At 60.0% G+C, this 57,671-nt stretch carries 48 protein-coding genes and 3 pseudogenes; 14 read left to right on the top strand and 37 right to left on the bottom strand.

Annotated elements, in window-relative coordinates; genetic code table 11:
- Nucleotides 1–138: 138 nt before the first annotated feature.
- Nucleotides 139–2,793 carry a DNA gyrase subunit A gene (gene gyrA / locus PMI31_RS09710; protein WP_008017787.1) on the bottom strand — a complete coding sequence of 885 codons (2,655 nt, stop codon included), beginning with the start codon at nucleotides 2,791–2,793 and terminating at the stop codon, nucleotides 139–141.
- A gap of 364 nt (nucleotides 2,794–3,157) precedes the next feature.
- Entirely contained in the window at nucleotides 3,158–4,234 is a 1,077-nt protein-coding gene (gene mtnA / locus PMI31_RS09705) for an S-methyl-5-thioribose-1-phosphate isomerase (protein WP_008017786.1), read from the bottom strand.
- A 108-nt stretch (nucleotides 4,235–4,342) separates the two neighbouring features.
- Between mtnA and PMI31_RS09700 the strand changes: the two genes are divergently transcribed.
- The 5 genes from PMI31_RS09700 to PMI31_RS09680 all read left to right on the top strand — a co-directional run bounded on the left by PMI31_RS09700 (nucleotide 4,343) and on the right by PMI31_RS09680 (nucleotide 9,331).
- Nucleotides 4,343–5,677: a TRZ/ATZ family hydrolase gene (locus PMI31_RS09700; protein ID WP_008017784.1), complete on the top strand. Its 1,335-nt coding sequence runs from the start codon at nucleotides 4,343–4,345 to the stop codon at nucleotides 5,675–5,677.
- Between the two features lie 58 nt (nucleotides 5,678–5,735).
- Nucleotides 5,736–6,434, top strand: coding sequence for a bifunctional 2-polyprenyl-6-hydroxyphenol methylase/3-demethylubiquinol 3-O-methyltransferase UbiG (ubiG, locus tag PMI31_RS09695; RefSeq protein WP_008017781.1), 699 nt, complete (start codon nucleotides 5,736–5,738; stop codon nucleotides 6,432–6,434).
- Nucleotides 6,435–6,438: 4 nt separating this feature from the next.
- On the top strand, nucleotides 6,439–7,110 hold the full coding sequence (mupP, locus tag PMI31_RS09690) for an N-acetylmuramic acid 6-phosphate phosphatase MupP (protein WP_008017779.1): 672 nt from the start codon (nucleotides 6,439–6,441) through the stop codon (nucleotides 7,108–7,110).
- Between the two features lie 175 nt (nucleotides 7,111–7,285).
- Nucleotides 7,286–8,026, top strand: a complete 741-nt coding sequence (locus PMI31_RS09685; protein ID WP_008017778.1) for a YciK family oxidoreductase — start codon at nucleotides 7,286–7,288, stop codon at nucleotides 8,024–8,026.
- A gap of 378 nt (nucleotides 8,027–8,404) precedes the next feature.
- A complete protein-coding gene (locus PMI31_RS09680) occupies nucleotides 8,405–9,331 on the top strand; it encodes a GGDEF domain-containing protein (RefSeq protein ID WP_008017777.1) in 927 nt (308 codons plus the stop codon).
- Nucleotides 9,332–9,468: 137 nt separating this feature from the next.
- Here PMI31_RS09680 and PMI31_RS09675 read toward each other — a convergent pair whose 3' ends face one another.
- From PMI31_RS09675 to PMI31_RS09645, 7 genes are all read right to left on the bottom strand, one after another.
- The gene (locus PMI31_RS09675) at nucleotides 9,469–10,230 is read right to left on the bottom strand and encodes a TenA family transcriptional regulator (RefSeq protein WP_443216993.1); all 762 of its coding nucleotides are present in this window, start codon (nucleotides 10,228–10,230) and stop codon (nucleotides 9,469–9,471) included.
- Nucleotides 10,231–10,306: 76 nt separating this feature from the next.
- A complete protein-coding gene (locus tag PMI31_RS09670; protein WP_008017774.1) occupies nucleotides 10,307–12,766 on the bottom strand; it encodes an EAL domain-containing protein in 2,460 nt (819 codons plus the stop codon).
- Nucleotides 12,767–12,952: 186 nt separating this feature from the next.
- Nucleotides 12,953–14,770, bottom strand: coding sequence for an ABC transporter ATP-binding protein (locus tag PMI31_RS09665; RefSeq protein ID WP_008017773.1), 1,818 nt, complete (start codon nucleotides 14,768–14,770; stop codon nucleotides 12,953–12,955).
- On the bottom strand, nucleotides 14,763–15,365 hold the full coding sequence (locus PMI31_RS09660) for a DsbA family protein (RefSeq protein ID WP_177323560.1): 603 nt from the start codon (nucleotides 15,363–15,365) through the stop codon (nucleotides 14,763–14,765). Before PMI31_RS09660 ends, PMI31_RS09665 begins: the two co-directional genes overlap by 8 nt.
- A gap of 36 nt (nucleotides 15,366–15,401) precedes the next feature.
- Nucleotides 15,402–16,343, bottom strand: coding sequence for an oxygen-dependent tRNA uridine(34) hydroxylase TrhO (gene trhO, locus PMI31_RS09655; RefSeq protein ID WP_008017771.1), 942 nt, complete (start codon nucleotides 16,341–16,343; stop codon nucleotides 15,402–15,404).
- Between the two features lie 195 nt (nucleotides 16,344–16,538).
- Nucleotides 16,539–16,838 (bottom strand): BolA family protein, encoded by a 300-nt coding sequence (locus PMI31_RS09650; RefSeq protein ID WP_008017770.1) that lies wholly within the window; start codon nucleotides 16,836–16,838, stop codon nucleotides 16,539–16,541.
- A 12-nt stretch (nucleotides 16,839–16,850) separates the two neighbouring features.
- Nucleotides 16,851–17,375, bottom strand: coding sequence for a DUF2059 domain-containing protein (locus tag PMI31_RS09645; RefSeq protein ID WP_008017769.1), 525 nt, complete (start codon nucleotides 17,373–17,375; stop codon nucleotides 16,851–16,853).
- Nucleotides 17,376–17,566: 191 nt separating this feature from the next.
- On the opposite strand from PMI31_RS09645, the gene PMI31_RS09640 reads away from it, so the two are divergent.
- The gene (locus tag PMI31_RS09640) at nucleotides 17,567–18,961 is read left to right on the top strand and encodes a class II fumarate hydratase (protein WP_008017767.1); all 1,395 of its coding nucleotides are present in this window, start codon (nucleotides 17,567–17,569) and stop codon (nucleotides 18,959–18,961) included.
- 130 nt (nucleotides 18,962–19,091) lie between these two features.
- On the opposite strand, the gene PMI31_RS09635 is transcribed toward PMI31_RS09640, so the two are convergent.
- The 3 genes from PMI31_RS09635 to pap all read right to left on the bottom strand — a co-directional run bounded on the left by PMI31_RS09635 (nucleotide 19,092) and on the right by pap (nucleotide 23,125).
- Complete coding sequence (locus tag PMI31_RS09635) at nucleotides 19,092–20,051, bottom strand: DMT family transporter (RefSeq protein WP_008017766.1); 960 nt, start codon at nucleotides 20,049–20,051, stop codon at nucleotides 19,092–19,094.
- Between the two features lie 263 nt (nucleotides 20,052–20,314).
- Nucleotides 20,315–21,499: a thiolase family protein gene (locus PMI31_RS09630; protein ID WP_008017765.1), complete on the bottom strand. Its 1,185-nt coding sequence runs from the start codon at nucleotides 21,497–21,499 to the stop codon at nucleotides 20,315–20,317.
- A 102-nt stretch (nucleotides 21,500–21,601) separates the two neighbouring features.
- Entirely contained in the window at nucleotides 21,602–23,125 is a 1,524-nt protein-coding gene (pap, locus tag PMI31_RS09625) for a polyphosphate:AMP phosphotransferase (RefSeq protein WP_008017763.1), read from the bottom strand.
- Between the two features lie 145 nt (nucleotides 23,126–23,270).
- Here pap and mnmC point away from each other — a divergent pair, with 145 nt between their 5' ends.
- The 5 genes from mnmC (at nucleotide 23,271) to PMI31_RS09600 (ending at nucleotide 30,744) form a co-directional block, all read left to right on the top strand.
- Nucleotides 23,271–25,250 (top strand): bifunctional tRNA (5-methylaminomethyl-2-thiouridine)(34)-methyltransferase MnmD/FAD-dependent 5-carboxymethylaminomethyl-2-thiouridine(34) oxidoreductase MnmC, encoded by a 1,980-nt coding sequence (gene mnmC, locus PMI31_RS09620; RefSeq protein WP_008017762.1) that lies wholly within the window; start codon nucleotides 23,271–23,273, stop codon nucleotides 25,248–25,250.
- A 170-nt stretch (nucleotides 25,251–25,420) separates the two neighbouring features.
- Nucleotides 25,421–27,193, top strand: coding sequence for an N-acetylglutaminylglutamine amidotransferase (locus PMI31_RS09615; protein ID WP_008017759.1), 1,773 nt, complete (start codon nucleotides 25,421–25,423; stop codon nucleotides 27,191–27,193).
- Between the two features lie 3 nt (nucleotides 27,194–27,196).
- Nucleotides 27,197–28,945, top strand: a complete 1,749-nt coding sequence (gene ngg, locus PMI31_RS09610) for an N-acetylglutaminylglutamine synthetase (protein ID WP_008017757.1) — start codon at nucleotides 27,197–27,199, stop codon at nucleotides 28,943–28,945.
- Nucleotides 28,946–29,103: 158 nt separating this feature from the next.
- Complete coding sequence (locus PMI31_RS09605) at nucleotides 29,104–30,294, top strand: osmoprotectant NAGGN system M42 family peptidase (RefSeq protein WP_008017755.1); 1,191 nt, start codon at nucleotides 29,104–29,106, stop codon at nucleotides 30,292–30,294.
- A 222-nt stretch (nucleotides 30,295–30,516) separates the two neighbouring features.
- Nucleotides 30,517–30,744, top strand: coding sequence for a YheU family protein (locus PMI31_RS09600; RefSeq protein ID WP_008017754.1), 228 nt, complete (start codon nucleotides 30,517–30,519; stop codon nucleotides 30,742–30,744).
- A 166-nt stretch (nucleotides 30,745–30,910) separates the two neighbouring features.
- On the opposite strand, the gene PMI31_RS09595 is transcribed toward PMI31_RS09600, so the two are convergent.
- Both PMI31_RS09595 and PMI31_RS09590 read right to left on the bottom strand, forming a co-directional pair.
- A complete protein-coding gene (locus PMI31_RS09595; protein WP_008017753.1) occupies nucleotides 30,911–31,243 on the bottom strand; it encodes a YnfA family protein in 333 nt (110 codons plus the stop codon).
- A 64-nt stretch (nucleotides 31,244–31,307) separates the two neighbouring features.
- Nucleotides 31,308–32,123, bottom strand: a complete 816-nt coding sequence (locus tag PMI31_RS09590) for an SDR family oxidoreductase (RefSeq protein WP_008017751.1) — start codon at nucleotides 32,121–32,123, stop codon at nucleotides 31,308–31,310.
- A gap of 284 nt (nucleotides 32,124–32,407) precedes the next feature.
- Between PMI31_RS09590 and PMI31_RS29850 the strand changes: the two genes are divergently transcribed.
- Entirely contained in the window at nucleotides 32,408–32,560 is a 153-nt protein-coding gene (locus PMI31_RS29850) for a DUF3309 family protein (protein WP_008017750.1), read from the top strand.
- Between the two features lie 59 nt (nucleotides 32,561–32,619).
- On the opposite strand, the gene PMI31_RS09580 is transcribed toward PMI31_RS29850, so the two are convergent.
- The 10 genes from PMI31_RS09580 to PMI31_RS09535 all read right to left on the bottom strand — a co-directional run bounded on the left by PMI31_RS09580 (nucleotide 32,620) and on the right by PMI31_RS09535 (nucleotide 42,233).
- On the bottom strand, nucleotides 32,620–34,713 hold the full coding sequence (locus PMI31_RS09580; protein WP_008017749.1) for an LTA synthase family protein: 2,094 nt from the start codon (nucleotides 34,711–34,713) through the stop codon (nucleotides 32,620–32,622).
- A 337-nt stretch (nucleotides 34,714–35,050) separates the two neighbouring features.
- Nucleotides 35,051–35,656 carry an START domain-containing protein gene (locus PMI31_RS09575; protein WP_008017748.1) on the bottom strand — a complete coding sequence of 202 codons (606 nt, stop codon included), beginning with the start codon at nucleotides 35,654–35,656 and terminating at the stop codon, nucleotides 35,051–35,053.
- Nucleotides 35,657–35,697: 41 nt separating this feature from the next.
- Nucleotides 35,698–35,952, bottom strand: coding sequence for a YkgJ family cysteine cluster protein (locus tag PMI31_RS09570; protein ID WP_008017747.1), 255 nt, complete (start codon nucleotides 35,950–35,952; stop codon nucleotides 35,698–35,700).
- Nucleotides 35,953–36,117: 165 nt separating this feature from the next.
- Nucleotides 36,118–36,597 carry a hypothetical protein gene (locus PMI31_RS09565; RefSeq protein WP_008017746.1) on the bottom strand — a complete coding sequence of 160 codons (480 nt, stop codon included), beginning with the start codon at nucleotides 36,595–36,597 and terminating at the stop codon, nucleotides 36,118–36,120.
- An 80-nt stretch (nucleotides 36,598–36,677) separates the two neighbouring features.
- Nucleotides 36,678–38,117: an aminotransferase-like domain-containing protein gene (locus tag PMI31_RS09560; protein ID WP_007973699.1), complete on the bottom strand. Its 1,440-nt coding sequence runs from the start codon at nucleotides 38,115–38,117 to the stop codon at nucleotides 36,678–36,680.
- A gap of 200 nt (nucleotides 38,118–38,317) precedes the next feature.
- Complete coding sequence (locus PMI31_RS09555; RefSeq protein WP_008017745.1) at nucleotides 38,318–39,130, bottom strand: OmpA family protein; 813 nt, start codon at nucleotides 39,128–39,130, stop codon at nucleotides 38,318–38,320.
- Nucleotides 39,127–39,483: a DUF4398 domain-containing protein gene (locus tag PMI31_RS09550; RefSeq protein WP_008017743.1), complete on the bottom strand. Its 357-nt coding sequence runs from the start codon at nucleotides 39,481–39,483 to the stop codon at nucleotides 39,127–39,129. Before PMI31_RS09550 ends, PMI31_RS09555 begins: the two co-directional genes overlap by 4 nt.
- Nucleotides 39,484–39,492: 9 nt before the next feature.
- Nucleotides 39,493–40,338 carry a substrate-binding periplasmic protein gene (locus PMI31_RS09545; protein WP_008017742.1) on the bottom strand — a complete coding sequence of 282 codons (846 nt, stop codon included), beginning with the start codon at nucleotides 40,336–40,338 and terminating at the stop codon, nucleotides 39,493–39,495.
- 213 nt (nucleotides 40,339–40,551) lie between these two features.
- Nucleotides 40,552–41,481: an electron transfer flavoprotein subunit alpha/FixB family protein gene (locus PMI31_RS09540; RefSeq protein ID WP_008004325.1), complete on the bottom strand. Its 930-nt coding sequence runs from the start codon at nucleotides 41,479–41,481 to the stop codon at nucleotides 40,552–40,554.
- A gap of 2 nt (nucleotides 41,482–41,483) precedes the next feature.
- Nucleotides 41,484–42,233 carry an electron transfer flavoprotein subunit beta/FixA family protein gene (locus PMI31_RS09535; protein WP_008017740.1) on the bottom strand — a complete coding sequence of 250 codons (750 nt, stop codon included), beginning with the start codon at nucleotides 42,231–42,233 and terminating at the stop codon, nucleotides 41,484–41,486.
- A gap of 548 nt (nucleotides 42,234–42,781) precedes the next feature.
- On the opposite strand from PMI31_RS09535, the gene PMI31_RS09530 reads away from it, so the two are divergent.
- Nucleotides 42,782–44,446, top strand: a complete 1,665-nt coding sequence (locus PMI31_RS09530; protein WP_043302312.1) for an electron transfer flavoprotein-ubiquinone oxidoreductase — start codon at nucleotides 42,782–42,784, stop codon at nucleotides 44,444–44,446.
- A 144-nt stretch (nucleotides 44,447–44,590) separates the two neighbouring features.
- On the opposite strand, the gene PMI31_RS09525 is transcribed toward PMI31_RS09530, so the two are convergent.
- The 6 genes from PMI31_RS09525 to PMI31_RS09500 form a co-directional block, all read right to left on the bottom strand.
- A complete protein-coding gene (locus tag PMI31_RS09525; protein ID WP_008017738.1) occupies nucleotides 44,591–45,415 on the bottom strand; it encodes an IclR family transcriptional regulator in 825 nt (274 codons plus the stop codon).
- Between the two features lie 60 nt (nucleotides 45,416–45,475).
- The gene (locus PMI31_RS09520) at nucleotides 45,476–46,786 is read right to left on the bottom strand and encodes an MFS transporter (protein WP_008017737.1); all 1,311 of its coding nucleotides are present in this window, start codon (nucleotides 46,784–46,786) and stop codon (nucleotides 45,476–45,478) included.
- A 161-nt stretch (nucleotides 46,787–46,947) separates the two neighbouring features.
- Nucleotides 46,948–48,096 carry a galactonate dehydratase gene (gene dgoD / locus PMI31_RS09515; protein ID WP_007977010.1) on the bottom strand — a complete coding sequence of 383 codons (1,149 nt, stop codon included), beginning with the start codon at nucleotides 48,094–48,096 and terminating at the stop codon, nucleotides 46,948–46,950.
- 48 nt (nucleotides 48,097–48,144) lie between these two features.
- Nucleotides 48,145–48,765, bottom strand: coding sequence for a 2-dehydro-3-deoxy-6-phosphogalactonate aldolase (locus tag PMI31_RS09510; RefSeq protein ID WP_008017736.1), 621 nt, complete (start codon nucleotides 48,763–48,765; stop codon nucleotides 48,145–48,147).
- A gap of 19 nt (nucleotides 48,766–48,784) precedes the next feature.
- The gene (locus tag PMI31_RS09505) at nucleotides 48,785–49,777 is read right to left on the bottom strand and encodes a 2-dehydro-3-deoxygalactonokinase (RefSeq protein ID WP_008017735.1); all 993 of its coding nucleotides are present in this window, start codon (nucleotides 49,775–49,777) and stop codon (nucleotides 48,785–48,787) included.
- A 144-nt stretch (nucleotides 49,778–49,921) separates the two neighbouring features.
- Nucleotides 49,922–50,404 carry a GNAT family N-acetyltransferase gene (locus PMI31_RS09500; RefSeq protein ID WP_008017733.1) on the bottom strand — a complete coding sequence of 161 codons (483 nt, stop codon included), beginning with the start codon at nucleotides 50,402–50,404 and terminating at the stop codon, nucleotides 49,922–49,924.
- 323 nt (nucleotides 50,405–50,727) lie between these two features.
- On the opposite strand from PMI31_RS09500, the gene PMI31_RS09495 reads away from it, so the two are divergent.
- Nucleotides 50,728–51,057 (top strand): hypothetical protein, encoded by a 330-nt coding sequence (locus tag PMI31_RS09495; RefSeq protein ID WP_008017732.1) that lies wholly within the window; start codon nucleotides 50,728–50,730, stop codon nucleotides 51,055–51,057.
- A 168-nt stretch (nucleotides 51,058–51,225) separates the two neighbouring features.
- Here PMI31_RS09495 and PMI31_RS09490 read toward each other — a convergent pair.
- The 7 genes and pseudogenes from PMI31_RS09490 to PMI31_RS09460 all read right to left on the bottom strand — a co-directional run.
- A pseudogene (locus PMI31_RS09490) lies at nucleotides 51,226–52,002 on the bottom strand (ADP-ribosylglycohydrolase family protein); the annotation flags it as partial.
- Nucleotides 51,999–52,723, bottom strand: a pseudogene (locus tag PMI31_RS09485) (GntR family transcriptional regulator). The pseudogenes PMI31_RS09485 and PMI31_RS09490, both read right to left, overlap by 4 nt.
- Before the next feature lie 125 nt (nucleotides 52,724–52,848).
- Nucleotides 52,849–53,370 (bottom strand): hypothetical protein, encoded by a 522-nt coding sequence (locus PMI31_RS09480; RefSeq protein WP_008017728.1) that lies wholly within the window; start codon nucleotides 53,368–53,370, stop codon nucleotides 52,849–52,851.
- A 48-nt stretch (nucleotides 53,371–53,418) separates the two neighbouring features.
- The gene (locus tag PMI31_RS09475) at nucleotides 53,419–53,688 is read right to left on the bottom strand and encodes a PAAR domain-containing protein (protein WP_008017727.1); all 270 of its coding nucleotides are present in this window, start codon (nucleotides 53,686–53,688) and stop codon (nucleotides 53,419–53,421) included.
- Nucleotides 53,685–55,370, bottom strand: a complete 1,686-nt coding sequence (locus PMI31_RS09470) for a type VI lipase adapter Tla3 domain-containing protein (protein WP_008017726.1) — start codon at nucleotides 55,368–55,370, stop codon at nucleotides 53,685–53,687. The genes PMI31_RS09475 and PMI31_RS09470 overlap by 4 nt, the downstream gene beginning before the upstream one ends.
- Nucleotides 55,367–57,391: a T6SS effector phospholipase Tle3 domain-containing protein gene (locus tag PMI31_RS09465; protein WP_008017724.1), complete on the bottom strand. Its 2,025-nt coding sequence runs from the start codon at nucleotides 57,389–57,391 to the stop codon at nucleotides 55,367–55,369. The genes PMI31_RS09470 and PMI31_RS09465 overlap by 4 nt, the downstream gene beginning before the upstream one ends.
- Nucleotides 57,388–57,671 (bottom strand): annotated as a pseudogene (locus PMI31_RS09460) (type VI secretion system Vgr family protein); the annotation flags it as partial. The pseudogene PMI31_RS09460 and the gene PMI31_RS09465, both read right to left, overlap by 4 nt.

Here is a 57,671-nt window from a genome sequence, read left to right as displayed (position 1 = left end):
TGAAGACGCCGCGTTTTATCAGAAAACCCGCGTCATCGTTGACGACCATCGCGAGCAGGCTCGCTCCTACAAGGGCATCATTATTTCAAAGGGACAAACAACAAGGGGGCGAATTTTCATCCGCCCCCTCATATCCACTTACTCTTGTGGCTCTTCGTCAGCGGCGGCGTCGAGTTGCTGGTCTTCGGCAACGTCGTCGATCACGACCTCACCGACAAACCCTTCACCCTCTTCACCTTCCAGCTCTTCACCCTCGACTTCCGACGGCTCCTGAACCCGCTCCAGCCCGACCAGCGTTTCGTCGTTGGCCAGTTTGATCAGGGTCACGCCCTGGGTGTTACGACCCAGGCTGGACACTTCGTCGACACGGGTGCGTACCAGGGTACCCTGGTCGGAAATCAGCATGATTTCCTCGCCGTCGAGCACCTGAACCGCACCGACCAGACGACCGTTACGCTCGTTGCTGACCATGGCGATAACACCCTGACCGCCACGCTTGTACTCAGGGAACTCGGTGATCGCCGTGCGTTTGCCAAAACCACGCTCGGAAGCGGTGAGGATCTGGCTGCCTTCTTCCGGGATCAGCATGGAAATCAGCTTCTGGCCTTCCGGCAGGCGCATGCCGCGCACACCGCGGGCGGTACGGCCCATGGCGCGAACATCGGATTCCTTGAAGCGGGTGACCTTACCGCCATCGGAGAACAGCATCACTTCGCGCTCGCCGTCGGTGATGGCCGCGGAAATCAGCACGTCGCCTTCGTCCAGCTCCAGCGCGATCAGGCCGACGCTGCGTTGACGACTGAAGGATTCCAGCGGGGTCTTCTTCACGGTGCCGTTGGCGGTGGCCATGAAGATGTAGTGACCTTCGGTGTATTCCTCGACCGGCAGCATGGTGGTGATGTACTCACCGTCGTCCAGCGGCAGCAGGTTGACCAGCGGACGACCACGTGCAGCGCGGGAGGCCTCTGGGATTTCGTAGGTTTTCAGCCAGTAGACCTTGCCCTTGCTGGAAAACAGCAGCAGCGTGGTGTGGCTGTTGGCAACCAGCAGGTGAGCGATGTAATCCTCATCCTTGACGCCGGTCGCCGACTTGCCTTTACCGCCACGACGCTGGGCCTGGTACGCAGCCAGCGGCTGGGTCTTGGCGTAGCCACCGTGGGAAATGGTCACGACGCGCTCTTCTTCCGGGATCATGTCACCCAGGGTCAGGTCGAGACGGGCATCGAGGATCTCGGTGCGACGCACGTCGCCGTATTCGGCGCGGATCACTTCCAGCTCTTCGCGGATCACTTCCATCAGGCGCGTGGCGCTGTTGAGGATGCGGATCAGCTCGCCGATCTGGTTGAGGATCTCCTGATACTCGGCCAGCAGTTTTTCGTGTTCCAGACCGGTCAGGCGGTGCAGACGCAGTTCCAGAATGGCTTGCGCCTGTTCCGGCGACAGGAAGTACTTGCCGTCGCGCAGACCGTATTGCGGATCGAGGTTTTCCGGACGGCACGAATCGGCGCCGGCACGTTCAACCATCGCCACCACAGCCGAGGACTCCCAAGGGGTGCTGACCAGCGCTTCCTTGGCTTCCGACGGGGTTGGCGAGGCCTTGATCAGGGCGATGACCGGGTCGATGTTCGACAGGGCAACGGCTTGACCTTCAAGGATGTGACCACGTTCGCGCGCCTTGCGCAGTTCGAACACGGTGCGGCGGGTGACGACTTCGCGACGGTGACGGACGAAAGCTTCCAGCAGGTCCTTGAGGTTAAGGATTCGCGGACGGCCGTCGATCAGCGCGACGATGTTGATACCGAACACCGCTTGCAGCTGGGTCTGGGCGTAGAGGTTGTTGAGGATGACCTCAGGCACTTCGCCGCGACGCAGCTCGATCACGACGCGCATACCGTCCTTGTCGGACTCGTCGCGCAGCTCGGTGATGCCTTCAAGCTTCTTCTCTTTGACCAGCTCGGCGATCTTCTCGATCAGACGCGCCTTGTTCAGCTGGTAAGGGAGTTCGGTGATGACGATCTGCTGACGGCCACCGACCTTGTCGATGTCTTCGATGATCGAGCGGGCGCGCATGTAAATGCGCCCGCGACCGGTGCGGTAGGCTTCGATGATGCCGGCGCGACCGTTGATGATCGCGGCAGTCGGGAAGTCCGGACCGGGAATGTATTGCATCAGTTCATCGACGGTCAGCTCGGGGTTGTCGATGAGCGCCAGGCAACCGTCGATGACTTCACCGAGGTTGTGCGGCGGAATGTTGGTCGCCATGCCCACGGCGATACCACTGGAACCGTTGACCAACAGGTTGGGAATACGGGTCGGCATGACCGCCGGGATCATCTCGGTGCCGTCGTAGTTCGGCACCCAGTCCACGGTTTCCTTGTGCAGGTCAGCCAGCAGCTCGTGCGCCAGCTTGGTCATGCGCACTTCGGTGTATCGCATGGCCGCGGCGTTGTCGCCGTCCACCGAACCGAAGTTGCCCTGGCCGTCTACCAGCAGGTAGCGCAGGGAGAATGGCTGCGCCATCCGGACGATGGTGTCGTACACCGCGGTATCACCGTGCGGGTGATACTTACCGATCACGTCACCGACAACACGGGCAGATTTCTTGTACGGCTTGTTGTAGTCGTTGCCCAGCTCGCTCATCGCGAACAGCACGCGCCGGTGCACGGGCTTCAAGCCATCGCGCGCATCCGGCAGTGCCCGCCCGACAATTACGCTCATCGCGTAGTCGAGGTAGGACTGCTTCAGCTCGTCTTCGATATTGACCGGGAGGATTTCTTTGGCCAGTTCGCCCATGAGAAGCCTGATTCCTTTTTCTGGTGAAACTTCGTCAGGACCAACGAAGCTCGCCGCTGCAGGCTCAGTGCCATGCATTGGCTTACAACAAATCAACGAGTTATGCCATGGATCTGCGCAGTACGGGCTGCCACTTCGGGCAACCCTGGAAACCGCCGGATGTTATCACAAGAGCCGCCACGCACCTATCCCCCAGATGCGCATGGAGAGTAGTTAGTTGACCGATGACAGGCTTGAAGGAGACGAGAGGGGCTTAGAGCTGTGTTGAATGAAGAATTTGCGACTGATTCGGGCTGATTTGTTGGCTTTTAGGGCCTCTTCGCGGGCAAGCCCGCGATAGCTATCTATCAGGCGCTGGAAATCATCAATGCAGGCGCTTACGGCACATCAACTGCGCCATCTTCGCCGTATCCGGGCGCTCGACGATGCCTTTTTCGGTGACGATCGCATCGATCAGGTCCGCCGGTGTCACATCGAACACCGGATTGAACGCGTCGACATCCGCGCCTACCCGCTTGCCACCGACCTCCAGCAACTCGCGACCATCACGCTCCTCAATCGGAATGTCATCGCCGCTGGCCAGGTTCATGTCGATGGTCGAACTCGGTGCCACCACCATGAAGCGCACGCCGTGGTGCATGGCATTGACGGCCAGTTGATAGGTGCCGATCTTGTTGGCCACGTCGCCATTGGCGGTGATCCGGTCAGCGCCGACGATGACCCAGGTAGGCCCCTTGGTCTTCATGATATGCGCCGCGGCGGAATCGACATTGAGGGTCACGGGAATGCCTTCATTGGCCAGTTCCCACGCGGTCAGCCGCGAGCCCTGCAGCCATGGGCGGGTTTCGTCGACATAGACCTGCTCGACCATGCCCTCGATGAATGCACCACGAATCACCCCCAGCGCCGTGCCGAAGCCGCCCGTGGCCAGCGCACCGGTGTTGCAGTGGGTGAGGATCGCCTGGGCGTTGCCCTGATGCTTGCGGATCAGGTCGACACCCAGTTGCGCCATGGTCAGGTTGGCTTCGCGATCACTTTCGTGAATGGCGATGGCCTCGGCCTCCAGCACCTCCAGCGGATCGGCATTGTCTTTCAGGCGATCGAGCCGATCATGCATGCGCCCCAGCGCCCAGAACAGGTTGACCGCAGTGGGACGGGAATCGGCCAGCAGTGCAAAATCCTCTTCCAGCGCCGCGTACCAGTCGCCACCTTCGGCAATCCGGGCACGGGCCGCGAGCACGATGCCATAAGCGGCGCTAATGCCGATGGCCGGCGCACCACGCACCACCATCGAGCGAATGGCTTCGGCCACACCGGCGGCGCTGGTGTAGGCGATCCAGGTTTCCTCGAACGGCAAAATACGCTGATCCAGCAGATGGAGAGCGCCATCACGCCAATCGATGGCCTTTACCTTTTCCGCAGCCAACAGTCGATCGCGCATCCCTCACCCCGCACTCATGAACAAAAGCCGCCGATTATAGCGATCCCCCCGCGAAGACGCTCGGGTATACTTCGCCATCCTTTACAAAAGCACTGGAACCGACCCTCGATGCCGAACACTGCCGCTGCGCTCGACCTGTTATTGCTGCCGACCTGGCTGGTACCCGTCGAACCCGCTGGTGTTGTCCTCAAAGAACATGGCGTGGGCATCCGTGATGGACGCATCGTGTTTATCGGTCCACGTTCCGCCGCACTGAAGCTTAACGCAACCGAAATCCGCGAATTGCCCGACATGCTGCTCAGCCCCGGCCTGATCAATGCCCACGGGCACGCGGCGATGACATTGTTCCGTGGCCTGGCCGATGACCTGCCATTGATGACCTGGCTGGAAAACCATATCTGGCCCGCCGAAGCCAAGTGGGTCGACGAGGACTTCGTGCGTGACGGCACCGACCTGGCCATCGCCGAACAGATCAAAGGTGGCATCACCTGTTTCTCTGACATGTATTTCTTCCCGAAGGTTGCCAGCGAGCGCGTGCACAACAGCGGCATTCGCGCGCAGATCGCGATTCCGATCCTCGATTTCCCTATTCCGGGCGCCGGTACCGCGGACGAAGCCATTCGTCAGGGCGTTGAACTGTTTGGCGATCTCAAGCACCACGAGCGCATCAAGATCACCTTCGGCCCCCATGCACCCTACACGGTAGGCGACGAAAACCTGGAAAAAATCCGGGTGATCGCCGAAGAACTGGACGCCTCGATCCACATGCACGTGCATGAAACCGCTTTCGAAGTGCAGCAATCGGTCGAGCAGCGCGGCGAACGCCCACTGGCCCGCCTGGCGCGCCTGGGCTTGCTGGGGCCGCGCTTCCAGGCGGTTCACATGACCCAGATCAGCGATGAAGACCTGGCGCTGCTGGTAGAAAGCAACAGCAATGTGATTCATTGCCCGGAGTCGAACCTGAAGCTGGCCAGCGGGTTCTGCCCGGTCGAGCGTCTGTGGCAGGCCGGGGTCAATGTCGCGGTCGGCACCGATGGCGCGGCGAGCAACAATGACCTCGACCTGCTCGGCGAAACCCGCACCGCGGCCCTGCTGGCCAAGGCTGTCGCCGGCTCGGCCACCGCGCTGGATGCTCATCGCGCCTTGCGCATGGCCACCCTCAACGGCGCCCGGGCACTGGGTATCGAGGCCTTGGTCGGCTCGCTGGAAATCGGCAAAGCGGCGGACATGGTGGCTTTCGACCTTTCCGGCCTGGCCCAGCAACCGGTCTACGACCCGGTTTCGCAGCTTATATACGCCACCGGCCGCGACTGCGTGAAACACCTTTGGGTAGCCGGCAAGCAACTGCTCGACGATCGTCGCCTGACACGCCTTGATGAACAACAGCTAGGCACTGTTGCGAAAGCCTGGGGCCAGCGCATCAGCGGCCGTACCGAATCGTAAGCACCCTGGAGCGCAATCCGGGGCAACAGGATTTTTCAAGTTTTAGAGGACTTAAACCATGAGCAACGTCGACTACGCCGAAATCGCCAAATTCGAAGCCCTGGCCCATCGCTGGTGGGACCGCGAAAGCGAATTCAAACCGCTGCACGACATCAACCCGCTGCGAGTCAACTGGATTGACGAGCGGGTCAATCTGGCCGGTAAAAAGGTCCTCGACGTCGGTTGCGGCGGCGGTATCCTTAGCGAAGCCATGGCCCAGCGCGGCGCGACCGTCATGGGTATCGACATGGGTGAAGCACCGTTGGCGGTTGCCCAATTGCATCAGCTGGAGTCGGGCGTCAACGTCGAATACCGACAGATCACCGCCGAAGCCCTGGCCGAGGAAATGCCCGAGCAATTCGACGTGGTCACCTGCCTGGAAATGCTCGAACACGTGCCGGATCCGTCGTCGGTCATCCGCGCCTGTTTCCGCATGGTCAAGCCCGGCGGCCAGGTGTTCTTCTCCACCATCAACCGCAACCCGAAGGCGTACCTGTTCGCCATCGTCGGCGCCGAGTACATCATGAAGTTGCTGCCGCGCGGCACCCATGACTTCAAGAAATTCATCCGCCCTTCCGAACTCGGCGCCTGGAGTCGCATGGCCGGCCTGACCGTCAAGGACATCATCGGCCTGACCTACAACCCGCTGACCAAGCACTACAAGCTGGCCTCCGACGTGGACGTCAACTACATGATCCAGACCCTGCGCGAGGAGTAAGCCGATGCCTATCAGAGCAGTTCTTTTCGACATGGACGGCACCCTGCTCGACACCGCGCCGGACTTCATTGCGATCTGTCAGGCGATGCGCGCCGACCGCGGCTTGCCACCGATGAACGACAAGCACATCCGCGACGAGATTTCCGGTGGTGCCAGGGCAATGGTCGCAGTGACCTTCGCCATGGCCCCGGAATCGCCGGGTTTCGAGGAACTGCGCCTGGAGTTCCTGGAGCGCTACCTCGTGGGTTGCGCCGTTCACAGCAAGCTGTTCGACGGCATGGCTGAATTGCTCGCCGATATCGAGAAGTCCAACCTGATCTGGGGCGTGGTCACCAACAAGCCACTGCGTTTCGCCGAACCGATCATGCAACAGCTGGGGCTCGCCGAACGGTCGGCGCTGCTGATCTGCCCGGATCACGTGAAGAACAGCAAACCGGATCCAGAGCCGCTGATCCTCGCTTGCAAGATGCTCGACCTCGACCCGGCCAGCGTGCTGTTCGTCGGCGATGACCTGCGCGACATCGAGTCCGGCCGTGATGCCGGCACCAGGACTGCTGCGGTGACCTTTGGCTATATCCACCCGGACGATAACCCGCGACATTGGGGTGCGGATGTGGTGGTCGATCATCCGTTGGAGTTGCGCAAAGTGCTTGATAGCGCGCTTTGCAGTTGCTGAAAAGCGGTATCAGGTTTTGGGAATGAGGCGTGGCACCTGACGCCTTCGCGGGCAAGCCCGCTCCCACAGGGATCCAGGGTGTACACACATTTTGTGCCCGGCACCAGTACCTGTGGGAGCGGGCTTGCCCGCGAATGGCCACGCCGCGATCTGTCTTCTGTTTGTGAGGTTTTTTATGTTTGATTATTCCGCCCGCCCCGAACTGCTCAAGGATCGGATCATTCTGGTTACCGGCGCAGGACGCGGCATCGGCGCCGCAGCAGCAAAAACCTATGCAGCCCACGGCGCCACCGTGCTGTTGCTGGGCAAGACCGAAGCCAACCTGACCCAGGTCTACGACGAAATCGAAGCCGCCGGCCATCCACAACCGGTGGTAATCCCGTTCAACCTCGAAACCGCCCTGCCCCATCAATACGATGAGCTGGCGGCGATGATCGAAACCGAATTCGGCCATCTCGACGGCTTGTTGCACAACGCGTCGATCATCGGCCCGCGCACGCCGATCGAGCAGTTGTCCGGCGAAAACTTCATGCGAGTCATGCAAGTCAACGTCAACGCAATGTTCATGCTCACCAGCACACTGCTGCCGCTGCTCAAGCTGTCGCAGGATGCCTCGGTGGTGTTCACTTCCAGCAGCGTCGGCCGCAAGGGACGTGCGTATTGGGGCGCTTACGGCGTCTCCAAATTCGCCACTGAAGGCCTGATGCAAACCCTGGCTGACGAAGTCGATACCGTGGCCCCGGTACGCTCCAACAGCATCAACCCGGGCGCTACCCGCACCAGCATGCGCGCCCAGGCTTACCCCGGTGAAAACCCACTGAACAACCCGACGCCCGAGGAGATCATGCCGGTCTACCTTTACCTGATGGGCCCGGACAGTACCGGTATCAATGGTCAGGCGTTCAACGCCCAGTAACGACCATACGTCGCTTTTTTGCTGCCGCGCCGGCTTCCCGCCGCGGCACTCGAAGCCTCTCCAATTCAGGCCCGGCACCTGTCAATCAAACGTCACATGTAGCGCCTCGCAGGTCAAAGACGGACAACAAGTTATTGATTTAATACATATTTTATTAAGATGAACCGAATGGCACGACTTTCGCTCTAAGTTTGCTCAGACACGCAACGTGAAAGCAGACGGGGGTGAACCTTGAGTGCTGAAGTTACTCATCTTCTACAAAGCGGATTAAACTTGTACGAAATGTCCTACGGGACTGACGGACCAGTACGACGCGCAGCCCTAAGCCGCTCTCACCCTGCTTGTAAGACAGCCTTACTGCTTAGGGGCGCACGCCTTATGAAACCACCTTCCCAGACCAACGCAATTGATTTCGATAGCGCCAAATTGCAGCGCCTGGGCTTTGGTCAGCAGCCGCCCCTTCTGGAAAGGCCTGTCAGTCTTGTGCAATTGCGCCAGCAACTGGGCCTGCAGCTGCAAACCAGTCTGGAACCGCAACGCATTCTGGGGACGTTCTATCGCGAGATCCAACGCTTGGTGCCGTTGGACGCCTTGAGCTACCAACACAAGAGCAGTGACCTGCGCCTGGAGTTCGGTCAGCGCGGCCACCATTCCATCAGTTACAGCCTCAGCCACGAAGGCGAGCACTTGGGTGAGCTGGTTTTCCGCCGCAATCAGCGTTTCAGCGAACAGGAACAGGGCAATCTCGAGTCACTGCTGGCCGCACTGCTTTTCCCGATGCGCAACGCGCTGCTTTACCGTACCGCCACCCAAAGCGCACTGCGCGACCCGCTGACGGGCACCGGTAACCGCATCGCCATGGACCAGACGCTGCAAAGGGAAATCGAGCTGTCCCGGCGTCACTTGCAGCCGTTGTCGGTGCTGATGCTGGACATCGATCATTTCAAGCAAGTCAATGACACTCATGGCCACAGCACTGGCGATGACGTGCTCAAGGCGGTCGCCGCCTCGATCAAAAACCAATTGCGCAACGTGGACATGGTGTTCCGCTATGGCGGTGAAGAGTTCCTGATCCTGCTGTCGAACACCAGCCGCGAGGCCGCAGCCATGGTCGGTGAACGGCTGCGGTTTGCAGCCCAGTCTGAAGAGTACCTGGCCGATGGTCACACGGTCTTGCTGACGGTCAGTCTCGGTTGTTCGACCCTGTTGCCCGGCGAGTCTGCCGAAAGCCTGTTGCGACGGGCAGACAGCGCGTTGTATGTGGCCAAGCGCGAAGGTCGTAACCGGCTGGAAATGGCGGGTTGATTTTTCAGCCACAACACAAACCAATGTGGGAGCGAGCCCGCTCGCGAATGCAAACTGTCAGTCAACATCTTCGTTGAATGTCAGGCCTCTTTCGCGAGCAAGCCCGCTCTCACAGTTTTTATTGCGTGATTTCTGGATCAGCTCTCGACCAGTGCCATCCGCTCACGAACGACCGGCGCTCTTTCTGCGTACTCCAACTGCATGCAATGCTCAAGAAACAGGTACATGTAGTCGTAGCTCTTGCAAACAGCCTGACGCAACTCCACCTGCAGGGATTTGCTCGGGTTGGTGCCCGCCAGGGTGCAGATGATGTCCAGGGCTTCCCATGGATGGGCATCGTCGTACTGGGCATGCATCTTCAGCCATTTCATCGCCCGCTTGCGATCTTCCTCGGGGAACGAGGTGGCGTAAATACCGTTGGAACAAACGACCGCCGACCATTCCCCGGTTGCCCCTTCGATGGCGTAGTTGGTGGCGGCAATCGCTATGATCAGCGAGTCGGCTGAACTGGTGTGCCAACACCAATGGCTCAAGGCGTGAAGTTCCGGTGCAACCTGCTGTGCCTGCAAGTCTTCCAGGCTGACACCGTGCGCGCGACTCCAGTGCACCCAGTAATCGGCGTGGTTCAATTCGACGCGGATATTACGCATCAGCCAGCGACGGGCCATGTCTTCGCCGGGATGACGGGCAAAGCGGGTCTTGGTCAGGTTTTGTGCCATATACAACGCAAACTGTTCGACCACCGGCCAGCCACCGATCAGGTACTGGCGCATGGTCTTTGCACTGAGCCTGTTGTCTCGCATGCGTTGGTACAGTTCGTGTTCGACAACCCGGCGCTTGCTCTCGCTGCAATCCTGGATCAGGCGCTGGGCCCAGGCAGGGTAACTTGCAGCTTCCATGAGCGGTCCGGTTCGGTTGAATGTGTCGATCACTGTCGAGCTCCTTTTGATTGTGATTGTAAGACCGGCAGGAGTTTCAACGGAACGTGCCAGGGGCCCTGAACAACAGCGGCTGAGGCCTGGCAGGACGACTTAGCAAGCTATCGCTGGTAAACAGATGCGGGCGTTCAATCACATACCCTTGAGCGTAATCCACCCCGATTTCCAGCAATGCCTGCTCGATCTGGGGCGTTTCGACAAACTCGGCAATCGTGCGCTTACCCATCACATGGCCGATGTGATTGATCACTTCGACCATGGCGCGGTTAATCGGGTCGTCCAGCATATCCTTGACGAAACTCCCGTCGATCTTCAGGAAGTCTACAGGCAAATGTTTCAGGTAGGCGAATGAGGACATTCCCGCACAAAAGTCGTCCAGTGAAAAACGGCATCCCAAGCCTTTGAGTTCATTAATGAATCGAATGGCGCTACCAAGGTTTGAAATAGCACTGGTCTCAGTAATTTCAAAACAAATCATTTCAGGCGGAATCGAATACGTCACAAACTGTTCGCGCAGGAAGTCCAGAAACGCCTCATCCCCGATCGTCGTGCCTGACAGATTGATCGCACACATGGCCAGCGGCCCATGGCCTTGCTCGGCCCGGCATTGGGCAATGATCTTGAACACGTTCTGCACAACCCAACGATCAAGCGAGCTCATCAGGCCATAGCGTTCAGCTGCCGGAATGAAGCTGTTGGGCAAGATCATCCGCCCGGCTTCATCATGCAACCGCAGCAGAATTTCAATGTGCCCGCCATCCTGACCGATATGACCCAAGGGGGCAATTTCCTGGGCGTACAGGCAAAAGCGGTCCTCCTCAAGCGCCATGTGCAAACGCTGCACCCAAGCCATTTCGCCGAAGCGCAGGGACAACTCCGAGTCATCCGGATGATAGACCTGGACCCGGTTCCGGCCCTTCTCCTTGGCCATGTAGCACGCCATGTCGGCAGCACGCAGCGAGGCTTCGAGCGTCGTCGGATTCTGTGCGACATGGACCAGCCCGATACTGACAGTGGTGACGAAAGGCCTGCCCTTCCAGACAAAATGCAGATTCTGCACAGTCTGGCGCAGGCTCTCGGCAATTTTCTCCGCCGCTTCCGGTGCACAGTTCTCCAGAAGGATGCCGAACTCGTCGCCGCCAAGGCGCGCCAGGGTATCGCCTTCACGCAGCCCCGACTGCAACAAGGCACAGATATGCCGCAACAGTTCATCGCCCGCCGCGTGGCCGCAGGTATCGTTGACCAGTTTGAATTGATCCAGATCGAGGAACATCAAGGCATGACGCCCCGTGTAGCGGGTCAGGTTGTGCAGCGCCTGTTCCAGGCGGTATTCGAATTCGCGGCGGTTGGCAAGTCCGGTCAAGGCGTCGTGGGTCGCCTGCCACGACAGATTGGCAATGTATTGCCGCTCCTGGGTCATGTCATGCAGCACCAGCACCGTCCCGCTGACTTTACCGGCATTGCGGATTGGCGCGCCCACCAACGTGACCGACACCGTGCTGCCGTCCAGGCGTTGAATCAGCCTGGAATGCTCACTGCCGCCACTGAGCTGGCCGCTGAGAATATGCTCGATCAGGGTGAAACCATCGGTCTGCGCATTTTCATCCAGCAGGTTGAACAGCGCCGCCAGCGGCAATCCTGTCGCCTGCTCGGCCTTCCAGTGGGTCAACGCCTCGGCTGCCGGATTCATGTAGGCAATCGCACCGGAAACGTCCGTGGTGATCACTCCATCACCAATGGATTGCAGGGTGATCTGCGCCCGTTCCTTCTCCAGTTGCAGCGCATCGGCGAAGGCATGGCGTTGCTTGAGCAGCTTATGAGTGCGCATCAAGGCCAATGCAATCAGGCCCAGGGCGGTGGCCAGATTCGTCACCAACAACAGGCGCAGAATCACCCGCGAACCTTCACCCAAGGCGTCGCTGAATGCCTTCGCCGCCGGCGTCACACCGTCGTTGATGGCGAAAATCTGCTCCTTCCAGCGCTGCACATCCACACCGGAGGCCAGGCCCGAGGTGATGTGCTGATGCATGTCCCGCGCAACGCCATCGAGTTGGACCAGATAGGCATCACCCACGGTCCAGAGGTCGATGGCTTTTTCGAGGTAACTGAAGTGACGAAAGTTGAGGTACAGCCAAATCAGGCTGGCGACATCGTCAGGATGATTGCCGCCCTTGAGGATCGCCACACGTGCGGCCTCGATGTCCGGCGGCTGATTATCCAGCGCCACACGCAACTCATGCCCGCCCTGAGGCACGGAAATGGCGTTCTGGTATTTATGAAAAATCGCTTCGTCGCCGCTGTCGGCGTAGAGATTGAGGTAATAGATGGCGTCTTTCTGGCCCTTGGACCAGAGGCTTTCGCCGGCAACATAGCCGCGAACCGCCGACAGTACATAAAGGCTAACACCGCCCAACAAGGCTTGAAACAACACAACGGCGATAAATGGCCAGACGATGCCTAACAACCGTGGCGTTCCGAGAGTCCGCGTTTGATTCATGAGGTCCCTTGCTTTAGCACCGCTAGCTCGTCTTCCGGACGAAATCGCTTTAGCTAGACTAGGTTGCGATTCCGATCCCGGCAAGCAACAAGCTACGTCCGGAGGGAGTATCGCGGCCATCGAATTCGGTCGCGATGATGTTTTTTATGGTTTTGAAGTGGCGCGTGCAACCTTGATGTCGTCTTGCTACATCTGCTGCAAATGACCGTAAAGCTTGGCGTACAGACCACCGTCGGCAATCAGTTGCTGATGATCACCATCCTCTGCGATCTGCCCGCCGTCGAATACCAGCACACGATCGGCCTGTTTCACCGCCGAAAGACGGTGAGCAATGATCAACGTTGTGCGGTTGCTCAGGAACCGCGCCAGTGCCTGGTGCAGGTTGTACTCGGTGGCGGCATCCAGCGCCGAAGTCGCTTCGTCGAGGATCACCACTTTAGGCTCGGCCAGTACCATCCGCGCAATGGCCAGGCGTTGGCGCTGCCCGCCGGACAAGCGCACGCCGGAGCGACCGACGATGCTGTCCAGGCCATTGGGCAAATCCCGGACCGTGTTGTGCAGTTGGGCGATTTCCAGCGCCTGCCAGCAGGCCTCGTCACTGCGTTCACGCCCCATGGTCAGGTTGGCCCGGATGGTGTCGTTGAACAGGGCCGGATGTTGCAGGACCACGGCGACATTTTCCCGCACGGTCTCCAGGCCGATCTCTTGCTGGGTCGAACCACCGAAACGAATGGTGCCGGCCAATGGCGTGTACAAGCCCAGCAGCAGTTGCACCAGTGTGCTCTTGCCGCCGCCGCTGGCACCAACGATCGCGACTTTTTCGCCGGGAGCGATGGAGAGATTCATCTGGCTCAGCACCAGTTCGTCACCGTAGCCGAAGCTCAATCCCTGCACCTCGATCCCGACGGTTTCGCGACCGTTGAACGGGTCGACTCCGCCCGGGTACTCGGGTTCGTCGGCGCGGGACAGCAGCTCGTTGATCCGCGACAGCGCACCGCCGGCAGCGTAGTAGGCGTATTGCAGGTTCAGCAGCTGTTCCACCGGACCGATCATGAACCACAGGTAGCTGAACACCGCGAGCATCTGGCCGATGGACAGGTCAGAGAACAACACCGTGAGCATGGCCGCAGCCCGGAAAATATCGATGCCGAACTGGAACAGCAATCCGCTGGCCCGGTTCGATGCGTCGGTTTTCCACTGCGAATTCACCGCATAATCGCGCACATCCCGGGCACGCTGGCCCAGGCGCCCGAGGAAAAACCCCTGGCGGTTGCCGGCGCGAACTTCCTGGATGGCATCCAGCGTTTCGGTCAGCGCCTGGGTAAAGCGCGAAGTGCTGTCGTTCTCGAGTTTCTTCAGGTGCTTGACCCGCTTGCCCAACTGCACTGTGGCGTAGATCACCAACGGGTTGAACAACAGAATCAGCAGCGCCAGCTTCCAGTGCATCCACATCAGGATGCCGGCAGTGCCGACCAGGGTCAGCATGGCCACGAGGAAACGGCTGAGGGTTTCACCGACGAACTTGTCCAGCGTGTCGAGGTCGGTGACCAGATGCGTGGTCACCGTGCCGCTGCCCAGGCTTTCGTATTCACCCAGCGAGATGCGCTTGAGCCGTTCGATCAGGCGTATGCGAATGCGGTAGACGATGTCCTTGGCCAACCCGGCGAACAATTTCGCCTGCACCACGTTGAACAGCAACGCCGTGCAACGCAGGGTCAAGGTCACCAGCAACATCAGGCCGATGTAACCCGCGGCTTTCTGCCAGCCTTCAGGCAGCGCGTGGTTCATGATCTTCAGCGCGGCATCACCGTGCCCCAGCAATACCTCGTCCACCAGCAACGGCAGGAGCAAGGGAATCGGCACGCTGCATAAGGTCGCCAGCACGGCCACGCCGTTGGCGATCCACAGGGATTTCTTGTGATGCAGGGCCAGGCGACGGATTTCCGCCCAGCTCAGGCGATCGACACGTTTAGCGGTAGCGACATCATCGGGCAGGTCATGCACAGGCAGCACGCTCCAGCCAGCGGCCGAGCAGCGCGGACAACTCGCTCAAAGGTTGATAGCCATTGGTCAGCAACGCCAGTTGGCCGTTACGCTCAGCCAGCAGTGTGGGGAAACCGGCAATGCCCAGGTCTTGGACCCAGGTGAAATCGGCAGCAGTGGCCGCGTGCATATCGGCCCGGTCGAACGCACCGGCGAACTCGATGCGTGGCAAACCGGCCTGCTCCGCCAGTTCCACCAACACGCTGGCTTGCGTGACGTCGCGACCTTGGGCATAAAACGCGTGCTGAATCAGCCCGAGCAGTTTCCACGCGCAATCCGGCGCCAGGCTGCGGGCCGTCACCAATGCCCGGCAGGCAGGTTCGGTGTCATAGACAAAGCCGTCGGGCAACGCGCCTTCGAGCTTGAACGGCTGCCCGGTGGCTTCGGTGACTGCCTGCCAATGTTCAAGGATATAGCGACGGGTAGACGGTTCCAGCGCCGCACCGCTGCCAGTGCGCAAACCTCCCACGATCAGGTGCACATCCACGCCTGCGGCTTGCGCCTGCTTGACCAGTGCGTTGGCCACCGGGGCAAACCCCCAGCACCAGGAACACATCGGGTCCATCACATAGAGCAGGCGCGCAGACATGGTTCAGGCCTCGGAGGATGCTTGCTTATAGTTGTAGCCGATCGGGTGAGGCTGGTTACGAGCCTTGGCCAGTTCGATCTGCTTCTGCCGGTCGATGGCGCTGCGACGGGTCTTCTCGCTCAGCTTATCCCAGCAATGCGGGCAACTGATGCCGGCCACGTAATGCTCGGACGCGCGGTCTTCTACGCTGACCGGCGTGCGGCAGGCATGACATTGATCGTAGTCGCCTTCGCTCAGGTCATGGCGAACCGTCACGCGGTTGTCGAACACAAAGCAGTCGCCCTGCCATTTGGTTTCTTCCTGCGGCACCTCTTCGAGGTACTTCAGGATGCCACCCTTGAGGTGATAGACCTCACCAAACCCCTCACCGAGCATGTAGCTCGACGCTTTCTCGCAACGGATGCCACCGGTGCAGAACATCGCGACCTTCTTGTGCACGGCCGGATCGAAGTTGGCTTTGATGTAGTCCGGAAATTCGCGAAAACTGGTGGTTTTCGGGTCGATGGCGCCTTCGAAGGTCCCGATCGAGACTTCATAATCGTTACGCGTGTCGATCAACAGCACTTCCGGGTCGCTGATCAGCGCGTTCCAGTCTTGCGGATCAACGTAGGTGCCGACCTTTTTGTTCGGGTCCACGCCTTCCACCCCGAGGGTGACGATTTCTTTCTTGAGTTTGACTTTGGTGCGGTAGAACGGCTGCTCGTCGCAGTACGACTCTTTATGATCGATGTCGTCCATGCGCGGGTCGTTCTTGAGCCAGGCCATCAGCCCGTCAATGCCTTCGCGGCTACCGGACACGGTGCCGTTGATGCCTTCTTCGGCAATCAGCAGCGTGCCTTTGATGCCGTTGTCGACCATCGCTTGCAACAGTGGCTCGCGCAGGGTGACGTAATCTTCCAGGGTGACGAACTTATACAGTGCCGCCACGACAATCTGTTGTGTCATGGGTAAATCTCCAGGTGGCTACCCTCGTAAGGGGTGAACCGGATGCGAAAAAAAACGCGCCGTAGGAGCGGCGCGCTGCGTAGTCTACCAAATAATTGTAGGAGCCGGCTTGCCGGCGATGGCGTCCTCGAAACCGCTATCGCTGGCAAGCCAGCTCCTACAGGGGCATGCGTCATGTCGAAAAAGCTATCTCGATCAGTGCTTGCTGCCACCGGCACAGGTCGGTGAGGCCGGGGCCGCGTCGATCTGTGCCCATTCCTCCGGCGTGTAGGTATGCAGCGCCAACGCATGGAACTCGCCCATCAGCTCGCCGAGCGTGGCGTAGACTTTCTGGTGGCGCTTGACCCGGTTCAGGCCTTCGAACTGTGTGCTGACGACCACAGCCTTGAAGTGAGTCTGTAACCCACGGCTGTGCATGTGGCTCTCATCCAGCACTTGCAGATGCTCCGGCTCAAGCAAGGCCAGTGTCGATTCGATGCGTTGTTGCATGGTCATACCGAACTCCGCTTAAGGCTTTTTCTTGGCTGGAGTGGCCGCGTCTTTCGGCGTCAGCTCGGCGGTCATGTCAGCCAGCAGCTTGTTGACCACAGGCACCGCGCTTTCCAGCTTGGCCTGGGTCATCTGGGCCGATTGCTGGGTCAGCTGGGGCATTTTTTCCAGGACTTTCTTGCCCAGTGGCGACTGATAGAACGCTACCAGGTCCTTGAGCTCGGACTCGGTGAAGTTGGTGGTGTAGAGGTTGACCATGTCCGGTTTCAGCTTGTTCCAGCCAATGGCCTGATCCAGAGCGGCCTTGGCCTTGGCCTGGTAGGTTTCCAGCAAGGCTTTTTTCGACTCAGGAGCTTTGGTCTGTTCGAAACGCTGGGCAAACATCTGCTGTACTTGCATGTACACCGGGGTGCCCAGTTTGTCAGCGTGCGCCATGGTCAGGAAAGCCTCGGCACTGGCGTTATGGCTGGCGGTGTCGGCAAGAACCTGGCCGCTGGCGCAGACCAAAGCAACGGCGGTACAGATGGCACGAAGACGAGTCATCGAGTTTCCTTTTCTAGCTGGCGAGGTAAGACCCCAAGGGCGTCCATTCTGCGCCTAAAAAAGTGTGTCGCTCAACCCCAAGCCTTGTCGCGCCTGATTTAGAGGGGTTGAATGGTCAAATCCAGACTGATGGAACCACGGTCGTCGAGCACGGCCTAAACTGCGCAATCGGACCTACAGGAGTGAGCAAGATGAGCCGTATCGAAACCGACAGCCTCGGCGAGGTTGAAGTCCCGGATGAAGCCTATTGGGGCGCTCAGACTCAACGCTCGCTGGTCAACTTCGCCATTGGCAACGAACGCATGCCGCTGGCCGTGTTGCATGCCCTGGCACTGATCAAGAAAGCCGCGGCACGGGTCAATGATCGCAACGGCGACGTGCCTGCCGATATCGCCCGTCTGATCGAGCAGGCGGCCGACGAAGTGCTCGCCGGCGACCACGACGACCAGTTTCCGCTGGTGGTCTGGCAAACCGGCAGCGGCACCCAGAGCAACATGAACGTCAACGAAGTGATCGCCGGTCGCGCCAACGAGCTGGCCGGCAACCCGCGCGGCGGCAAGTCCCCGGTGCACCCCAACGATCACGTCAATCGCTCCCAGAGTTCCAACGACTGTTTCCCCACCGCCATGCACATCGCGGCCGCCCAGGCCGTGCAACAGCACTTGCTGCCGGCGATCAGCGAACTGTCCGGCGGGCTGGCCGAGCTGTCCGCCCGCCATATGAAACTGGTCAAGACTGGCCGCACCCACATGATGGATGCGACCCCGATCAGCTTCGGTCAGGAAATCTCGGCCTTCATCGCACAACTCGACTACGCCGAGCGGGCGATCCGCAGCGCACTGCCCGCGGTCTGCGAGTTGGCCCAGGGCGGAACGGCCGTCGGCACGGGGCTGAATTCACCCCACGGCTTCGGTGAGGCCATCGCCGCGGAACTGGCCGCGCTCTCAGGTTTGCCGTTTATCACCGCGCCGAACAAGTTCGCCGCACTGGCCGGCCATGAGCCGCTGACCACGCTGTCCGGCGCGCTGAAAACCCTCGCCGTGACCCTGATGAAAATTGCCAATGACCTGCGCCTGCTGGGCTCCGGTCCGCGTGCCGGCTTCGCCGAAGTCAGGCTGCCGGCCAATGAACCGGGCAGTTCGATCATGCCGGGCAAGGTCAACCCGACCCAGTGCGAAGCCTTGTCGATGCTGGCCTGCCAGGTACTGGGCAACGACGTTGCCATCGGCTTTGCCGCCAGTCAGGGCCACTTGCAGCTGAACGTGTTCAAACCGGTGATCATCCATAACCTGCTGCAATCGATCCGTTTGCTGGGTGATGGCTGCAGCAACTTCCAGCAGCATTGCGTGGCCGGTCTGGAGCCGGATGCGGAAAAAATGGCTGAACACCTGGAACGTGGCCTGATGCTGGTAACGGCGCTCAACCCGCACATCGGCTATGACAAATCGGCGGAGATCGCCAAGAAGGCCTACAGCGAAGGACTGACCTTGCGCCAGGCGGCGTTGCAGCTCGGGTATCTGACCGACGAAGAGTTCGATGCGTGGGTAAGGCCGGAGAACATGCTGGAGGCTGGGGCCAAGGGCTGAGTCTGTAGCGCCTGATAGTCCGTCATCGCGGGCAAGCCACGCTCCCACAGGTTTTGCGTCGTCCACAAAGTTGATAAACGACTCGAAACCTGTGGGAGCGTGGCTTGCCCGCGATGAACGATGACGCGGTCTAACCGGCTGCCATCCGCACCTTTCGTGCCTTCAACCCGGCAATCAACGACGGCCCCAACGCCACCAGCGCCGACCCCAGTACCACCAGCACCGCACCGCCATAACCCAGACCATTGATCGTCTCGGCATGCACATAGTCAGGCCACAGCCATGCAGCCATGGCAACCGCCGCAAAGGTCACCAACGGCGTGATGGCCAGCGTCGCGCTGACCCGGGAGGCTTCCCAATGGGCCAGGGCCTCGGCAAACGCGCCATAGGCAATCAGGGTGTTGAGGCAGCACGCCAGCAGCAGCCAACCCTGCAAGGGGTTCAGTTGCAAGGCTTCGAGCGGATGCACCCACGGCGTTAACAGCAGCGCGCAAAACAGGTAGATCACCATCATCACTTGCAGCGAATTCCACACTGTCAGCAATTGCTTTTGCCCCAGGGCATAGAAGGTCCAGACTGTGGACGCCAGCAGCACCAGCAACACGCCGGCGGTGTAATCGGTCAACGATGTGAGCAGCTCGCTCAAGCGCTGATTGAAAAACAGTGCAAAGCCAATCAGAAGCACCAACAGGCCAATCCCCTGCCCCAGGCTGAAGCGTTCCTTGAACACAAACACGCTGGCAATCAGCAGCATGATCGGCCCCATCTGCACCACCAGTTGCGCCGTGCCGGCGCTGAGCAGGTTGAGTCCCATCAGATACAACACGTAATTGCCCACCAGGCCGAGCACAGCCATCAGCACCAGCCAGCCCCCACGCGGGCCAAGCACTTTACGGCTGGGCAGGCGTTTCGTCGCAGCCAGGTAAATGAACAGACAGCCGCCGGACACCATCAGGCGAAACCAGGTCACCGTCACCGGGTCCATCACCAGCAACACCTGCTTGAGCTTGATCGGCAGGATTCCCCACAACAACGCGGTCAACAAGGCCAGGAACAGACCGTAGACCCAGCGACCCGATGAAACGTGCATGTGAACCCCAATGCCAAAGTACAGGAGCCGTCATTCTAGGCCCGCAGCGGTGGCGTACACAGGGACAGTTTCGGTCTGGCCGCGAATGAAACTGTGCGGGTCGTAATCTTCAGGTGATGTTTTTTGACCGTGGCACGCCCATCGCGAGCAAGCTCGCTCCCACAGGTTTTGTGGCGTACACAAGATTAATGATCGCCGCAAAACACTGTGGGAGCGAGCTTGCTCGCGATGGCTATCTTACTGACAACGAGAAATATCGAGGCTTACCGCACCGCTTCAAACAGCCCGGTTGCCCCCATCCCGCCACCCACGCACATGGTGACGATGCCGTAGCGCAGATTGCGTCGCTGCAATTCGCGAACGAGATGCCCGACCTGGCGTGATCCGGTCATGCCGAACGGGTGACCGATGGAAATCGACCCACCGTTGACGTTGTACCGGGTGTTGTCGATTTCCAGCCGGTTGCGGCTGTACAAGCACTGCGAGGCGAACGCTTCGTTGAGTTCCCACAGGTCGATGTCGTCAATCCGCAAGCCCTTGGCCTTGAGCAGTTTCGGTACCGAAAACACCGGGCCGATGCCCATCTCGTCCGGCGCGCAACCGGCCACGGTAAAACCGCGGAAGAACGCTTTCGGCTTGAGCCCCAGTTCCAGGGCTTTTTCCAGGCTCATCACCAGAGTCATGGACGCGCCATCCGACAGCTGCGAGGAGTTGCCGGCCGTGACCGAGCCATCGTCGGCGAACACCGGCTTCAACCCGGCCAGACTTTCCAGAGTGGTGTCCGGGCGGTTGCAGTCATCGCGGTCGACGATGCCATCGAGAATCTGCGCCTGACCTGTCGCCTTGTCTTCGACGCGGTATTTCACCGCCATCGGCACGATTTCGTCGCTGAACAGCCCGGCGGCTTGCGCCTGGGCAGTACGCTGCTGGCTTTGCAGGGCGTACAGATCCTGTTGTTCGCGGCTGACGTTGTAGCGACGGGCAACGACCTCGGCGGTCTGGCCCATCGGGAAGTAGATGCCCGGCACCTGCTCCTTGAGCAGCGGGTTGATCAGGTTATCGGTGTTGACGCTTTTCATGGTCAGGCTGATGGACTCAACGCCACCAGCGACGATGATGTCACTGCAACCCGAGGCGATCTGGTTCGCGGCAATGGCAATCGCCTGCAAGCCCGAGGAACAGAAACGATTGAGGGTCATGCCGGCCGTACCGATGCCCAGGCCCGACAGCACCGCGACGTTGCGGCCGATGTTGAAGCCCTGGGCACCTTCGTTGGAACCGGCGCCAACGATGCAGTCCTCGACGCTCGCCGGATCGATACCAGTGCGCGCCAACAGCGCGTTCACACAATGGGCCGCCATGTCGTCCGGGCGAGTCATATTGAATTTACCGCGAAAGGATTTGGCCAGGCCGGTCCGCACGCTGTCGACAATCACCACTTCACGCATGGCATACCTCATTGTTGTTATCGGTTGAGAGTGGATCGAGCATAAGCCCACCCAATTACCGACTGCGACAATCATTCATCCCGCGTATGCGCAACCATCGCCTCAATCCTTGCCCTTGCCCTTCTTGCGTTCACGCCGGTCGGATTTTTCGAAAGCCTCCTCCAGTGCCCGATTGATGGTGCGCAAGACCTTGACCCGCGCCCAGCGCTTGTCGTTGGCTTCCACCAGAGTCCATGGCGCAATCTCGGTGCTGGTACGGTCGACCATGTCGCCGACCGCCGCACGATAGTCGTCCCATTTTTCACGGTTGCGCCAGTCGTCCTCAGTGATCTTGAAGCGTTTGAAAGAAATTTCCTCGCGTTCCTGGAAGCGCTCCAGTTGCGTCTGTTTGTCGATGGCCAGCCAGAACTTGACCACGATCACACCGGCGTCGGTAACCTGCTCCTCGAAATCGTTGATCTCGCTGTAGGCGCGCAGCCAGTCTGCCGGACTGCAGAAACCCTCGATGCGCTCCACCAGCACCCGGCCATACCAGGAGCGGTCGAACACAGTGAACTTGCCCCGGGCCGGAAGGTGCCGCCAGAAACGCCACAGATACGGTTGCGCCCGTTCTTCTTCGGTGGGCGCGGCAATCGGCACGATGCTGTACTGGCGCGGATCAAGCGCTGCCGCTACCCGGCGAATCGCCCCGCCCTTGCCGGCCGCGTCGTTGCCCTCGAACACCGCCACCAACGCATGGCGGCGCATGCGTTTGTCACGCATCAACCCGGAGAACCGCGCCTGTTCGGTGATCAGCTGTTCTTCGTAATCTTCTTTGTCCAGCTGCTGGGTCAGGTCCAGGCTGTCGAGCAGGTTCACTTGATCGACACTGGGAAACACTGGCGCGGCGCTGACCTTTTCCGGATGGATCGTCGGCCGCTGCAATGCGCCGTGCAGCCCCTCCAGCAGAATCCGCCCCACGGCCAGGCTGCGATAATGTGCATCCGCCCCGGCGATCACATGCCAGGGTGCATAGTCGCGGCTGGTGCGGCGCAGGACGCGCTCGCCGTACTTCACGAATTTGTCGTAGGTTTGCGACTGTTGCCAGTCCAGCGGGCTGATGCGCCAACTGTACAGCGGGTCGTCGGCCAGCGCCTTGAGGCGTGCCTTCATTTGCTTCTTGGAGAGGTGGAACCAGAACTTGAAGATCAGCGCACCTTCATCGCACAGCATCTTTTCCAGGCGCTCGGCGGAATTGATCGCCTGGTCGAGTCGCGGATCCTTGAACTCGCCATGGACCCGTCCCTGCAGCATCTGGCTGTACCAGTTGCCGAAGAAAATCCCCATGCGGCCCTTGGCCGGGAGCATCCGCCAGTAACGCCAGGCCGGTGGCCGCGCCAGCTCTTCGTCGGTTTGCTGATCAAACGTGCGAACCTCGATCAAGCGCGGGTCCATCCACTCGTTGAGTAACTTGATCGTCTCGCCCTTGCCGGCGCCTTCGATGCCGTTGATCAAAACGATCACCGGAAACCGGCGTTGCTGCTGCAATTCGAATTGCGCTTCGAGCAACGCTTCGCGCAGGGCCGGTACTTCGGCGTCATAGATGTCTTTGTCGATGGCGTGATCGATTTCAGCAGATTCAAACATGAGCGGCTCCCTTCCAGATGTGAGCAAGCCTAGCGGATTGAACTGAAGGCCAGCAGAGATTTTCCTGATGGTCCCCCTCGCCACAAAGAGCTTGGTCACTCCGCCGATCGGCTAGAATGGCGACCTTGCCGTTGCCGAGCCTGCCATGAAACCTGTATTGCCCCACGCCCAACTCGACTGGGACGACCAAGGTCGCCCGTATTCGCGAGTGTTCGACGATGTGTATTTCTCCGACCAGTCGGGGCTGGACGAAACCCGCTATGTATTTATCGAGCAGAACCGTTTGGCCGAACGCTTTGCGACCTTGCCCGAGGGCGGGCGACTGGTCATCGGTGAAACGGGATTCGGTACCGGGCTGAATTTTCTGTGCGCCTGGCAGGTGTTCGAGCAACACGCGGCGGCCGGGGCTCGGCTGCATTTTGTCAGCGTCGAAAAGTACCCGTTGAGCCCGGCCGACCTGCAACGGGCCCTGGCACTGTGGCCGGAACTCAAGGTGTTTGCCGATCAATTGCTGGCGCAGTACGTGGCGATCCATCAGGGCTTTCAGCGCCTGACGCTGGACAACGGCCGCGTCACCCTGACCCTGCTGATCGGCGATGCGCTGGAACAACTGCCCCAACTCGATGCCCGAATCGACGCCTGGTTCCTCGACGGTTTCGCTCCGGCGAAAAACCCCGACATGTGGACCGCCGAATTGTTTGCCGAACTGGCGCGCCTGGCCGCTCCCGGTGCATCCATCAGCACCTTCACCAGCACTGGCTGGGTGCGACGCCTGCTCAATGCCGCCGGCTTCAAGATGAAACGCATCCCCGGCATCGGCCACAAATGGGAAATCCTGCGCGGCGAGTTCCTCGGCTGGCCTCAGGAAACGCTGGCCCCGGCCCTGGACAAACCCTGGTTTGCTCGCCCGGCTCCACTGGCCGGCGAGCGTCAGGCACTGGTGATCGGTGCCGGGCTGGCCGGTTGTGCCAGCGCCGCCAGCCTCGCCGCGCGGGGCTGGCAAGTGACATTGCTGGAACGCCACGACGCCATTGCCCAGGAAGCCTCGGGCAACCCACAGGGCGTGCTCTACCTGAAGTTATCGGCCCATGGCACGGCGCTGTCGCAAATGATCGTCAGCGGATTTGGCTACACCCGCAGACTGCTCGAACACTTGCAGCGTGGCAGCGACTGGGATGACTGCGGCGTGCTGCAACTGGCGTTCAACGCCAAGGAAGCCGAACGCCAGATGCAATTGGCGGCGGCATTTCCGGTGGACTTGCTGCACCTGCTGGATCAACCCGAGGCACAGGCGGTGTCCGGGATCGGCCTGGCACACGGCGGCCTGTTCTATCCCGAAGGCGGCTGGGTGCACCCACCGGCTCTGTGCCAATGGCAAGCCGCTCATCCAAACGTTCATCTGCATGTACATCACGATGTGCTCGAACTGCGCAAGGCCGATGGCCAGTGGCAGGCCTGGGATGGCGAGCGCTTGCTCGCCAGCGCACCGGTCGTGGTGCTCGCCGGTGCCGCCGACATCCAGCGTTTTCCCGAAAGTGCCGGGTTGCCGCTCAAACGTATCCGCGGGCAAATCACCCGCCTGGCGCAAACCCCGCAAAGCCAGGCTCTGGGCACGGTGGTCTGTGCCGAAGGCTATGTCGCCCCCGGGCGTTTGGGCGAACACACCCTGGGGGCCAGTTTCGATTTCAAGAGCGATGACCTGACGCCGACCACCGCAGAACACCTGGGCAACCTGGCCATGCTCGAAGAGATTTCCCACGATCTGGTCACCCGCCTGGCGATCGACCGCCTCGCCCCTGAAAGCCTCCAGGGTCGCGCCGCCTTTCGCTGCACCAGCCCTGACTATCTGCCGATCGTCGGCCCGTTGGCCGACGCGCAGTCGTTTGCCGAAGCCTATGCCGCACTGGGCAAGGATGCCCGGCAGGTGCCCGACGTCGCATGCCCATGGCTCGACGGTTTATACGTCAACAGCGGCCACGGTTCGCGTGGTCTGATCACTGCGCCATTGTCCGGGGAGCTGCTGGCGGCGTGGCTGGACAATGAGCCCCTGCCGTTGCCCAGAAGCGTGGCCGAAGCCTGTCATCCCAATCGGTTTGCCTTGCGGTGCCTGATCCGGGGCAAGTAGTCGATACCGCCGTCGAGGGCGCCCGCACAGCGGCTCTCGGCCCGGGGCTCGCCCGCTTATAACTCATTAATCTAAAACTCCCCTTACCGAGGTGGGTCAGTCTCTGAGTACCCGCCATTTCGGCGCGGTATCGATTGACCCTCCCCAACGGAAAAACCGGTAAGGAATTTATGTGCGGATTAGCTGGCGAATTACGTTTTGATCATCAACCTGCAGACCTTGCAGCCATTGAACGAATCACCCATCACCTGGCCCCTCGCGGCCCCGACGCGTGGGGCTTTCACAGCCAGGGGCCGGTTGCCCTGGGCCATCGGCGCCTGAAAATCATGGACCTGTCGGACGGCTCGGCGCAGCCGATGATCGACCCGCAATTGGGTCTGTCCCTGGCCTTCAACGGCGCGATCTACAACTTTCCTGAACTGCGCGCCGAGCTTGAAAGCCTGGGTTACGCCTTCTATTCCGGTGGCGACACCGAAGTGTTGCTCAAGGGTTATCACGCCTGGGGCGAAGCCCTGCTGCCGAAGCTCAATGGCATGTTTGCTTTAGCTGTCTGGGAGCGCGATGCCCAATGCCTGTTCATCGCCCGCGACCGTCTCGGCGTGAAACCGTTGTACCTGTCACGCACCGGCCAGCGCCTGCGCTTTGCTTCCGCGCTGCCAGCATTGCTCAAGGGCGGCGACATCAATCCGCTTCTCGATCCGGTAGCCCTCAATCATTATCTGAATTTCCACGCCGTGGTCCCGGCACCGCGCACCTTGCTGGCGGGCATTGAAAAGCTGCCGCCGGCCACCTGGATGCGCATCGAAGCCGACGGTCGCACCGAGCAGAAAACCTGGTGGTCCCTGCCCTACGGCCCGCATGCCGATGAAATGAACCTGACCCTCGAAGACTGGCGCGACCGTGTGCTCGACAGCACCCGCGAAGCGGTAGCGATTCGTCAACGTGCGGCAGTGGATGTCGGCGTGCTGCTGTCCGGTGGCGTCGATTCAAGCCTGCTGGTGGGCTTGTTACGGGAAGTTGGCGTGGACAATCTGTCGACCTTCTCCATCGGCTTCCAGGATGCCGGTGGCGAGCGCGGTGACGAGTTCCAGTATTCGGATCTGATCGCCAAACACTATGGCACCCGGCACCACCAATTACGCATCGATGAAAAAGAGATCATCGAACAACTGCCCGCCGCGTTCCGCGCCATGAGCGAACCGATGGTCAGCCACGACTGCATCGCCTTTTACCTGTTGTCCCGGGAGGTGGCCAAACATTGCAAGGTGGTGCAAAGCGGCCAGGGCGCCGACGAACTGTTCGCCGGTTACCACTGGTATCCACAGGTGGATGGTGCGAGCGATCCATACGCGGCGTACCGCGAAGCGTTTTTCGACCGCAGTTACGACGACTACGCCGCCACCGTGCAACCGACATGGCTGACCGCGACTGACGCCGCTGGCGACTTCGTCAAAGCCCATTTCGCCCAGCCCGGTGCCGATGCGGCGGTGGACAAGGCCTTGCGCCTGGACAGCACAGTGATGCTGGTGGATGACCCGGTCAAACGCGTCGACAACATGACCATGGCCTGGGGTCTGGAAGCACGCACGCCGTTTCTCGACTACCGCCTGGTGGAGCTGTCGGCACGGATTCCGGGACGCTTCAAACTGCCGGACGGCGGCAAGCAAGTCCTGAAAGAAGCTGCGCGGCAGGTGATTCCCGCTGAAGTGATCGACCGCAAGAAAGGTTACTTCCCGGTGCCGGGCCTCAAGCATTTACAGGGCGATACGCTGGACTGGGTGCGCGAGTTGCTGCTCGATCCCAGCCAGGATCGCGGCCTGTTCAACCCCACGATGCTCGACCGTCTGCTAACTGATCCACAGGGACAATTGACGCCGTTGCGCGGTTCGAAGCTGTGGCAACTGGCGGCCCTCAACCTGTGGCTCAGCGAACAAGGAATCTGACCGATGAAACCTCATGCCACGGCTTTCAGCCAACGCCTGTTGCGCGGCCAGTCACCTTCCTACGAACGCTTGCAGGCTCGTCTGGCCGAGGATGGCAGTGAACTCGGCGGAGCACCGATTGCCGTGCATTGCGGCTGGGGCCGTTTGTTGATCGGCCACACCTTTGCCGATGCCGCGAGCCTCGCCAGGGAGTTGCTCAACGAACAGCCCGGCGAGCGGGACATTGCGCTGTACGTCGCCGCGCCCCAGCAAGTGCTGGGGCTGGAGCCGACTCAGCTGTTTCTCGACCCGTCCGACACCTTGCGTCTGTGGTTCAGCGATTACCGTCAAGCGACCCGGGTGTTTCGCGGGTTCCGCATTCGACGCGCGCAAAGCGAGGCCGACTGGCAGGCGATCAATCAGCTGTATCAGGCGCGCGGCATGCTGCCGATCGACGCCACCCTGCTCACTGCGCGTCACCTGGGCGGCCCGGTGTACTGGTTGGCCGAAGACGAGGACAGCGGCGCGGTCATCGGCAGCGTCATGGGCCTCAACCACCACAAGGCCTTCAACGATCCGGAAAACGGCAGCAGCCTGTGGTGCCTGGCGGTCGACCCGCATTGTGCGCGGCCGGGTGTCGGTGAAGTGCTGGTGCGGCATTTGATCGAGCATTTCATGAGTCGCGGGCTCGCTTGCCTCGACCTGTCCGTGCTGCACGACAACCGCCAGGCGAAAAACCTTTACGCCAAGCTCGGTTTTCGCAACCTGACGACCTTCGCCATCAAGCGCAAGAACGGCATCAATCAACCGTTGTTTCTCGGGCCCGGCCCGGAGGCCGCGTTCAATCCGTACGCGCGGATCATTGTCGAGGAAGCACACCGTCGTGGCATTGATGTGCAAGTCGATGACGCCGACGCCGGGTTGTTCACCCTCAGCCATGGCGGGCGCCGGATACGCTGCCGTGAATCCCTGAGCGACCTGACCAGCGCCATCAGCATGAGTCTGTGCCAGGACAAAAGCCTGACCCACAAAGTGCTCAAGGATGCCGGGTTGAACCTGCCGGCACAGCAACTGGCCGGTACCGCCGATGACAATCTGGCGTTCCTCGATGAGCACATCAGAGTGGTGGTCAAACCGCTGGACGGCGAACAGGGCCAGGGCGTGGCGGTGGATTTGCAGACCATCGAAGAAGTTCAGCACGCCATCGAAGCGGCCCGCCACTTTGACAGCCGCGTTCTGCTGGAAAGCTTCCACGAAGGCCTTGATCTGCGGATTCTGGTGATTGGTTTTGAAGTGGTCGCCGCTGCGATTCGCCGCCCCGCCGAAGTGGTGGGCGATGGTCAGCACTCCATCGGCACGCTGATCGAAGCCCAGAGCCGGCGCCGACAAGCCGCCACGGGCGGTGAAAGCAAGATCCCGCTGGATCACGAGACCCGGCGCACCTTGAATGCAGCCGGTCATGACTACAGCAGCATTCTGCCGGCTGGTGAGCGTCTGTTCGTACGACGTACAGCGAATCTACATACCGGCGGAACACTCGAGGATGTCACCGCGATTCTGCATCCGACGCTGGCAGATGCCGCCATTCGCGCCGCGCGGGCGCTGGACATCGCCGTGGTTGGCCTGGATTTGATGGTGCCCGCCGCCGATCAGCCCGAATACGTGTTTATCGAAGCCAACGAGCGGGCCGGGCTGGCTAACCACGAACCGCAGCCCACGGCGGAGCGGTTTGTGGATTTGTTGTTTCCGCACAGTCAACCGGCGGTCTCGTAGTTCTGTGTTGTCAGGACTGGCCCCTTCGCGAGCAGGCTCGCTCCCACAGGAGAATGCAATCCAATGTGGGAGCGAGCCTGCTCGCGAAGGCGGCCTGACAGGTAGCCACAAACCTTTTCATCGAAACCATCGATGCCCTCAACTCATCAGGAGTTTCCATGACCAGCAAAATCCCCGAACCGGACCTCGGTTATCTGCAAAAAGTGCTGCTGGAAATGCTCGCCATTCCCAGCCCCACCGGGTTCACCGACACCATCGTGCGCTACGTCGCCGAACGCCTTGAAGAACTGGGCATTCCCTTCGAGCTGACCCGTCGCGGCACCATTCGCGCCACGCTCAAGGGCAAGAAGAACAGCCCTGACCGCGCCGTTTCCGCCCACCTGGACACCATCGGCGCGGCGGTGCGGGCGGTAAAGGACAACGGCCGCCTGACCCTCGCGCCGGTCGGCTGCTGGTCCAGCCGCTTTGCCGAAGGCAGTCGGGTCAGCCTGTTTACCGACAACGGCGTGATCCGCGGCAGCGTGTTGCCGCTGATGGCGTCCGGGCACGCGTTCAATACCGCCGTGGATGAGCTGCCGATCAGTTGGGATCACATCGAGTTGCGTCTGGACGCCTACTGCACCACCCGCGCCGACTGCGAGTCGCTGGGCATCAGCGTCGGCGATTTCGTCGCCTTCGACCCGCTACCGGAGTTCACCGAAAGCGGCCACATCAGCGCCCGCCACCTCGACGACAAGGCCGGGGTGGCCGCGCTGCTGGCAGCGCTCAAGGCTATCGTCGACAGTGGCCAGGACCTGATGATCGACTGCCATCCGCTATTCACCATCACCGAGGAAACCGGCAGTGGCGCCGCGGCGGCATTGCCCTGGGACGTCAGTGAATTCGTCGGCATCGACATTGCACCGGTCGCACCTGGCCAACACTCCAGCGAGCACGCGGTGAGCATCGCGATGCAAGACTCCGGCGGGCCCTACGACTATCACCTGTCGCGCCACCTCCTGCGCCTGGCCAGCGACAACGAGCTGCCGGCACGCCGGGACCTGTTCCGCTACTACTTCAGCGATGCACATTCGGCGGTAACTGCCGGCCACGACATTCGCACCGCCCTGCTCGCCTTCGGCTGCGACGCCACCCACGGTTACGAACGCACCCACATCGACAGCCTCGCCGCCCTGAGTCGCCTGCTCGGTGCGTACATCCTCAGCCCGCCAGTGTTTGCCAGCGATGCGCAACCGGCCAAAGGGTCACTGGACCGCTTCAGCCATCAGCTCGAACACGATACCCAGATGGAAAGCGATACGCGGGTGCCGTCGGTGGACAGTCTGGTGGGGCAGCGGTCGGAGAACTGATCCTGGATCTACATTGCCTGGTAAACCGCTATCGTCGGAACGCCGCCCCGAGCAAGCTCGCACACAGTTGATCGGTGGTGAATACGATATCCGGTTCGCCGCTGCTCCCTGTGGGAGCGAGCTTGCTCGCGATGGCAGCTGATCGAACTACATAAAACGACCAAACTAGCGGCAATCTCGCATTCGCCGTAGCATCGCGCCATTGATTGAACCGAGGTGCCTATGCTGATCCCCTACGACCAACTTCAAGTCGACACCCTCACCCGTCTGATCGAGGATTTCGTGACCCGCGACGGGACGGACAATGGTGACGACACGCCCCTGGAAACCCGCGTGTTGCGCGTGCGCCAGGCCTTGACCAAGGGGCAGGCACTGATTGTCTTCGACCCTGAAAGCGAGCAATGCCAACTGATGCTCAAGCACGACGTGCCCAAGCACCTGTTTGACTGAGGCCTTCAGCGTCCCTTGGTTTTCGCCGGTTTTTTCTGGCCCTTGAAGTTGCGCGGCCTGCCGCAGGCCTGCAATGCTCCGGCAGCAAACCAGTCTGGACCGACAGCCACGACATACCCTGCTTACGGAGAGGTCTGACAAGCCGGATGATTGCAGGGACGATCCGTCAGGGTGCGGAAAATCGCGGCCCGAACAGGATGATACTTGCGCCGAGCACACACAGCGCCACGCCGAGCCAGTCCGATCCCAGCGGACGAATCCGCTCGACCACGGCCAACCAGCCGATGGACGCAATGATATAGATGCCGCCGTAAGCGGCGTAGGCGCGGCCGGCGTAGGTGGCTTCAATACGGGTCAGCAGCAGGGCGAACAGGGTCAGGCTGATGAGCGCCGGCACCACCCACCACATGCTTTTACCCTGACGCAGCCACACCCAGAAGGCAAAGCACCCGGCAATTTCGAACAGCGCGGCGAGGAAAAACCACAGGTAATTGAGCATGCAAGCGTCTCGCGAGGATGGCCGATGGCGGCCACCCTAACCACAGCGTTGCCTGCGAGCAAGATCAGCTTGCGGATTGCCTGGCCTTGGCGCGCATTTTGTCGGCCATGGCGGTCATTTCGTTGTAGAGCAGTTGCGGGTTCTTCTGTTTGATCGCCCAGGCCATGCGGCCCTGTTCGTGGGGCAGGATCATGAACTCGTCGGCAGCAACCTGCCGATAGATGTAGTCGGCGATGTCGGCGGCGCTGATCGGCGAGCTCTCCAGCAACTTGCCGACCTGGGCCTTCATGGCCGGCGTCGGGCCGCGAAACGAGTCCAGCAGGTTGGTCTGGAAGAACGACGGACACACCACATGCACGCCCACTTCCTGATGCGCCAGCTCGATCAGCAGGCTTTCGGACAACGCCACCACGCCCGCCTTGGCCACGTTGTAGTTGCTCATCGCCGGGCCTTGCATCAGCGCGGCCATGGACGCGATGTTGATGATCTTGCCTTTGCTTTTTTCCAGCAATGGCAGGAAAGCCTTGCAGCCCTTGACCACGCCCATCAGGTTGATCGCGATCTGCCAGTCCCAATCCTCCAGGGACAACTCACTGAAGAAGCCGCCAGAGGCTACACCTGCGTTGTTGACGATGACATCGATGCCGCCGAGCTTGACTTCGCAGGCCTGGGCGAACGCCGTCAACTGGCTGTAATCGCGCACGTCGCAGCGCTGGATAAAACCATCACCACCGGCTTCGCGAACCAGCTTGAGGGTTTCCTGCAAGCCGGGCTCAGCGACGTCTGACAAGGCCAGTTGCCAGCCTTCACGCGCCCAGCGCAGCGCGATTTCGCGACCCAGGCCAGAGCCTGCACCAGTGATCATCATGCGATTTTGCATAGCAAACAGCCTTGTTGTTCTCGGAAGATGCATCGAGTGTAGCGAAGGAAATTGCCTGACCCACGCTCCATCAGATTGCTGAATGGCCCGAGCAAACCGCGGGAGCGTCTGAAGTAACTAATGCAACAACAAGAAGTTAAAGACCTGTTCGAAATACTTGAAAAAAATCTGGAATTATCCTGCGAGCGCGAGAGTCGGACTTATTAAGCAGCTCGAATTCACTTCATTCCCGCTGACCTTGATTGGCAGGGTCAATCCACTGCATTTTCGACAAGGAAACAGACATGGGCACAATACTGATCATCATTCTGATCCTGTTACTGATCGGTGGTTTACCGGTCTTTCCGCACTCCAGAAGTTGGGGTTATGGCCCATCCGGAATCCTCGGCGTGGTGTTGGTGGTACTGTTGGTCCTGCTCTTGCTCGGGCGAATATAAAAATTCGCCAGGCAAAAAAAAGAGGCCCTTGAAGGGCCTCTTTTCCATTGCGTCACAACTTACTGCGGTGTGCCGTGAACGACACCGGCGGTGTTGTCCAGCAGGCTCTTCGTCGCGGTTTGCAGGAACGCTTCGAGCTTGAGTTTCAACTCGGCGGTACGCGGTGCATCGTCAATGATCTCGGCGTGCGCCGTTGCGCCCATTTCATACTGGTACAACTTTGGCGCCATGTCCTTTTCCTTCGGCAACACCAGGATCTGGTCGTCGCTGAGGATGGCCGTGGTCTGCTCGTTGCCCGAAGGTTTGATCACACCAAAACCCTTGTCGCCCTCAGGCAGGTTGAGCAGGTCGCGGCCCCAGCATTGCTGGCGGGTTTCGCCGCCCAGGCGGCCCATGATGGTCGGTACGATGTCGATCTGGGTGCCCACGGTATGGTCACGCTGGCCGAACTTCTCCTGGATGCCCGGTGCGATCATCAGCATCGGGATGTTGAAGCGGCCCAGGTCCATTTCGGTGATCTGCTGTTCGTTGCCAAAACCGTGGTCACCGACAACGATGAACAGGGTTTCCTTGAAGTACGGCTCCTTGCGGGCCTTTTCAAAGAACTGGCCCAGCGCCCAGTCCGCATAACGCATGGCGGTCAAGTGCTCGTTCAGGTTGCCGCGATTGGTCACGCGCTCGACCGGCAATGGCGTCGGCAAGGCGTATGGCGTGTGGTTGGACAGGGTTTGCAGCAAGGCATAGAACGGCTTGCCGTTTTCCCGCGCCTTGAGCTCTTGCAGGCTGCGATCGAACATATCCTGGTCGGACACGCCCCAGGTCGGGTCGGAGAACACCGGGTTAACGAAGTCGTTACGGCCGATGAAGTTGGTCATGCCCTGGTTGCTGAAGAAGCCCGACTGGTTGTCCCAGGCGAAATCGCCGTTGTAGACGTACACGTCGTCATAGTGACGGGCACTGAGCAATTGCGGCAGGCCAGACAGCTTGTGGCTGCCTTCCGGGGTCTGCATCAGGTATTCGAAACCCGGCAGGTTCGGGAAGCACCCCATGGTGGCGAACATACCCTGGTGGGTATGGGTACCGTTGGAGAAGAAGCGGTCGAACAGCAGGCCTTCCTTCGACAGTTTGTCGAGGTACGGCGTGATGTTGTCCGGGCCACCCAACGCTCCGACCGAGTGACCGGCCATGCTTTCCATCAGGATCACCACGACGTTCTTGATCGGCAGCGTCTTGTCGGCCGGCGGCGTGTAGTCACGACGTACGGCGGCGATATCGGCCTCAACCAGTTTTTCGTCCGGCAGCACCAACATGTCACGCACGATTTGCTGGGCTTGCTCCTGCGGCAAGGTGGCCTTCCAGATGTTGTCGCGTTCCTCGGACATCCGGCTCTTGGCAGCCGCCACCAATTGCAGGGTACCGTTGAGGCCCAACTGGTTGGCGAAAATCGAGTTGGTGGTGTAGACGTCACCCCAACGCAATGGCGGACCTTGACGCAAAGTGCCACGCGCAGCGACCACACAAACCAGCAGGCACACCACGAATACCGCGATGCGCGCGTACCATGGGGCAACCTGGCGGGTGCCGATACTGCCGCCACTGAACGGGCCACGGGGACGGGTTGCACGGTCGGCGCCCTTGAATGCCAGGCTCAGGATCCAGGTGCCCACGGCCCATGCCAGCAGGTAGCGAACCACCGGGAAACCGTACCAGAGCATGCTCATCACGGTTTTCGGATCTTCCTTGACGTACTGGAAGACCAAGCCGTTGAGGCGCTGGTGGAACTCACGGTAGAAGTCCATTTCCATCAGGCCCAGGAACAGCGCAATGCTGGAGACGACCGTCAGCCAGAGACGGAACAGCCCGCGTGCGGCCATGGCCCGGGCGCTGAACAATGCCAGCAGCAATGGAATGCTGAGATAGACCACCAGGCGCACGTCGAAGCGCAGACCGTTGGCGAATGCCTCAAGGAAAGTCGAGGCCGGTGTGTCGAGGATCATCGAGCGGTTGTAAACCAGCAGCGCGACGCGCAGCAGGCTGAACATGACCATCATGACCAAGGCACACAACAGCGTGTAGGCCAGATGCGATTTGACGGTCGGTTGCAGCAGGCGACTAGAGGCTCGCTGCTGATTCAGGGCGTCCGGGATTGCCATGTCGTTTTAGGACCCATTGGAAGTTTAAGTTTCGAAAATACAGCTGCGCCTTGCCCTCTTTTCGGCCCGTAACAAGGCCCGGGGTTTGCGCGGTGCGCAAATGTTGCACGATCAACGGCAGCATTGCCATTGATAACTACCCTCATCCCGACTCTTTCATCCTGCATTCAGGAATACGCAGCGTGTTGCGCGAGAGCCGGCAAATTGTCTTGGAGAGTTGGTGAAAATTTCGTGCAACGCATATCCGGAAACAAATTAAAGCCTGCGCACCGGTCAAAAACGCAAACGCCCCGATCGAGTCGGGGCGCTACGAAGTCACCTCAAAAGAACGACACAGTTACTTCTCGGCGCGTTCCTTGAGAGCTTTCAAGGTATTGAACGGGGCATCCACCACGAACTTGTTGGCCACCATCGACGGCACGCTGCCGCCCGGTTCGGTGTGCACCTGATAGGTCACTTCGATCTGGTCGCCCTTGGGTACGAACTTCCAGAAACCATCGACCTTGGCGACCCGGACGAAGCCTTTTTCTTCAGGAAGGTATTTCGGTACGCCTTCGAGTTTGCGGGTCAGGCTGCCATCGGCACCTTCGATGGTGGTGACGTGCAGCACCGAATCACGGGGAGTAACCGGCCACGGGGTGTTGAACTGAGTGTAGGTCCAGCTCTGGTTACCTTCGTGCTTGAGCAGCTTCTGGGTTTTGCATTCGTGAATCCAGGCGCAGGCTCCGGACACGTCGTCCTGCAACGCACGCAGCTTGGCCACAGTGGTCTTCATCAGCGTGACGCCCTGGTAGGCCTTGTAGTCGGACCCGGCCACTTCACTCAGGGAGATCTTGATGCCGTCTTCGTCTTTTTTGACTTTCCAGTCTTCGGCCTGGGCCGCCGAGGTAGCCAGCACAACCGTCAAACCACACAGCACAGCAATACGATGCAGCGAACCCATAGTCTTATTCCTTATTGTTGAAGTTCCGTTCGTAGAACACATCACGCCGCCGTCATTTGCTCCCACCAGCCGATCAGCCGAATGGCTTCCTCGCTGCTGCTCCCGCACACCTCGGGGTCGGCCTCGAAGGCGGAACACACCGCCGGCCGTTCCGGCTGGCCGAAAATACTGCACAGGTTATCCGGGGAAAGTTGCAGGCAACGCTGCCCCGCGGCTTTGCCGTTGGGCATACCGGGAATCGGTGAACTGATGGAAGGGGCAATGCAACACGCGCCACAGCCCTCACGGCATTTCATGACGACAAGCTCCTCGCGACGAGCAATGTGTTAAAGGACGGGGCACAGAGTACCCGCTAAAACAGTTGTTTTAAATTACCTGCGGGCGGGTTTTTCAACGCAAACGAGCGTGACCGGGCAGTCTCCGACAAAGCGTCTGCCCTGCGGCTCGCGGATCTTGACGACTTACTGTTTGAACTCGAAATCCAGTGCTGCGCCTTCGACCTCGCGGCGCTCTTCATTGCGCAGTTGCAGCTGCATTTCATTACTGAGCAGACGGCCGTTGAGCTGGAACGGGCTGCTGCCACTTTTGTCACCGAACATCTGGGGCAACAGCGGTTCGCGACTGGACAACGGTACCGTTCCGACCGGCTTCAGTTCTTGAACCATATCCTTGGGCAAGCTCAGGTCCAGCTTGGCGGATGGAAGCTCGGTCTCTACCACTTCGCTGGCCGTTTTCGATTTGGAGGCAATGGGTGGATGCTTTTTCGCGGGAGCCGCCGTTTTTTTGGCCGACGAGGCTTTTTTTGCAGGTTCGGCTTTTATCGGTGCTACGTGGAAACTGCCGGTAGCCTGTTCCTGCTCGGTGGCGGCAACGACGGATGCCGGCTGAATACTCGCAAACAGGCAGAGCAATAGCCAGGCGGCAGGAAAAATCGGTTTCATGTGTCCCACGGTGGGTGCAAACGGCAGAGGTGCCTATGCTCGCCTGTTGCAGCCCACAAGACAAGCACAGTAGCAGCCTGTTACAAACCGCCTGCCATCTCCTGGCAGAGTTGGGTGGCCAGCATGCCCAGGGTCATCAACGCACGCTCGGCTTCACGGTTCCATGGCGTGCCGCAATTGAGGCGAATGCAGTGATTGAATTGCTCGGTATTACTGAAGATCAGTCCCGGCGCAATACTGATGCCCTGCTGCAAGGCCCGCACGTGCAACTCCTGGGTGTTGACCCGCCCCGGCAGACTGACCCACAGAATGAAGCCACCGGTAGGCCGGGTCATCTGCGTGCCTTCCGGGAAATACTGCTGCACCGCCAGTTGGAAGGCGCTGAGGTTCTTGCGGTATTCCTGGCGGATGAAGCGCAGATGCCGATCGTACCCGCCATTTTCCAGGTAAGCGGCGATACCCATCTGGGTCACGCTGCACGCAGAATGCGTACTGAACGTCTGCAAGCGCTGGATTTCCTGCTGATACTTGCCGGCAATCATCCAGCCGATCCGCACGCCCGGCGACAGGGTTTTAGAGAAGCTTGAGCAATAGATCACCCGGTCCAGCCGATCGTAGGCCTTGAGGGACTTGGTGCGCCCCTGTTCGAACATCAGCTCACCATAGATATCGTCTTCGACAATCTGGATATCGAAATCCGACGCCAGGCGCAGCAGTTGTTTCTGCCGCTCTTCAGGCATGGTGCCGCCCAATGGATTACTCAGGCGGGTGGTCAGCACCAACGCCTTGATCGACCATTGGTTGGCTGCCAGTTGCAGGGCTTCCAGGCTCATGCCCGTGGCTGGATCACTGGGGATCTCGATGACCTTGAGGCCCAACAGATCGGCCAGTTGCAGCAACCCATAATAGGTCGGCGACTCGGCCGCAATCAGATCGCCCGGACGGGTCAGCACGCGTAAAGACATCTGCAGCGCATCGACGCAGCCGTGGGTGATCACCACTTCCGATGGGTCGACCACCACGCCCGCATCGCGCATGCGGATCGCCACCTGTCGGCGCAACGGCTCGAAACCGGGGCTGAACATGTAACTGAATGCCCGCGGGCTATGGAAACGGGTGACTTTGGCCAATTGCTGATGCAGTGCCCGTACCGGCAAATAGTCGACACTCGGCACTGCGGCGCCCAGCGGGAACACGCCTTCACGACGGGATTCCACCAGGACTTGTTGAATGATGCTGCTGCGGGTGACCAGGCCGGGGCGCTCGACCCGGGCGATGTCCGGTGTCGGTGCGGTCAGTGCCGGCGTCTGGTGCACGTAATAGCCCGACTGCGGCCGGGCGCGGATCAGCCCCTGATCTTCGAGATTGGCATACGCCTGCAACACCGTCGCATGGCTGACATTGAGCTGCGAGCTCATCTTGCGCACCGAAGGCACGCGCTCTCCCGGCTGATAGACCCCACGGCGGATGTCTTCGGCCAGTTGTTGAGCAATACGTTGATAGAGCAAAAGATTGGTCATGACGCAGCACTCGATTTCACGGGCATTTTATTCTTGTGTGAAACAATACCGGAACAGTTTAGAAGTGTACGGGGACAGTTGCCACAATAGTCGACCGTACAGTGCAGTGTCAGCAAAATCTGTACTGTTTTGTGCGGTAATCGGCAGCCAAAAAAAACCCGGCACTGCATGGCAGGCCGGGTTTTCCAGCGACGCAACCCTTAGCGGGCAGCGCCGAGCTGGCCCTTTTCGTCGGAAAACACAATTTCCACCCGACGATTTTGCGCTCGCCCCCGTTCCGACGCATTCGCGTCCACCGGATATTCGTCGCCATAACCCTCGACCTGGATGCGCTTGTCGTCGATGCCCAGATCCATCAGTACGTCAGCCACCGATTGTGCGCGGTCGCGGGACAGCCTGAGGTTTTCCTGTTTGCCCCCGGTACTGTCCGTATAACCTTCGATCCGCACCACGCGCTTGGGGTTGAGTTGCAGGAACTGCACGATCTTCAACACCACACGGTTGGCCGAAGGTTTCAATTCCGCTTCGCCGGTGTCAAACAGCATGTCGCCCAATGTCATCACCAGACCGCGGTCGGTCTGGCTGGTCGTCAATGCCAGGATCTGCTCTTCAAGCCATTTGCCCTGCTGCTGCACGCTGAACAGTTTGGATTCACGCAGTGCCAGTTGCAGGCGCTGCCGCTCCAGTTCGAGTTTTGCCGCTTGCTCTTCGTTAAGCGCCTGATTGGTGTGTTCCCGGGCAATAGCGCTGTAGCGCTGGCTCAGGTAGGCGTAATGCACCACGTCCGAACCGCTGCCCCAATAGCTGGACAGACGATCGGCGCGGGCCAGGGACTCACCGGCGCGAATCACGTCCTTGGGGGCGATTCGCAGCACATTGGAGTCTTCCTTGACCTTCTGAAAATCGGTTGCTGCCTGCTGCAACGCGCTCTCGCTGTGCTGGCTGGCGCAACCAGACAGCACGGCGCAGCCTGCCAGGATCAAACCGCCGATGGCTTTGCTCTTGAGGCTCATTCGGCATCTCCCAGTTGCTTGCGCAGGCGGGCGATGCGGGCGTTAAGCACGTTCAACTGTTCCTCGCTCTTGGCCGTCAACACCTTGGCTTCAGCCAGACGCGCATCGAGTTCGGCCTGTTCGGCCCGCATGCGTGCGTTTTTGAAGGATTGATCAGTCATGTTGCCCTTGGCGCGGTTGAACTTGTCTTCGGCCAGTTTCATTTCCGGCACATCGTCGGCGGTGGCGCCCACGGCCTTGGCCTGTTCGAGTGCCTGTTCGGTCAGGCGAATCTGTTCATTCGGCGCAGGATCGGTTGCACAACCGGCCAGGAGCACAAAGGCCACGGCAGCGAAAAGAGGTCGAATACTCACTAAATATCCCTACTGTTTTGGGGTACTGACGGGTTGTTGCGAGGGTTGCTGCGGTTGTGAGCGCTGCGCCTTCCAACGCTCGATATTGCGCATCAGCACGGCTTCCGTCAGTCCGGACGCGGGCAATTCTGTCATCTTTTTGGCCAACTGTCCGCGCAACCACGGATCGTTGCAGGCCGAGTCATGGGAAATCGCCAGGTACAGGCCAGGCTTGTCGACCGGCTGCAAGCGAGCGACCAAATCACCAGCCATGCCCAGAGCCTGTGCGGTCGCCATGCCCGAGTAACGTCCTGCCAGTACGAATTCGACCTCACCCAACAGCAGCTTCTGAAAGGCCTGGGTCAGGTTGGACGTGCGTGCGAGGGTTAATTGCTGTCCGGCAAAGGTGCTGAATTGCGGAGTCAATCGGGCCTTTTCCGACACGGCTCCGGGATGGCCGTGCAGGTCCTGCGCCTGGTTGTAGACCAGCGACGAGTCCTTGCGCGTCCAGACCAGATAGTCGTTTTCCAGCAAGGGTGGATGGATGTAATCCAGGGTTTCCAGCCCGCTGACCGTCAACGCTGCGTCCGCCAGCATGTCCATGCGCCCGCTGCGCACTTCGTCCAGGGCCTGGGCGCGTTTGCCGGCATAAAGCAGTTCGACCTTGAGCCCCAACTCCCCCGCCACTTGCTGCAGCAAATCGGCGCTGGCACCGATCAGGTGTCTGGGATTCTGCGGGTCTTGCCACAGGTACGGTGGCGCGTCCGGGCTGCCGGTTACCACAAGGCGTTCGCATTTGCCTGCGGCGAAAGACAGCGCCGGCATAGCCGACAGCCCTATCAGTAACGACCAGCCGCACAGGCGACGCAGATCCATGGCATCACACTCCCACTCTAATCAGGTAATCCCCTGTAGGAGCGAGCATGCTCCGGGCGGCGTTCCGACGATGGGCGTTAACGATGACGCGTTCATTCTGGAAAAGCGCGGCATCTTTGAGTCCATCGCGAGCAGGCTCGCTCCTACAGGTAAACGAAGGGCAAAAAAAAGCCCGGCCAAAAGGCCGGGCTCTTTATAAGTGAAGCAGCCGGATTAGACCAGCTTCTCCAGCTCAGGGATGGCTTCGAACAGGTCTGCCACCAGGCCGTAATCGGCCACCTGGAAGATCGGCGCTTCTTCATCCTTGTTGATCGCCACGATCACTTTGGAGTCTTTCATGCCGGCCAGGTGCTGGATCGCGCCGGAGATACCGACGGCGATGTACAGCTGTGGAGCCACGATCTTGCCGGTCTGACCGACCTGCATGTCGTTCGGTACAAAACCTGCGTCGACCGCGGCACGCGAAGCACCGACAGCAGCGCCCAGCTTGTCGGCCAGGGCGTACAGGTGTTTGAAGTTGTCGCCGTTCTGCATGCCGCGGCCGCCGGAAACGACGATCTTGGCAGCGGTCAGTTCCGGACGGTCAGATTTAGCAAGCTCTTCGCCAACGAAGCTGGAGATGCCAGCGTCGTGAGCAGCGCCAACGGCTTCAACGGCCGCCGAACCACCTTCAGCTGCCACCGGGTCGAAACCGGTGGCACGCACGGTGATCACTTTGACCGCAGCGTTCGATTGAACGGTAGCGATGGCGTTACCGGCATAGATCGGACGCTTGAAGGTGTCAGCGCTTTCTACCGAGATGATCTCGGAGATCTGGTCAACGTCCAGTGCAGCGGCAACGCGCGGCAGGATGTTTTTGCCGTTGGAAGTGGCGGCGGCCAGGATGTGGCTGTAGCCCTTGCCCAACTCTGCAACCAGCGGCGCAACGTTTTCTGGCAACTGGTGAGCGTAGGCGGCGTTGTCGGCCACCAGCACTTTAGCCACGCCAGCCACTTTCGCAGCAGCTTCAGCCACGGCGCCAGCGCCCTGACCTGCAACCAGCACGTGGATGTCACCACCGATTTTGGCGGCAGCAGCCACGGTGTTCAGCGTGGCCGGGGCCAGCACTTTGTTGTCGTGTTCGGCGATTACCAAGATAGTCATGATTAGATTACCTTCGCTTCGTTTTTCAGTTTCTCGACCAGTTCAGCCACCGACTTGACCTTGATACCCGCGCTGCGTGCAGCAGGCGCTTCGACTTTCACGGTCTTGTTGGTGGAGGCGGTGGAAACGCCCAAAGCGTCCGGAGTCAGCGTCTCGAGAGGCTTCTTCTTGGCTTTCATGATGTTTGGCAGAGACGCGTAGCGCGGCTCGTTCAAACGCAGGTCGGTGGTGACGATGGCTGGCAGTTTCAGGGAAACTGTCTGCGCGCCGCCGTCGATTTCGCGGGTTACAGCAACGCTGTCGCCACTGATTTCGACTTTCGAAGCGAACGTGCCCTGACCGTAACCGCTCAATGCAGCGAGCATCTGGCCGGTCTGGTTGTTGTCGCTGTCGATGGCTTGTTTGCCAAGGATCACCAGCTGAGGCTGTTCCTTGTCGACAACAGCCTTCAGCAGCTTGGCAACGGCCAGGGAAGTCAGGTCTTCGGCGGACTCGACGAGGATGGCGCGGTCGGCACCCAGAGCCAGCGCGGTGCGCAGTTGCTCTTGAGCGGTGGACGGGCCTACGGAGACGACGACGATTTCAGTCGCAACACCCTTCTCTTTCAGGCGTACGGCTTCTTCCACGGCGATCTCGCAGAACGGGTTCATCGACATCTTGACGTTGGCAAGATCGACGCCGGAATTGTCCGCCTTGACGCGAACCTTGACGTTGTAATCCACAACGCGTTTGACAGCTACAAGAACCTTCATGGATTCCTCGTTACTCTCCGGTGAAAAGAAAGTCGCCTAGGCGAACCTGGCGGTTGATGCTCATCGGGCGCAAGGGCACCTCCAAAAACGCCGGCAAAGGTGTCAAGTGACCATCGCTCATGCTGTGGATGACCGTTCGTCAGTGGTGACTGACGAGTCATTCAACATCGCGGCGTGTAAACTGCGCAGCAAACCCGCGCGGCGCATCACTCTCTACTGCCATCGCCCTGTCTTTAGAGGTGCTCTTGAAACCAACAGTCAGCCTACGGCGAGCGCAAAACCGCCCGTATCTTGACCGGAACGCCTATTCCGGTCAATACGCCAAAATAGCCGTTCATAAGGCGCGTGACTTTGATTTCTCTGGCTTTGAGCCAATTCAAACAAACGTTTGTATTGGACGCTGAGAGTGGTGTAGATATAATGCGCCACCCAAAGAGAAAGGTGGTCAATCGATTGTCCGCTTTCGGCATTGCGCCGGAATTCATGGATGCGACACCCAACCTCCAAATTAGAAAAAAAACTGTTGAGCCTTGAGTAGGAGATAACCTGTGGAACGCGAATACATGGAATTCGACGTGGTCATCGTCGGTGCCGGCCCCGCTGGTCTTTCCGCCGCCTGCCGCTTGAAGCAGAAGGCCGCCGAAGCCGGTAAGGAAATCAGCGTCTGCGTGGTCGAAAAAGGCTCCGAAGTCGGTGCTCACATTCTGTCCGGTGCCGTGTTCGAACCACGCGCCCTGAACGAACTGTTCCCGGACTGGAAAGAACTCGGCGCGCCGCTGAACACCCCTGTCACCCGCGACGACATCTTCGTTCTAAAGAACGCTGAAAGCGCGCAGAAAGTTCCAGACTTCTTTGTGCCCAAGACCATGCACAACGAAGGCAACTACATCATCTCCCTGGGCAACCTGTGCCGCTGGCTGGCCCAGCAGGCCGAGAACCTGGGCGTGGAGATCTACCCGGGCTTCGCCGCTCAGGAAGCGCTGATCGACGAGAACGGCGTGGTACGCGGGATCATCACCGGTGACCTGGGCGTCGACCGCGAAGGCCATCCGAAGGAAGGCCTGTACACCCCGGGCATGGAACTGCGTGGCAAATACACGCTGTTCGCCGAAGGTTGCCGTGGCCACATTGGCAAGCAGTTGATCAAGCGCTTCAACCTGGACACTGACGCTGATGCCCAGCACTACGGCATCGGTCTCAAAGAAATCTGGGAAGTCGACCCGGCCAAGCACCAGCCAGGCCTGGTGGTGCACACCGCCGGTTGGCCGATGGACATCATGGGCACCGAGAACACCGGTGGCTCGTTCCTCTATCACCTGGAAAACAACCAGGTGGTAGTCGGCCTGATCGTCGACCTGTCCTACAGCAACACCTACCTGTCGCCGTTCGACGAGTTCCAGCGCCTCAAGCATCACCCGGTGCTCAAGCAGCACCTGGAAGGCGGCAAGCGCATCAGCTACGGCGCCCGTGCCATCTGCAAGGGTGGCCTGAATTCGCTGCCGAAAATGGTCTTCAAGGGCGGCGCGCTGATCGGTTGCGACCTCGGCACCCTGAACTTCGCCAAGATCAAAGGCAGCCACACCGCGATGAAGTCCGGCATGCTCGCCGCCGAATCCGTGGCTGACGCGCTGTTCGCAGAGAAGGACGGCACCGAAGAACTGACCACCTACGTTGACGCGTTCAAGAAGAGCTGGCTCTACGACGAACTGTTCGCCAGCCGCAACTTCGGCCCGGCGATCCACAAGTTCGGCGCCATCGTGGGTGGTGGTTTCAACTGGCTGGACCAGAACATCTTCGGCGGCAAACTGCCGTTCACCCTGCACGACACCAAGCCGGATTACGCGTGCCTGAAACTGGCGGCCGACTGCAAGAAGATCGACTACCCGAAACCGGACGGCAAGATCAGCTTTGACAAATTGAGCTCGGTGTTCATCTCCGGTACCAACCATGAAGAAGAGCAGCCGTGCCACCTGAAGCTGGCTGATGCGAGCATTCCGATCAGCAAGAACCTGCCGCTGTACGATGAGCCGGCACAGCGTTACTGCCCGGCTGGCGTGTATGAAGTGATCACCAAGGAAGACGGCGAGAAGCGCTTCCAGATCAACGCCCAGAACTGCGTTCACTGCAAGACCTGCGACATCAAGGACCCTGCACAGAACATCACCTGGGTGGCGCCGGAAGGTGCCGGCGGCCCGACTTACCCGAACATGTAAGCCGAACGCCTGAACAACGAGGCTCCCGAAACGGGGGCCTTTTTGTTGCCTGAAATTCCGGGCATTACATCATTGCCTGTAGGAGCGAGCTTGCTCGCGAAAAACTCCAATACACCGCGTGCATTCAGACAATACGCGTTAGCGTTATCGACCATCGCGAGCAAGCTCGCTCCCACAACCCAGCTCCGCCGACAGCCGGGCCGTGACTCCTTTGATCAGGGGAATCAGCTCGGCCATTTTTTCCAGCGGCATGTAAGGCACGGTACTGGCAATGCTGATGCCGGCGACGATGCGTTTACTGGCATCGCGGACCGGCGCCGCCACGCAACGGATCGACGGCTCGTTATCTTCCAGATCGAAGGCGTAACCGCCAGCCACGTACTCGACCATGCGCTGCTCGAACTGCTCCCAGGATTGCTCCGGGTGCTGCGGCCAGAACTGGTTCTTGCCACCCACCGGCAGGCTGACTTCATACAAGCGCTGCCACTCTTGCGGCGAATCATCGAGCATCAGTGCCTTGCCGATCCCGGTGCGCGCCAACGGCATGCGATGGCCGACCCGCGAACGCATTTCCGGGCCATTGCGCCCCGGGTTCTTGTGCAGGTACAGCACTTCGTCGCCTTCACGAATCGCCAGGTGAATGGTGTCGCCGGTCAATGCCGACAACTCATCCAGATACGGCCCGGCCAGGGTCACCAACGGCAGCTCTTCACGGGCCTGAAAGCCCAACTCGATCAGTTTCGGCCCCAGCAGATAACCGACTTGCGGCACCACCCGCAGATAACGCTCGTCCACCAGGCAACTGGCCAGGCGATGGGTGGTGCTGCGTGTAGTGCCGATCAGCCGGGCGATTTCCTTGAGATCGCGGGCGCCGCTGGCCACGGCCTGGACCACACCCAACCCGCGAAGCAGGGTCTGGGTGCCGGTCGGCGCGGCGTCCTTGGCGATTTTTGGGGCGTCTTCCTGCATATCCAGCCTTTACCGTTGAGCGAGGGAACGGGCGGCATTATGGTCGCCCGCGTGCCACGACTACAACTTGATACGCTCGACCTTGCCCACCAACAAGATGTAGGACAGTGCACCAATCAACGCCAACACCGAAATGTAGGTGATCGCCGGGGCAAAGGAATCACCCGTGGCGAGAAAACCGATCACGATAGGCGTGGCAATCGCCGACAGGTTGCCGATGAAGTTGAACACCCCGCCGGTCAGCCCGAGCAACCGTGCCGGGGCGAGCGTCGACACCAGCGACCAGGTAATCGAAGCCAGGCCGTTGCCGAAGAAGGCGAGCGCGAGGAAGGCAATCACCAGCGGCGTCGACTCGACAAAGTTGGCGCCGATGATCGAGGTGGAAATCAGCAAACCGCTGATGATCGGCAACTTGCGGGCGAACCCCACCGTGCAGCCGCGACGGATCAAAAAGTCCGAGAAGAAACCGGAACACAGCACACCGATAAACGCGGCGAGAAACGGTAGCGATGCCAACAGGCCGGACTTGATGAAGTCCATGCCGCGGTATTTCACCAGGTAGGTCGGGAACCAGGTGAGGAAGAACCACAGCGTCGAGTTGAGGCAGAACTGCCCGAGGTAAATGCCCCAGAGTTTGCGCTTGGTCAGGACAATCCCCAGGTCGGTCCAGCTGAATCTGGCCTTAACCCTGGCCTGCTCGGCCTGGATGTCCACCAACCCGCCGCCCTCACGGATCAAGTCAATTTCCGCGTCATTGGCGCCTTTGAAATCCCGCGGCTCGCGATACACCGCGTACCAGATCACCGCCCACACAATGCCCACCGCGCCGGTGGTGACGAACACCATGTGCCAGCCGAATTCGTGCTGGAGCCAGGCCAGCACCGGCGTCAGGAAGGCCAGGCCGACGAACTGCCCGGAGGTGTAGAAACCGATGGCCGTGGCGCGTTCGCGCTCGGGGAACCAGGTGGTGACCACGCGACTGTTGATCGGATAGGCCGGCGCTTCCAGGGCACCGACCGCCATGCGCAACACGAACAGCGCGATGAAGCTGGCTGCGAAGCCCAGCATCACCGTGGCCACCGACCACAGCAGCAAAGCGACGCTGTACAGAATCCGTGGCGGCACGCGATCCACCAGCCAGCCACCGGGGATTTGCATCGCGGCGTAGGTCCAGCCGAAGGCAGAGAAGATCAGGCCGACGTGAATCGGATCGATGCCCAGGTCACTGGTCAATGCCGGGGCGGCAATCGACAGGTTGCTGCGGTCCAGGTAGTTGATCACCACGGTGATGAACAGCAGCACCATGATGAAAAAACGCTTGCGGCTGGGCGTCACCAACGACGCCTGCCCGGTGAGGGTTTGCGATTGCATGGGGGGTGCCTCTTCTTATGGTTATTGAGGTCGATTCGAAGACTTGCACTGCCCCTGTAGGAGCTGGCTTGCCAGCGAAGAGGTCGTCACATCCAACAACGATGTTGCCTGACACGCCGCCTTCGCTGGCAAGCCAGCTCCTACAGTGGATCAGGAAGAACTCACCACTCGGCAAAACTGCCATCGGCATGGCGCCAGATCGGGTTGCGCCAGCGGTGACCGATGGCAGCACGTTCGATCACGTATTCTTCATTGATCTCGATACCCAGGCCCGGGCCGTTCGGGATCTTCACGAAGCCCTGGTCGTAGTCGAACACCCGTGGATCTTTCACGTAGTCGAGCAGGTCGTTGCTCTCGTTGTAATGGATGCCCAGGCTCTGTTCCTGGATGAAGGCGTTGTAGCAAGCCGCGTCCAGTTGCAGGCAGGCGGCCAGGGCAATCGGGCCCAGCGGGCAATGCAGCGCCAGCGCCACGTCGTAGGCTTCGGCCATGTTGGCGATCTTGCGCGTCTCGGTGATGCCGCCCGCGTGGGACGCATCCGGCTGGATGATGTCGACATAGCCTTCGCTGAGTACGCGCTTGAAATCCCAGCGCGAGAACAGCCGCTCACCGAGGGCAATCGGCGTGCTGGTCAGCGGCGCCAGTTCCTTCAGCGCTTCGTAGTTTTCGCTGAGTACCGGCTCTTCGATGAACATCAGCTTGTACGGATCGAGTTCCTTCATCAGTACCTTGGCCATGGGCTTGTGCACCCGGCCATGGAAGTCCACGCCGATACCCACGTTCGGACCGACCGCATCACGCACGGCAGCGACGTTGGCCAGGGCCTGGTCAACTTTGTCGAACGTGTCGAGGAACTGCAGTTCTTCGGTGCCGTTCATTTTCACCGCAGTGAAACCACGCTCGACCGCTTCTTTCGCCGCACGCGCCGTGTCTGCCGGGCGGTCGCCACCGATCCACGAGTACACACGAATCTTGTCCCGCACCTGACCACCCAGCAGATCGCTGACCGACACGCCCAGCGCCTTGCCCTTGATGTCCCACAAGGCCTGGTCGATACCGGCCAGGGCGCTCATGTGGATAGCGCCACCACGGTAGAAGCCGCCGCGATAGAGCACGGTCCAGATGTCTTCGATGTTGCGGGGGTCTTTGCCGATCAGGTAGTCGGACAACTCTTCAACGGCAGCGGCAACGGTGTGGGCACGACCTTCGACCACGGGCTCGCCCCAGCCGGTGACACCTTCGTCGGTTTCTACCTTGAGGAAGCACCACCGCGGCGGAACGATGAAGGTAGTCAGTTTGGTGATTTTCATCTGGTTGTCTCTCTTGTTATTTGCAGCGCGCTCGGCGCCAGAAAAGTCTTAACGCAGAGCGTTCCATGCAGCGACATAGGCCTTGGCGTTCACGGCCACGTCTTCAGGCGTCATACCAGGCTTGAACAAGCCCGAACCGAGGCCGAAGCCTTTCACACCTGCGTCTATGAACACCTGCATGTTGTCCGGAGTGATGCCGCCGACCGGCGCCAGAATCGTTCCCGCTGGCAACACCGCGAGCCAGGCTTTGACGACTGCCGGCCCCATCTGCTCAGCCGGAAACATCTTCAGTACATCCGCACCTTCGGCCAGTGCCGCGAACGCTTCGGTCGGCGTGGCGACACCCGGAGACAGGTACAAACCGGCTGCCTTCGCCGCGCGCAACACCTTGGGATCACTGTGGGGCATGACGATCACCTGGCCGCCCGCCGCTTTCACTTGCTCGACCTGCTCCGGCGTCACCACCGTGCCGGCGCCGATCAGGCAATCGGCAGGCAAGGTACTGCGCAGGATACGGATACTGTCGTACGGTTCAGGGGAATTGAGCGGCACTTCGATGACGCGAAATCCGGCGGCGTACAGGACTTCGCCGATGGCAGCGGCTTCCTGTGGACGCAGGCCGCGCAGGATCGCGATCAGGCCGTTTTGCGCCAGCGCTTGTTTGAGCATGTCAGACCTCCAGGCAGGATTAACGGGATGCGGTGGACGTGACCAGGCCAGCGGCGAGCGCCAGTTGCCACAATCCGCGTTCGGTGGCCTGTTCGGCCAGGGTCACCCGGGCAAAACCGCAGGCGTCGAGCGCCCGGCTGTAGCGGGCACAGAGTTGGGTATTGCCGATGAGGATGATCGACGGCAGGTGCACGCTGTTGCGCCGACGCCGCTGGACATTGGCCAGGGCCGCCAACTCGTGGCCGATCAGCAGGCCGGACAGATAGTCCGCCTGGGCGGTGGCGCTCAATTCGCCCGTCAGGCCCAGGCTACGGGCGCTGAACATCGTGGACAACGGACCGGTTTCACCGTCCGCCGACAACGCGACCTGCACGCCACGATCAAAAGCGTCACCATCGAAGGACCCGCCATGTTGCTGGGTGCGTCCGAGAATGCTGTGCTCGCTGAGCACGGCGAAGACTTCGCCGGTCATGAACGTATCGAAATGCACGATGCAGCCATCGGCCACTTCCACCCATTTCGAATGACTGCCCGGAAGGCCGATCAACAGGTCGGCGCCCGTCTCACCCGCCAGGTTTTGCAGCACACCGAGCACCTGGGTTTCTTCGCCGCGCATCACGTTCGGCAAACGCGAACGCTGGATGACGCCAGGCACAATGTGCACATCGACGCCGCGCAGGCTACGCACGGTTTGCAAGGATGTACCGAGATTGGCGACGTTCGCCGGCGTGTCGCAGTAGGCCGCTTCGCGCCAGCCCTGGGCGCTGCCGACCATGCCGCAGGCAATCACCGGTAATTGCGGCTGCGCATCGAGCCAATCGCCGCAAGCCTCGTCGAAGGCCAGTTCGAAACCATCGGCGCATTCCCGGTCGCCAATGAATCGCGGCGCCTTCGGCAGCTGCATGATCCCCGACGACAGCGAGCGCTGTTCGAGCACCTGCCCGCCTTCAGCCAGTTTGTAAGCACGTAATGAGGTCGTCCCCCAGTCGAGCGCGATCAATTGCGCCTGCATCGCTTCACCTGTTTTGGTTTTTGGCAGTGAGTGAGCGGGACTATAAACCTGAGGCGGCGTAAATCTCAATATATAAATATCAATCCCATATTATGAGACAAGACAAAAAAATGCAGCCCGAAGGCTGCGATCTTTTATGAGCGATCAGTTACCCGCTGCGAAATCCCGCAGCACGGTCCCATCCATCCGATACCGAACCCACTCCTCCTGCGGCTGCGCACCCAGGGATTTGTAGAATTCGATGGCCGGGGTATTCCACTCCAGCACGCTCCACTCGAAACGGCCGCAGTCGTTGGCGCAGGCAATTTTTGCCAGATGCCGCAGCAGGGTCTTGCCGGCACCGCCGCCACGCTGTTGCGGGGTGATGTAGAGGTCTTCGAGGTACAGGCAATTGCTGCCAAGCCAGGTGGAATAGCTGAAGAAGAACACCGCGAAACCGATGGGTGCACCGTCGCGCAGGCAGATCAGGCCATGGGCGGTGGCACCTTCGCTGAACAGACTGCGCTCGATATCGGCAACGCTGGCGATGACTTCATGGCGGGCACGTTCGTAGTCGGCCAGTTCAGTGATGAACGCGAGGATTTGCGGTGCGTCACTGGGGGTCGCCGGGCGGATTTCGATCGTCATGGACGTGCCTTGTCAAAAATGGAAAACGCCATACTAAGTCGGCGCGGTATTTGTGGCGAGGGAACTGTCCCAACACCTGTAGGAGCGAGCTGGCTCCGGGCGGCGTTCCGACGATGGTCGTCAACGATTACATGTGCGGCCTGAATAAATGCGCTGCCCTTGTGTTTTTCGCGAGCGAGCTCGCTCCTACAAGGGTGTTTACTCCGGCCTGCACTAAGTCAGGGCGTTGGAGCAATGCCTGAGCCGTTCGTCGCTGATAATGCACCCATTCAGATCGAGAGCAGACTAATCAGGTAGGGACTCTAATCATTGGAGACAACACCATGATCCTGCCCAGGTTGATCGCTCTCGTTCTCATGGCCTTTTTGTCCATTGCCACTTTCGCCGGGCCCCTCGGTTCCAGCACCGGCCCGACCAACCCGGTGGAAAAACCCAGGGCGCCGGCCATCCAGAGCGCCCCCGGCATGAACACCGATGGCACCACGATCGACCACAACCTGCCACCGTCCACCGGCACCGACCCGCGGGTTCAAGGCAATGATGCAGGACGTCAGGGTGGTATGAGTTTGCCAGGCAGCAAAACGCCCAGCAGTGGCGGACTTGGCTCGACCACTAGCGGTGACTCGGGTGACGACGACAGCGACAGCCAATAGTTACTGTTTGGGGACAGCAACTCGGGCGAAGAATATTAGGGTCTCTTCGCGGGCAAGCCCGCTCCCACAGGATCTGTGCCAGATCCCCAGCAGCCCCCTATGGGAGATTCTATGGTTGAGGGGAAGCCCTCAACTGACTTTTGGCTGGTATTCGCTCTGCCCCTTGAGCAGGGCGATCGACACCACCACTGATTCCTGAGATGCCACCGAGGTGCCAATCACGTCGTAAAGCAGGTCTGCCAACAAGTCGTTGTCATGGTCGACACTGATGCTCCGCGCCCAGCTGATGTTCGAGACAATCCGTCCACCGGCCACCCAGTGGCCATGGCTTTCCGCTTGCTGGGCGATTTGCTGGCCGAGGTTCAACGCTTCACCCAAGTCCATGCCGTTGATGCCGGCAGACACCGCCGCCACCGCCGCCGCGCTGGAGATCCCCAACGTGGTGTTGTGGGTGACCTGACAGGCCTGCACGACCGCTTCGATGAAACGCTGCGGATCGGCGACATTCGCCGCGATCCCCACAGGCGTAATGCACATCGCCGCGCCGTTGGTGGTGCCATAGCGCCCCGCTTCTTCCGGCGAATGGCCGGCGAGGATCATCTCGATGGCGCGCTTGGTCGAAGGGCCGAGCAGATCCTGCGAACCATTGGCCTGCATCAGCGCTTCCCGTTCGATCAAACGCTGTGCAAGTACCGACGGCTCGATTTTGCCCTCGCCATCAATCAACAACTGGCCGACCAGGATCGCCTGTTCGGTGTCGTCGGTGATCGAGCCCTTGGGCATGTTGGCGACAATCGGTTGATCGGCACCGGCGTCTTGCAGGTCGGTGATTTCACCAAAGCGCGACTGGATTTCAACGCGGCTTAAAGATTGGGTCGGCATGCCCAGGGCATCGCCCAGGGTCAGGCCATAGAACGCGCCCAAGGCATGGTTGAGCGCAGTCATTTCGAGGTTCCAAATTGCAGGTGCCGACGAAAATGCACAGGGTCGAGCAAACTTTCCACTTGCTCCATGAAGCGGTTTTGCCGGTCGTACGTGGTACGCAAGGCCTTGAGGAACACTGTGCCAACCGGACGTCCTAGCAGCTCGGCGTCTTCGGCATTCAACGGTTCAGCACCGATCCACTGATCCACTGATCACCACGTTTGCCGATATAGCCATAGGCGGCCAGGGTGATGGTCAGGGAGTTATCAATCAGACCGACACGCGGCAGGCTTTCCAGGCCACCGATAGCAGGCATCAAAGATGCGTTCGAGGGAAACCAGCGTGCCGTCTTTGGAACGGCGGCGACGGTCGAGAGTAATGAGTTTGTCGGTGCCGAAATGAGACATCAGATCAGGACGGGTTACCGCCTCCAGACGCAACACCTCGGTATTGACCAGCGCCCCGCTGTCGGCCAGCGCCTGCGCCCAACCGCTGCGCTGGTCGAGTACCACGCCGTCAAACGTGACGATGGAACCCACCCCGCTCTGCGTCGCGATGTAGTTGCGCCGTTTCAATTCGGCCAGAGCCTCACGCAAAGTGCCTCGGCTGACTTTGAATTCCTGAGCCAACTGATGCTCGCCAGACAACAGAAAACCGTCCTCTCAGGAGGCTGCTTTCGATGCGCCGGATGAGTTCCGTCGCCCCCCCGTTGTTTCTTGTCAAATCGTACCTGTCTAATCATGTACAAAGCGTTAATCGAAACGGGTTGGGATCGGCAAGGATTGTTTACGGGATATGACCGAAGGGCTTGCTTGCGTTGAGCCCGATGTACAAGGACCAGTGAGTTCTCGTTCAGGCTCTATGCCGTCACTCTATCTCCGAGGCTCCCCCGAAAATCTTCAATTTAGCCTGATGTGGCACCGGATACAGGCCCACCACACCTCCTGCAAATCCAACCGAAACCCCCATCAGATATTGGGTGGCGGCCGGGTATATCGAAGTATTTCGGTTATCTGACTCCGTCGGATTAATTGAGCTATCCGATGGCAGCTTAATAAGCTTCACACCATCACCACGTAGCGCACAAATAATTGGAACCGGGTTGTCCTGATCATCGAGAAGTTCGTCTGCGGACATTGGATCAAGTGGCTCACGAACCTCCCCATTGTCCACCTCATGTCTGATTAGAATATAAACATCACCCTCTCTCTCGATGCGTAGTAATGCTTCTTCCCCAGGTCGCGCGGCATAGTCGCCAATCCACTCATCGCAGGCGGGTCGGGACAGTTGTTTATAACTAAGCACAATCAGTAGAAACACCGTACCAGCCAGTATCCATGCGACAGACCGACGAAAGCGAACTCGTGTCTTTTGTTGGTTTACTGTCATTACTATCCCTGTCTTTTTCCGTTTTTCAGAAATTTTAGAAGTTGCGATTCAAACTACCCGAACGTTAAGCGCAGTACCTGCCACCCCATGGCAACCGCAGGCCAGAAAATGGCCCTGCAACACGACCGGAATGCCGTCCGTACGCCGGCGCGGATGCCCTTCGACGAAGGCAAACTCGCCCTGATGCAGCGGGCAGGTAGCCTTGTCGCCCAACACCGCCGGGTTTTTTCCATTGAGGGTATGTGTGCCTTCGAGCTGGCAGGAAACCACCGTGCCGCCGCTGCTGGTGGCATCCCCCAGGCAAACGGGATGGCTCATGTTCTGGGCCCGCCGCCAGGGGAGCCGAACTTGAAGGGGTCGGCACCTCGGTTCTCACGGTTCTTGGCTTTGCGCGCCTCGTCCGGCGGGCGGATCATTTGTACCGTCAGGCTGCCGTCCTGGCCGGCGTAGACCACCGCACTGACTCCGCCATCCAGGTAGCTGGCAATGGTCGCCAGGTTGATTTCCACCAGCGCCCCACTGACCCCGGTATTGCCCAGACGCCGACCGATGTCGTAGCCCTCATCGACATTGCCCAACTCGAGCCCATGGCCGTCCGTGTTCAGGCCGTGCAAGGCATTGTTCAGGGCGATTTCAGCGTCCCGGTTGTCGGTGGTGTCATAGAACACGCGGACCGGCTGCTGCCCTCTGGGCAATGTCTCCACGGCCTGCAGCCAGCCTGCCTGCAGGGCTTTGGCCTGCAACGCCGGTTTTAGCCGCTGGCCGTGCTCATCCTGCATCGAGACCTTGATCGGTCGGTGCAAGTAGCCCAGCACCGGCGCGGCGTCGAACTCTTTGACCTGGTGCTGGGTCCAGCGGATTGGTAGCCATGGGGAGGGTTCGAAGTAGCCTGGCCCGCGGTTATCGATGGTTGCCCAGAGGGTGGGGAGTTGCGCTTGCCAGTAGGCGGTGGACATGGTGCCGGGGGCATCGGGGTTATCAAAGCCTTTGGCACGCTCCGCCTCTTCGTACACCTCTCGAAATTCACGGGAATGCTTCCAGTAAAATGCCCAAAGTTTGCCCAGGTCGGTGTTTTTGTTTTGGTTGTCCTCAGGCTCGTGGGTGGCATAACGGCGAATATACCGATCCACCCGATCCGAGCGAGTGACCAGCAGCCCGGTCATGCTTTCGAACACCGTGGGTACCACCTGGACACTTTGTAACCCGGGGGTACCAGGCTTGCGATAGACATCACGCGTCACGTCGCCGTCCCGGCTCGCGATCAGCGCCTGTGGAACTTGGGGGTTATCGTCAAAAAACTGAAACAGCCGCTCAATCATGCCTTGGGCATGGGTGGTGCTTTCATCGTCCTGCCAGAGAAATTGGGTAACCCCCAAGGTCGCCTTATTACGGCCTGAATTGATCAAGCCGGCGGCTCGATAGCCTTTCTCATAAGGGTCTGGTGGACCTAGCGCGAACACCGGTATTGGCCAATACGCTACTGATTCGCCTGCCGAATGCTTGAAAGCCACACGGATTTTGATATCTCTGCTGATTTCTCGGGAGTCCAGTGAGTCCGTGTAATCCTTGGGATCTCGTGAATAAATCGACGCAAAGTTGTTATTTTTCTTCTTGATGAATTGCCAGATCTCCGATTGGTGGTCCTGGTAGATCCCAAGCCCCACCCCGCGGATTTCCAATGCATAAGTCCGCGCCTGCGTGGCCTGCTGCTCAGCGATTTGCGCCATGACGTTGGCTTTATAGGCAACAAGCCCCGCCCTTTCACTGGCCACGGCTTTGCCCCACCAGTGAACACTGAAAATCAGCAGCAAGGGGCCCAGAATGGCGGCGATTCCCCAGTACAGTACCGGTTTGAGGTCACGTATTTCCACGTTGTTTTCCTGTGCCTTGAGGTGGACCAGCCAGACGAAGCCGAGCCAAAGGATCAGCAGAACGCCGGCGATCCAGAGATAGGGCTTCAGTTTCGGTAACGTTCGGGGGCGGTGTTGAGGATCGCTCACAAGGCACCTCCTTTTTTAGCGGCGCCGGCAAACAGAGCGGGGGGCGTTAGCGAGACCAGATCGGAAGTCGGAAATATGCCCTCCTGGTAATACAGGTAACTGGACTTCACTAGCGCCTGAGCCTCTTTGCTTAGACGCGACCAACCTGGCAACTCACTTGTTTTCCTAAATACCTCTTCATCCATCTTCCAATCCGCAATCGCCACCAACACTTCACGCATGGCCGGGTCATCGAGGCAATGGGCCTGGCCAAGGGCGATGTCCATCGCCGTCACCCAACGCTGGTTTTCCGGGCTGCGCAGGATCGCCGAGTGGTAGGAGTTGGCGCCCCAGGTCCCCTGGTCATGTTCCATGCGCGCCCGGGCCTCTCGCGGGGTCTCCTCACGCTCGTGACAAGAACTGGCGCTGGAGCGGGCCGCGCCTTTTCGTACGGCGCGCGTATGGTCCTCCGGGTCGTCGGACAACCCGTTAAAACGGGCTAACGCCTCCTGCTGCGTGGTGTTCGGGGCGTCATACTCGGCGGGCATTTTTATCCACAAAAAGGTCGCGGCGTCTTTGCCCAGCGCGATGCTCTTGGCCACCTCATCCGGTTTGTCCAGGCCGGCGGTGGTCGGACTGCCGGTGATCGCTTCGCCACCGAACATCTGCGGCGCATGGGGCGGGTGCAGGGCCTCGGCATTGATCAGGCGTTCCTGCCCCTCGGCTATCGGCGCTTGCGAGGCCACTCCGGTGACAAAGGACGCGCCCGGGTAGCGGTGTTCGCCGAGTGCGCGGATGAATTCCGGTTGTGGTGGCTTGCCCACCCGCACCGGCTCCCCGTCACGATGGCGCTTGGTCCACAGCCGTTGATAGAAACCCAGGGATTGCAGCGCCATCATCGCCGGTCGCCCATCCGGCGTTGCATCCGGCATACCGTAGGTGCCGATGCCTTGCACGTCGTCCAGGGCCACGGTGGTGTCGTCCGGGCAAAAATACAGGTACACCTTGCCGCGATTGTCGCGTTCGGGGAACACGCTGAGGTTGCCGAGCTTGTCCTGGCGGGTCCCTTGCGTCGGTGACCATCGAGGGCCGCTGCGACCGCCATAGGTTTTGCTGTCCCTGAGCGCGGATAACGGTGGCTGGGCATGGGGCGTTTGCGTGACCGCCGTGACGATACGGATCAGGGTGGCGAGGGTGTCATGGTCTTTGGGGGTGACCTTGGGCAACACGCTGTAAGGCGTGTCCACGAGAATCAGGGTGTCGGCGCAGCGCTGCCCCTTGTCCACCAGCAGGGCCTGCGCCAGTAACGCGATCAGGGTGCCCTGGCTGTGGCCCATGATGGTGATGGTTTCATCGGGGGATACCCGGCGCATCTCGCTGACCAGCATCGCCAGACGGTGAGCGGCCAGCACAAAGTAATGCCGCAGCGGCGCATGGGCGAAGAGCAGGAAATTGTTCGGCTTGGCAAATTCGACCATGCCGGTTTTCCGGTTGGCCTTGAAACCCTCGCCATACATCTCTTGCAGATTGTTGGTGGCATTGACAAAAAAACCACCGGCCTTGGCAAAGTGGCGATCCAGGCGATTGCCCCGGATATCCTGAAACTGGTTGCGCATTCGGAACGGGTCACCGGCGTCATCTCGCTTGACGTGTTCCGGGGCGGCGCGATAACCCCAGTAGAACGGGATCATCAGGCTACGGGTTTTGGGCGCGGTAGTATCTCGACGATAAAGGTAGGTATCAGGGTCATCGAGTATGGCCTTCTGATCACTGCTCAACTCTTCACGCGGCATGTCTTTGGCAGCACTGTAAGCCGCCCCATACCGCCCCGCCTTGAGATCCGGTCGATCCAGCCGCTCGTTAACTCCTTGGCACAACCCGGTTTCCACCGACTCATAGGACGCGCCCGGATCATTCACACCATGCAGGAAGATCACCACCCCCGGCAGGTCGGCGGGCACTTCCATTTTGCGCACGGTATTGCAGTTAGGCATCAGGCGTGTGGTGAGTTGCGCCACGCAGTACAGATCTTCGCTGCTCATTGGCCGTCACCGTTCGGGCCTTTGTCACGCAACGCCGACACTTGCGATTGATGCATCTGCTCGCGCTCCACCCGCTCCGTCAGTCCACTGGAATCCGTCAGTCCTTGCACCGTGCTGCCATCCTCCAATTTGATTTGGTAAGCATGCTCGACCGCCAGTCGGGCGCTGTCGTCGCCGTGGCCCGGGTAGTGAATGGCCAGGCGTTGCGCGGCGGGGTCACGACCGAACGTTGGCACCGAGGCACTGTCGGTTTTCGGCCCCACCCAGTCATGCTCGCTGG

Source organism: Pseudomonas sp. GM55 (assembly GCF_000282395.1).
Taxonomy (GTDB): Bacteria; Pseudomonadota; Gammaproteobacteria; order Pseudomonadales; family Pseudomonadaceae; genus Aquipseudomonas; species Aquipseudomonas fluorescens_CC.
Note: the sequence above shows the minus strand (reverse complement) of the source record. Positions and strands in the feature narration are given on the sequence as shown.

Coding starts and splice junctions, on each gene's coding strand:
- gyrA (WP_008017787.1), bottom strand. CDS start 2,793: ATGGGCGAACTGGCCAAAGAAATCCTCCCGGTCAATATCGAAGACGAG.
- mtnA (WP_008017786.1), bottom strand. CDS start 4,234: ATGCGCGATCGACTGTTGGCTGCGGAAAAGGTAAAGGCCATCGATTGG.
- PMI31_RS09700 (WP_008017784.1), top strand. CDS start 4,343: ATGCCGAACACTGCCGCTGCGCTCGACCTGTTATTGCTGCCGACCTGG.
- ubiG (WP_008017781.1), top strand. CDS start 5,736: ATGAGCAACGTCGACTACGCCGAAATCGCCAAATTCGAAGCCCTGGCC.
- mupP (WP_008017779.1), top strand. CDS start 6,439: ATGCCTATCAGAGCAGTTCTTTTCGACATGGACGGCACCCTGCTCGAC.
- PMI31_RS09685 (WP_008017778.1), top strand. CDS start 7,286: ATGTTTGATTATTCCGCCCGCCCCGAACTGCTCAAGGATCGGATCATT.
- PMI31_RS09680 (WP_008017777.1), top strand. CDS start 8,405: ATGAAACCACCTTCCCAGACCAACGCAATTGATTTCGATAGCGCCAAA.
- PMI31_RS09675 (WP_443216993.1), bottom strand. CDS start 10,230: ATGGAAGCTGCAAGTTACCCTGCCTGGGCCCAGCGCCTGATCCAGGAT.
- PMI31_RS09670 (WP_008017774.1), bottom strand. CDS start 12,766: ATGAATCAAACGCGGACTCTCGGAACGCCACGGTTGTTAGGCATCGTC.
- PMI31_RS09660 (WP_177323560.1), bottom strand. CDS start 15,365: ATGTGTTCCTGGTGCTGGGGGTTTGCCCCGGTGGCCAACGCACTGGTC.
- trhO (WP_008017771.1), bottom strand. CDS start 16,343: ATGACACAACAGATTGTCGTGGCGGCACTGTATAAGTTCGTCACCCTG.
- PMI31_RS09650 (WP_008017770.1), bottom strand. CDS start 16,838: ATGACCATGCAACAACGCATCGAATCGACACTGGCCTTGCTTGAGCCG.
- PMI31_RS09645 (WP_008017769.1), bottom strand. CDS start 17,375: ATGACTCGTCTTCGTGCCATCTGTACCGCCGTTGCTTTGGTCTGCGCC.
- PMI31_RS09640 (WP_008017767.1), top strand. CDS start 17,567: ATGAGCCGTATCGAAACCGACAGCCTCGGCGAGGTTGAAGTCCCGGAT.
- PMI31_RS09635 (WP_008017766.1), bottom strand. CDS start 20,051: ATGCACGTTTCATCGGGTCGCTGGGTCTACGGTCTGTTCCTGGCCTTG.
- PMI31_RS09630 (WP_008017765.1), bottom strand. CDS start 21,499: ATGCGTGAAGTGGTGATTGTCGACAGCGTGCGGACCGGCCTGGCCAAA.
- pap (WP_008017763.1), bottom strand. CDS start 23,125: ATGTTTGAATCTGCTGAAATCGATCACGCCATCGACAAAGACATCTAT.
- mnmC (WP_008017762.1), top strand. CDS start 23,271: ATGAAACCTGTATTGCCCCACGCCCAACTCGACTGGGACGACCAAGGT.
- PMI31_RS09615 (WP_008017759.1), top strand. CDS start 25,421: ATGTGCGGATTAGCTGGCGAATTACGTTTTGATCATCAACCTGCAGAC.
- ngg (WP_008017757.1), top strand. CDS start 27,197: ATGAAACCTCATGCCACGGCTTTCAGCCAACGCCTGTTGCGCGGCCAG.
- PMI31_RS09605 (WP_008017755.1), top strand. CDS start 29,104: ATGACCAGCAAAATCCCCGAACCGGACCTCGGTTATCTGCAAAAAGTG.
- PMI31_RS09600 (WP_008017754.1), top strand. CDS start 30,517: ATGCTGATCCCCTACGACCAACTTCAAGTCGACACCCTCACCCGTCTG.
- PMI31_RS09595 (WP_008017753.1), bottom strand. CDS start 31,243: ATGCTCAATTACCTGTGGTTTTTCCTCGCCGCGCTGTTCGAAATTGCC.
- PMI31_RS09590 (WP_008017751.1), bottom strand. CDS start 32,123: ATGCAAAATCGCATGATGATCACTGGTGCAGGCTCTGGCCTGGGTCGC.
- PMI31_RS29850 (WP_008017750.1), top strand. CDS start 32,408: ATGGGCACAATACTGATCATCATTCTGATCCTGTTACTGATCGGTGGT.
- PMI31_RS09580 (WP_008017749.1), bottom strand. CDS start 34,713: ATGGCAATCCCGGACGCCCTGAATCAGCAGCGAGCCTCTAGTCGCCTG.
- PMI31_RS09575 (WP_008017748.1), bottom strand. CDS start 35,656: ATGGGTTCGCTGCATCGTATTGCTGTGCTGTGTGGTTTGACGGTTGTG.
- PMI31_RS09570 (WP_008017747.1), bottom strand. CDS start 35,952: ATGAAATGCCGTGAGGGCTGTGGCGCGTGTTGCATTGCCCCTTCCATC.
- PMI31_RS09565 (WP_008017746.1), bottom strand. CDS start 36,597: ATGAAACCGATTTTTCCTGCCGCCTGGCTATTGCTCTGCCTGTTTGCG.
- PMI31_RS09560 (WP_007973699.1), bottom strand. CDS start 38,117: ATGACCAATCTTTTGCTCTATCAACGTATTGCTCAACAACTGGCCGAA.
- PMI31_RS09555 (WP_008017745.1), bottom strand. CDS start 39,130: ATGAGCCTCAAGAGCAAAGCCATCGGCGGTTTGATCCTGGCAGGCTGC.
- PMI31_RS09545 (WP_008017742.1), bottom strand. CDS start 40,338: ATGGATCTGCGTCGCCTGTGCGGCTGGTCGTTACTGATAGGGCTGTCG.
- PMI31_RS09540 (WP_008004325.1), bottom strand. CDS start 41,481: ATGACTATCTTGGTAATCGCCGAACACGACAACAAAGTGCTGGCCCCG.
- PMI31_RS09535 (WP_008017740.1), bottom strand. CDS start 42,233: ATGAAGGTTCTTGTAGCTGTCAAACGCGTTGTGGATTACAACGTCAAG.
- PMI31_RS09525 (WP_008017738.1), bottom strand. CDS start 45,415: ATGCAGGAAGACGCCCCAAAAATCGCCAAGGACGCCGCGCCGACCGGC.
- PMI31_RS09520 (WP_008017737.1), bottom strand. CDS start 46,786: ATGCAATCGCAAACCCTCACCGGGCAGGCGTCGTTGGTGACGCCCAGC.
- dgoD (WP_007977010.1), bottom strand. CDS start 48,096: ATGAAAATCACCAAACTGACTACCTTCATCGTTCCGCCGCGGTGGTGC.
- PMI31_RS09510 (WP_008017736.1), bottom strand. CDS start 48,765: ATGCTCAAACAAGCGCTGGCGCAAAACGGCCTGATCGCGATCCTGCGC.
- PMI31_RS09505 (WP_008017735.1), bottom strand. CDS start 49,777: ATGCAGGCGCAATTGATCGCGCTCGACTGGGGGACGACCTCATTACGT.
- PMI31_RS09500 (WP_008017733.1), bottom strand. CDS start 50,404: ATGACGATCGAAATCCGCCCGGCGACCCCCAGTGACGCACCGCAAATC.
- PMI31_RS09495 (WP_008017732.1), top strand. CDS start 50,728: ATGATCCTGCCCAGGTTGATCGCTCTCGTTCTCATGGCCTTTTTGTCC.
- PMI31_RS09480 (WP_008017728.1), bottom strand. CDS start 53,370: ATGACAGTAAACCAACAAAAGACACGAGTTCGCTTTCGTCGGTCTGTC.
- PMI31_RS09475 (WP_008017727.1), bottom strand. CDS start 53,688: ATGAGCCATCCCGTTTGCCTGGGGGATGCCACCAGCAGCGGCGGCACG.
- PMI31_RS09465 (WP_008017724.1), bottom strand. CDS start 57,391: ATGAGCAGCGAAGATCTGTACTGCGTGGCGCAACTCACCACACGCCTG.